The following is a 57,111-nucleotide window of genomic DNA, read 5'->3' as shown; positions in this document are numbered from 1 at the left end:
GTGTCTGGTGTTGCAAATGCGGCGAAAGCGCGCATTCGCGGTTTTGAAGCAGAGTTGACGGTCTTGCCGACTGACGGTTTGACCTTGGGTGCAAATCTCGGGGTAACGGACGCGAAATATCAAAGCTTCACCAACCTAGATGGAGCCGATTGGTCTGGAGCGGAATTCCCTTACACGCCGAAAAACACCCTTGGTGTCTTTGGTGATTATGCAATGGATATCGGCGCCGGCACAGTGAAGCTGCATGCTGATTACTCATGGCGTTCAAAGGTCTTCGCTTCGCCAATCGCAGCATCCGCAGCATCGCGGGTCGGAAAAACAGCGACCGAAATTGCAGCAATCAGCAACGGCTTGCAAAACACGTCGATGATCCCCTCTTATGGGCTTCTCAACGCGCGTATTGCTCTCCAGCTCGATAATCCGAACTTGGAATTGGCTTTCTATGCACGCAATATCATGAAGGAAAAATACTTCACCCGTCTGCTTTCGACGGAGAATACGCCACTTGCATTCACCAGCTACACACCCGGTGATCCGCAGACTTATGGCGTGAGTGCAACATTCCGTTTCTGATTATTTGACCATAGGAAACTCAACGGGGCGGCGGTTATCGCTGCCCCGTTTTGGTTTTGTTTGGGGGCGTACAGCCATCTCACAATATCTTACGACTTTTGTTTCTATGTGAAGCTTCTGAAGCCGTTCAGCGGAGTTCGATATGGGTTTGCAATACGTGTATCTTGCTACGCTCTTGATTATCTTCATTGAATTTGTGGCGGGTCGCTATCGTGGATTGTTTACGCGGACCAACATTCTCAGCACCGTTGGAAGTGTAGTCGGCAATAGTGCGTCGCGTCCTTTGGCGGGCATTCTGATTGCAACTGTCACCGGGTGGCTGCTGCCATCCTATCAGGGGAGTTTGGCGTCCACCCCTTTGTATATCGCCTTTCCGCTGGTTTTCGTGCTGTGCGAATTCAGCTTCTATTGGGTTCACCGCTGGTCACATGAAGCCAAGGGTGGTCGACATGACTGGTTCTGGAACCTTCACCGCACCCATCATTCAGGCAAGTATATCAATGTCTTTGTAACCGTGCGGCAGAATGTCTTCTGGGCCTTCGTCGTGCCCATACCGTGGGTGTTGGGTATAGCAACCTATCTGGGCATGGCGGAAGGCGCATCGCTGGCGATTTTAACCATCTATAGCTGGAACCTTATAACACACGCTGATTTTCGTTGGGACGACGTTGTACGGCACCATGCCGGTATCGGTCCAGTTTTCAGGGCGCTGGAACATATTCTCGTTTCTCCCGGCATTCACCATAGCCATCACGGCTATGGCCGCGACGGTGGGAACTTTCGCAACTATGCAGTGACATTGTCGGTGTTTGACTGGATGTTCGGAACACTGCACATTCCGAAAGGCCGTCCGTGGCGCTATGGTGTACCAGGGCCTGAGCCTTATTGGGCAGAAGATGTATTTTTCCCGATCATTCGCAAGCCGACCGCGTCAGGAAACTCTAGATCACCGGACAATTCATAATTCGACTTCTATGGGCGTTAGCAGCTTGCTGATGTCATTACTTTAGAACGAGCAAGTGCGCGGCATGAGGGCCGCCTATGTTGCTATTCTTTGCTCTGCTGGCGCACGGCCTAATGACAATATCAACACAACCGCCAAACCAACTCCGATTAAGAGGGTAACCATTGCGCTGTCATAATGGCCGATAGCTCAGCCGAGCTCTGGTTGCACAACTATTCAGATTTATGGTTCTATACTGCGCCGACCGGATATTAGAGGCGGCGTAAAATCCATGGCGCGCCGTCACTTTTATTTTTCGAAGTTCGCGGTTGTTGTCATGATAAGTTGAATAACCCGCTCCGCAGCCGGGCTGAGGAGGCGCTCGGATTGACGGACGAGAACGATTTCTGCGATCGCAAGATCGTGAAATGGTCGAGGATTTATAGAGACCAGTGAGTCACCCCTTTCGTCCCCGTCCAACATTGCCATCGCCGTCAGCCATATGGCATCCGTTTCCACCGTGATGGCGCGCAAAACTTCAAAGTCATTACACTCCACGGTCGTATCCAGCGGCCCGAAAGGAAGGCTGGCGTCGAGGCGTCTATGTTGAGGATAACGTCCCGTTATCCTGGGGTAAGGGATAAGTTCATTCCATTCGATGTCACGATTGAGAGACATTAGCGGATGCCCGGGCCTGACAAACATCCCCATTGGAAAGCTGGCAAGGGAGATGACGTCCATGCCAGCTTCGCTCTTCAACGTGTTGGCGCTGCATATCGCAAAGTCGAAAACGCCTTGCAGTACACCTTCCACGATGGCGGATGTTTCGCGGACTACGGCCGAGATCGCAAGTCTAGGCGCGACCTTTAGCGTATCCGTCAATATCCGCTTTAACATAAAACTAGCGGCGAGTGGCCCCAAGGCGAAATTCACATTACCAAGGTCTCCACAGCCTCGCTGACGAACATTGTGTTCGACTAGGGCGACAGATCCCAGAATGCGTCTGGCCTCGTGGATCAATTCTTTGCCAGCGGCAGTCGGAGATACCCCAGTCGGGAATCGCTCGAATAGTATCAGTCCTGCCTCTGCTTCAAGAAACGCGATTGCTCGGCTAAGCGCTGGTTGGGTCATGCCGATCGCATTGGCCGCTCGTGTGAAGTTTCGCTCCTCTGCGAGCGCCAACAGCTGCTGCATTCGTCTTATAGTAAGCAATGCCTTCACCTCATGCTATAATGATACGTAATGCATTAGACATATATCTAAAATAACTCCACCCTATCGCCAGAGATAACCGGAATGGGAGAGAGAATTGACTGAAGCTATTCCTGCGCTGACGCCTAAGCCGGCACATGTTCCAGACGAGCTGGTTGCAGACTTTGATTATGTGAACCCCACAGGTTTGGCGGAACTGGGCGTTTATCGTGCGATGAAGCGCCTCCATGATGGCCCTGATATCATCTGGTCGCCGCGGTATGGTGGCCACTGGCTCGTCACACGTGCCGAAGACGTGCGCTTCGTTCAGAACAATTATGAGATATTCAGCCACGAAGAGTTCATGATTCCCCGCCAGCTCATGGCGTTTAAGCCCGTGCCACTGGCGGTAGATCCGCCAAATCACGCGCGTTACCGTGCGGTGCTTAATCCCGCCTTTGTTCCTTCGGCCGTGGCGCGGATGCGTGAAGATGCCCGCGCAATGACGATTGAGCTGACCGAAAATCTGCGGCCCGCCGGACATTGTGAATTCATGTCGGCCTTTGCCCGGATCATGCCTGTCACCATGTTTTTACGGATGGTCGACCTGCCCATTGATCGGCGCGACGAATTTGTCGAATGGGGCATCGCAATCATGTCCAGTTATTCGGTCGATGAGCGAAAGGCGGCAATGTTCCGCGTGCGCGAATATCTGAAATCCGTGATCGATGAGCGAGAGGGCGGCGATGGTCAGGATCTGCTGACGCGGGTCGCGGGATGGCGGCAGAACCCGCGTTTTGAAAGCGATGAAGAAACACTGTCTATGGCCATGCTGCTTTTTGTTGGCGGATTGGATACTGTGGCCTCCATCTTGGGGTATATTGTGCATTATCTCACGCAGAACCCAGAATTTCAGCAACGGCTGCGTGATGATAAGAGCATAATTCCGGCCGCCTGCGAGGAGTTTATCCGTCGATTTGGCTTGTCGAATACCGGCCGAATTTTGACCCGTGATTTTGAGTATGAGGGTGTCCTATTCAAAAAGGATGAGATGATCATGGTTCCCAACAGCCTGTCGGGCCTGGATGAGCGGCTCTACGCCGATCCTTTCGAGGTAAAGCTCGATCGCGGTATTGGCCCCATGGACCACAACACATTTGGCAACGGGCCGCACAAATGTATCGGCGCTGGTCTCGCGCGTGCCGAAATCCAGGTCTTTTTGGAAGAATTTGTGGGCCGTCTTCCTGAAATAAGGCTCGATCCGGACAAAGTGAATAAAGAGCATTGCGGATCCGTTCCCGGATTTGACGAATTGCATCTGCGCTGGAACTAAGGGAAGAAGATAATGACGATAGTTGCTGGCGCGCTTGCGCCCTTTTCACTGGAAGGCAAAGTCGCGCTTATCACAGGCGCCGCTCAGGGGTTGGGCAGAGAGATTGCATCCCTGTTCCTAGATGTCGGCGCATCGGTTGTTGTGACGGACGTCAATGGAGACACTGCGCGTGCGACGGCAGAAGAACTGTCCGATCAAGGACCCGTTCTAGGGCTGGCCATGGATGTATCGGACGAGGCTGCTGTTCTGGCCGGCTTTGATGCGGCTGCGCGCCAATTTGGCGGCGTAGATGTCCTCGTGAACAATGCCGCCTACAGAAACAAAGCCAACACCATGGACATGCCCGTTGAGGAATGGGATTTGATGCATGCCGTGTGTACGCGGGGGACATTCCTGTGCTTGCGCGCAGCGGTGACGCAGATGCGCAACCGTGGCGGCGGTTCCATTGTCAATATTTCGTCCATGAGTGCACAGCACCCGACCATCTATCCAAATATGCACTATGATTCTGCAAAGGCTGGTATCGACGCTATCACCCGGCTGTCGGCGGTCGAGTTCGCGCGTGATGGTATTCGCGTCAATTCTGTGCTCCCGGGCGGAATGGCGACACCAGGCCCGGACAAGATGCGTGCCATGGCAGCGCAAGGCGGCCCAAAAATCGAGGGCCCTGCGATTATTCCGGGACGCCAAGTGCTAGGCCGAATTGCCCAGCCGATTGAAATGGCGCGAGCGGTCCTGTTTCTGGCTAGCGACGCCGCCAGCTACATAACGGGCGTAGAGCTGCTCGTTGATGGCGGCTTCACCAAGGGTTGATGTAATATGGATGAACGACTTTCGAACAACCGTCCCGTCATTGGAAGTAATCGTCCGGCAACCACCAGTTTAGGTACAAAAGATCATGTGAACCCGGCGACTGGCAAGGTGCAGGCCGTGGTGCATATTTGTGGACCAGCAGAAATCGATACCGCCGCCAGTGCCGCGATTTCGGGCCAAAGAGCATGGTATGATATGGGCGGCGCGGGGCGTCGGGATGCGTTGCTCCGTCTTGCTGTCCTTGTCGAACGTCATGGTGACGAACTGGTCCGTATGGCCGCGCTTGAAGTCGGAACCCCCGTGTCGACGAGCAGCGCAGCCCTGGCCCTGTCATGGATCCGCTATTATGCGGGTTGGGCTGATAAGATCGAAGGAACGGTCAGCGAACCTATTGGTGCACGTGGGCTGGCTTATGCAAAGCATGAACCAATCGGCGTCATCGGCGTAATCATCCCTTGGAATGGCCCATTGGTCGCCATCAGCATGACAGTGGTCCTCGCGCTCGCCGCCGGCAATGCCGTTGTGCTCAAGCCACCGACCCAGACACCGTTTGTTGCAATCCGTTTTGGTGAACTGGCATTGGAAGCCGGCATTCCTGAAGGCGCCCTTAACGTCGTACCCGGCGACGCGGCAGCGGGTGAAGCACTTGTTGCCCATCCTGCCATCGGAAAAGTGAGCTTCACAGGAGGCGACAGTGTCGCACGGTCGGTGATGCACACAGCCTCAGAACATCTTAAGCCAGTCGCCTTGGAGCTTGGTGGTAAATCCGCAAATCTGGTCTTCGCCGATGCGGATCTGGACACGGCCGCCCAGATGGCCGCGACCTGCTCGCTGATCCCACTGTCGGGCCAAGGCTGTGTTTTGCCCACAAGGGTATATGCCCACACGACCATCTTCGACGATCTCGTTGAACGGATTGCCGCACAGGCCAAAGCCTTTCCCATGGGTGATCCTCTATCCCCCTCCACGATTATTGGACCAGTCATCCACGAAGGTGCCGCGCAAAGGATCATGGGTGTGATCGAGCGTGCAAAGTCAGAATCCGGTGGGCAATTGGTTGCCGGTGGCAAGCGCGGGCAAGGCGATCTCGCCGCCGGTGCCTATGTAGAGCCTACTGTTTTTGCTGGAGTAGCGCATGATAGCCATGTTGCTCGCGAAGAGGTTTTTGGCCCTGTCCTCTCGATCATCCGCTTTGCCAACGATGCGGAAGCGGTGGCGATGGCCAATGACTCGCGCTTTGGCCTTGGCGCCTATCTGCACACCCGGGACTTGGCACGGGCGCACATCGTCGCAGGCCAATTGCAAGCGGGGTGTGTGGCGATCAACGGCATGTTGCCAATGGCACCCAACCTTCCTTTCGGGGGGTATAAGCAATCAGGTTTCGGTCGCGAAGGCGGCCGCCCCGGATTAGAAGAATTCATGCAGATCAAACAGGTCATGCTGCATCTTCCTTAAAGGTTGCGATAAATGGTCAATTCAGTAGATTATGTGATCGTCGGCGGTGGCAGCGCAGGATGCGTGCTGGCAGCGCGCCTGAGTGAAGACCCCGACATAAGCGTCGTTCTATTGGAAGCTGGCGGCGAAAATGATGCCTTTCTGATCAACATGCCTGCAGGCACGGCAAAGCTGATGGGCCATAAAAATTATGATTGGTGCCTGCCCACCGAAACCGATTCATCCATCGGTGGAAGAGAGATGCAATGGTCGGCCGGAAAGGTTTTGGGTGGCAGCTCATCGATCAATGGCCAAGTTTATATGCGTGGCGAGCGTTCTGATTATGACAATTGGGAAAAGCTGGGCTGCGCGGGCTGGAACTGGGGCTCTGTCTTTCCCTATTTTCTAAAGTCTGAAACATTACATGATGCGCCATCACAATCGCATGGCACTTATGGCCCGCTGAGCGTTTCTCCCGTCCGTCAGCCTCAAGCCATTGGCCAATATGTTATCGATGCTTTTGAGCAGATCGGCGTCCCATTGAATGCAGATTACTGCGATGGCAGCCAATTCGGCGTGTATCGCGTGTACGCGACGCAAAAGGACGGCCGGCGTTGCTCTGCGGCAAATGCCTATCTGGACCCTGTCCGCACGCGCGCCAACCTCACCATCATTACCGGCGCGCAAGTAGATAATATTGTAATTGAGAATAATCGGGCGACGGGTGTTGTCTATCGCCACAACGGGGCAGATGTCCGCATCAACGCAGCCCGCGAAGTTATCCTTTCGGCTGGAACAGTTCATTCCCCGACAATTTTAATGCGATCGGGAATTGGGCCTGCCGCGCATCTAAGCGCGCATGGCATTGACGTCGTGGTTGACCTACCGGGTGTGGGACAGAATTTACGCGAGCACAATACGATTAGCGTCGCGCAGTTCGTGTCTATTCCGACATTGAGCGCGCAGCTCGGACCGTTCCGCATGGTCGGGCATTTGTTTGATTATCTGTTCCGCAGCAAGGGGCTGCTCACAACGCCTGCGGTTCAGGTTATGGCGGCACTAAAAAGCGATCCAGATCTGCCCGAACCTGATTTGATCCTGTCAATGCTGCCCGTGGCAGCAACCTTCAACGACGAAGGTAATGCCGTTATTGAGCAACGCGCGTCGTTCAGCTTTGGTTTTCATGTTGCCCGGCCGCAAAGCCGCGGGGAAATCCGTTTGCGCAGCGCCAATCCGTTGGACAAGCCAATCATCGACCACCGACTATTGGGTGACGGTGGCGATGTTGCAAAGCTGGTAAAAGGATTGAGGCTTATTGAACGGCTGTGCCGCGCACCTGCATTGGCGCGCATCATAACTGGTACATTAAGGCCGGCGCCTTTTCCCGAAAAAGACACTGAGCTTGAGGATTATGTCCGCAGATCTGTTGGAATTGGCTATCATTCAGTTGGCACCTGTCGCATGGGGCCCGACGGCGACCCGCTGGCGGTGCTCGATCCCGAGCTGCGGGTTCGTGGTGTTGCTGGGCTGCGCGTAGTTGACGCCTCCGTCATGCCGGAACCAGTATCTGCTAACACCAATGCGCCCACAATTATGATTGCGGAGCGCGCAGCCGAATTAATCATGAGGATGCAATGACCCTAGATCGTCTTTTTGGGCTTCAGGACAAGTGCGCGTTGATTATCGGCGCGACACCCATTGGAATTGCCACGCAGTCCCTTTTTATCGAAGCGGGCGCAACTTCTGCGCTTTCCGATCCGGGAGCAGATCCCGAAGCGATTGCCAATGCCGTGGATCAGTTCGTTGCCGAACATGGCAAAATCGACATCTTGGTCTATGCGGCGACACGGACGGGAACCTATCCGTTGGCGGACACGACACTCGATCAATGGGACGGGATGCAGGATTATAATGTCCGTGGTGCCTTCGTTGCCGTTCGCCAGGCCGTGCGCCATATGCGCGACAGCGGCGGTGGCGCGATTGTTGCAGTTTCAACCATGGGTTCAGTCCATCCGGTCTTAATGGGCAATGCGGCTTATGGTGCCAGCAAAGCGGGCCTAAATGCCATGATCCGCGCCGTGGCACTTGATGAGAATGACCACGGCATCCGGGCCAACACTATTTTGCCCGGTGCCGTTCCAGTAGGCGATCCCGAAGCAGGCGCTGTCCGACTAGGTGGCCCGGCCATGCAGCCTGGACGGCTGATGATGGGCATGGGCAGCTGCGAAGATGTCGCAGCCGGAATATTATATCTGGCGTCACCCGCCGCCCGTTTCATGACTGGACAAATTCTGACGCTGGATGGCGGGTTCTTAATTTCTTGAACGATGAACAACGGTCCAATTTTTAACGTCGATCGCGCAGGTGTGCCGCGAATGATTACACGCATCTTCGATCACGACGGGCCATGCTATTCTAACCAAAACCGACAGCGGTATACGACCTAAAACACCTTCATCTCAGAGGCGACCTTGAGGGACGCTAGCAGCAAGCGCCTCATTTCACACTACTTGAGCGCGTTGGAAATTTGTCGAAGCTGGCAACGCCATCTGGTACGATATGATAGGGCTTTTTCTCGCAGCAATAGACAGCCATGTTTGGCATGTCGTAAACATCCTGATCATCGAGACTGCCGACTTTGATGAGCACGGCACCCGCCATCCTAGGGCTTTTCGTGAGGACGTGCGTACCACATGTCCCGCAGAATTCACGTGTGACGGAGCCTTCAAAATCATCACGCGTGAATGCGCTTGGCTGCCCTGCAGTATACGCAAAGCCCGCAGCAGGCATACCCAAAATAACGTTCGCGCCGCCGCCCGATATATGGCGGCATTCACGGCAAAAGCACATGCCTTTGGCTAAAAAATCGCCAGTTGCTTCATAACGAAGTGCACCACAATAGCAGCCTCCTGTGATAGTCATATTTATCCATTTCTCATTGAAATTTTATATACTTGAAACTTGCATCGCAGAACGATTGTGTCAACGACGACTATTGGCTTCGACCTCTCGCTTGTACTTCTGCCCTACGCGCTTCGACTTGGTCGGGGCGAACTTTCGCGTTTCGAGCAGAAGAAACCTCATGTTCTGTTTGAAGCCCTTCGCGCAGATTCGATGCATATCCATCATTGATCAGCGCCTTGTAATCGATCAAAAATGCGGGATCGATAGACGCAATGTCAGCGGCCATTTTACGGGCTAAGGGCATAAGTTCTTCGGGTGCAACAACATGGTTGACCAACCCCCAACGTTCCGCAGTCGCCGCATCGAGAAAATTGCCGGTGAATGATAATTCTTTCGCTCTGCTCATACCTACAATGCGCGAAAGTTTTTGTGAAAGGCCCCAACCGGGCATGATACCAACACGGGCATGTGTATCGGCGAAGCGGGCATTTGTTGAGGCAATGAGGATGTCGCAGGCAAGGGCAAGTTCGAACCCACCAGTAATGGCCACACCGTTGATTGCGCCGATGACGGGCTTGCGGCAAAGCTCGATCGCTTTTACCGGATTTTCATCAGCGCCTTGTGCATTGGCTGCGCCCAGCGCCCCTTCAGTTGATCCCAATTCTTTGAGGTCAAGCCCGGCCGTAAAAGCGCGATCACCCGAACCTGTTAAAATCACAACGCGAACCGCTTCGTCGGCGTCGAGCGTTTTGATCGCTTGGTAAAGGCTTGCCCTTAACGCCACAGACAAAGCGTTCATCGCATTGGGACGATTGAGTGTGACGACGGCCACGGCACCGTTATATTCGATTTCGACGATATTCTCTGCCATGAATAACCTCCAGTCGTCCGGTGTGTTCAACAAAACCGTGCAATAATCCTGTATCCTATTATGATGTTTTTACGCTACAGACTTTTTAGCAGGTTGCAGCAAAAGCTTTTGCAAGCAATCAAAAATCACGACCAAAAAGGCAGGAAACCATGCGCACTTTTACAGAAGATCAAATCATGTTCCGCGATGCCTATCGCAGATTTCTGGCGACTGAAATCGCTCCGTATATGGAAGAGTGGCGCGAAGCAGGCATTGTTGACCGCGCGGCTTACAAAAAAGCCGGTGACCTTGGCTTTCTTATGGTCTGGCCCGACGAAAAATATGGCGGCATGGGCGATAATGATTTCCGCTATGAACAGATTATCATCGAAGAAACCGCGCGGGTTGGATGTCTGGAATTTTTCAACACATTGCACAGCCGTCTAGTTGGTCCCTATTTCGAGCGATTTGGAACGCCCGAGCAGCGCGAGCGCTTCCTGCCTAAATGCGTCAGCGGTGAAACAATCTTGGCCGTAGCTATGACCGAGCCGGGGGCAGGGTCGGATCTTGCCGGAATTCTTAGTACCGCTGAGGATAAGGGCGACCATTTCATCCTGAATGGTTCGAAGACCTATATTTCCAACGGCATCAACGCCGATGTTGTGATTGTCGCCGCAAAGCAAGTTGGAGCGGACAGCAAACATGCCATGGTGCTTTTAATCGTAGAGCGGGGAATGCCGGGCTTTGAGCGCGGCCGTAAGCTTAAGAAAATGGGCCTGCCAGCGCAGGATACAGCGGAGCTGTTTTTTAATAATGTCCAAGTGCCAAAGGCAAATGTCTTGGGCGAGCCGGGCAAGGGCTTTTATTATTTGATGGAAGGACTGGCCGAGGAACGCCTGATTGGCGCGGTTGGTTATATTGCAAACGCGCGCCGCGCCTTCGACATTACGCGGGATTTCGTCATGCAGCGTAATCTTTTCGGCAAGGCCCTGTCTGAACAGCAAAACACGCAGTTTAAAATGGCCGAAATGGATTCTGAAATTGATATGGCGCAAGTCTATGTCGATCACTGTGTCACTGAGCATAATGCTGGTCGGTTAACATCGACAATGGGGGCAAAGGCCAAAATGCTGTGCTCGGAGATCGAATGGAAGATGCTTGACCTTGGTGTGCAATTGCATGGCGGTGCTGGCTATATGGACGAATATCCAATCAGCCGTATGTTTACCGATGCCCGTATCAATCGTATCTATGCCGGAACGAGCGAAGTGATGCGGTTGATTATCGGGCGTGACGTCTTCTCGCAGAAATATCAAAGCATGCTTGCGTGAGGATGTTGCGCTTTAAGCTTTTGAGGCAAAGCGGAAGGTTGCAAGCGGAGGGGTATTGAGATGAGTGACTATCAAAACATCATCGTTGAAAAACGAGGCGATGCCGACTGGCTAACGTTTAATCGGCCAGATGCGCTCAACGCGCTCTCGCTTGAAATGGTCGATGAACTTAACGATTATTTCGGCAGTCTCTATAACGACCGCTCGACCCGCATAGTCGTGATGCGCGGGGCAGGGCGCGCATTTTGCGCTGGCTTGGATATCAAGCACCGTGCCGCCGGAGAACCTGATGCCACGCCGTTTGGCGGTGGCTTTGGTCTTCAAGGCCATATCGCCGAGATTTACGTGAAGATGCGCCGTTGCCCGCAACCGATCATTGCCCTTGTCCACGGTGCGGCATGCGGCGGCGGCTTTGCGTTCGCGCTGGCCTCGGATATCCGCATTGCGGGTGAAAGCGCGCGAATGAATGCCGCCTTCATAAAGATCGGCCTGTCGGCCTGCGACATGGGAACCAGCTATTTTCTACCACGGCTTGTTGGCCTTTCGGTGGCTTCGGAACTTATGTTGACAGGGCGCTTTATAAACGCCTCGCGCGCTCTGGCGACGGGTCTTGTGAGTGAAGTTGTACCGGACGACCAGTTGGAGGCTGCTGCCCAATCCTATGTCGATGATTTGCTCGCTGCTTCGCCGATGGGGCTTCGGATGACGAAAGAGGGACTTAACCTCGCGGTCGACGCCGGTAATCTTGAAGCAGCGATGGCGATAGAAAACCGCAACCAGTTGATGACGGCCGCCAGCCCCAATTTCAACGAAGGAATGGCTGCTTTTCTGGAAAAGCGCCGTCCACAATACACGCCTGATTAACTAGGATACCAAATTGGCTCACGCGAAATATCCACATATTTTTGCGCCGCTTCAAATCGGCAAGCATCAGTTGAAAAATCGCATCATCATGGGCTCGATGCATTCTGGGCTTGAAGACGTGCCCAATGCCGCCGAGCGACTGTCTGCCTATTTTGTCGAGCGGGTGCGCGGCGGTGTCGGTATGATAATTACAGGGGGCATTACGCCGCATGCGAGCGGCGGCAAGGGCGCAAAATTAAGCGAACTGTCCGAAGTCCCCATGCACCGCGCGGTTACCGACGCAGTGCATGCCGCTGACCCGCAGGTCAAAATTTGCATGCAAATATTGCATTCGGGTTCCATCGCCAATGTTGATGCACCTGTCGGGCCATCACCGGTTCAGTCCCGCATAGCAAGGCAAGCGCCGGTTGAACTCGATGCGGATGGCATAGAAGAACAAATTGCCGCCTTTGCCAATTGTGCCGCGTTGGCGAAAGAAGCAGGCTATGACGGCGTCGAAGTGATTGGTTCTGCTGGCTATCTCATTTCTACTTTCCTCGTCGAAAAGACCAATCAGCGCAGCGACGAATGGGGCGGTAGCTGGGAAAACCGGATGCGTTTTGCCATCGAAGTGGTCCGCCGGGTGTGCGTCGCGATTGGCTCAGACATGATTTTAATCTTTCGCATTGCCGCAATGGACATGTTGCAAGGCGGCTTGGCTTGGGATGAAGTGGTGAGCCTTGCCAAAGCATTAGAGGCCGAGGGCGTGGATGCAATTAGCACCCATTTTTGTTGGCATGAAAGCCAAGTACCGACCATTGCTACTATGGTGCCGCGCGCTGCTTTTGCGGGGGTAACTGGACGGCTCCGCAAGGAGGTTTTGGTCCCACTGATTACCAGTAACCGCATCAACATGCCCGATGTAGCAGAGGCTGTGCTTGCACGCGGAGACGCCGATCTTGTGTCTATGGCGCGCCCGATGCTGGCGGATCCTGAATTGGTCAATAAGGCGTTTCAGGGCCGCCCCGACGAGATCAACACATGCATCGGTTGTAACCAAGCCTGCCTCGATCACACTTTCACGGGCCAGATGGTCTCGTGCCTTGTCAATGCTCGTGCCTGCCGTGAGACAGAAATCACCATTCGCCCCACAAAAACCGCCAAACGGATTGCCGTTGTTGGCGCAGGGCCGGCTGGTTTGGCTTTTGCGACGATAGCTGCGGAACGTGGCCATCATGTGACCTTATTCGACGCGGGCAGTGCAATTGGCGGCCAGTTTAATTTGGCGCGGAAGATTCCAGGCAAGGAAGAGTTTGATGAAACGCTGCGCTATTTTGGGCGCATGATTGAATTGCACAATGTCGACTTGCGTTTGAATAGCCGCGTCACCGCCGATGCCCTGATCGCGGAAGGCTATGACGAAGTTGTTGTTGCTACGGGTATCACTCCGCGCAGCCCAAAAATAGACGGTATCGATCATGCGAAGGCGGTCAGCTATGTCGATGTGATTACCGGTAAAGCCGTTGTGGGACAAAAGGTCGCTATCATGGGCGCTGGTGGCATAGGCTTTGATGTTGCAGAGTTGATCACTCATGCTGGCGTGTCTGCGGCGCTCGATATTGATGTGTTCGCAAAGGAATGGGGTATCGATTTTGAGAACCATCCGCGGGGCGGGGTTACGGGCGTAGAACCTGTGGTAGCTAGCAACGGGCGAGAAGTTTTCTTGCTCCAACGCAAAGCAAGCGCGGTGGGCAAGGGCTTGGGTAAAACAACAGGATGGGCGCATCGGATCACATTGCAGCGGCGCGGCGTTCATATGCTATCAGGCGTGGAGTATGTCGCAATCAATGATGCCGGATTGCATATCCGCGTCGACGGCGAACTACGGTTGCTTGATGTTGATACCGTCATCGTCTGCGCTGGTCAGGAACCTGCGCGCGAACTTTATGATGCGCTTATGGCAGCAGGGCAAAGCGCGCATTTGATAGGCGGCGCATTTGAGGCTTCTGAACTTGATGCGAAAAGGGCGATCAAACAGGCTACCGAGCTGGCAGTTGTTGTTTAAGCCAGCATAACAGCCTCGGGTCCGTAAGGAGGAATAGCCAAGATGAGTATTCAGACAAGAGCAGCCATCGCACCGGGAAATGGCGAGCCTCTTATTGTGGACGAGATACAAGTGCGCTCACCAGGGCCCAATGAAGTTCTGGTCGAGATGAAGGCGTCTGGCCTTTGCCATACCGATCTTTCCGCCATGGAAGGCAAATTTCCCGTGAGGCTACCCGCAGTGCTTGGCCATGAAGGGGCGGGGGTTGTCGTTGAATGCGGGCAGGGTATCACTTCGGTCAAGCCTGGTGATCCCGTGATACTGAACAACACTGCCCATTGTGGTACTTGCCCACCCTGTCTTTCCAAAAAAACGGGCTATTGCGATAGCATGTCGCTGGATGCTCGTTCGCCGTCGCCATTTACGTGGCGTGGTGAGCCACTTGGTCGAATGGGACCGTCAGCCAGTTTTTCAGCCCATACTATAATCGATCCTTCGCGGCTGACCCGGATTGATCCGGCAATCTCATTTGAAACGGCGTCGCTTGTCCCTTGCGGTGTTATGACGGGCTTTGGCGCGGTGAATAATGTTGCCAAGGTTGAGCCGGGCAGCAAAGTGCTGGTGTTCGGCATGGGATCAATCGGTTTAAACGTATTGCAAGCGTGCAAGCTAGCTGGGGCTTCTGTCATCGTCGCGCTGGACACTAATCCGGCCAAAGAATCCGTCGCCCGCGAATTTGGCGCCACTGATTTTATCAATCCCGCAGATGATGCTGTGCCGCTTGATAAGCGGATAAAGGCGTTGCTTGGCGGCTATGCTGACCATGCGTTCGATTGTGTTGGGCATCCTGCAATTGTGAAACAGGCAGTTGGCTTGGTTAGCCCTTATTGGGGCGTGATGGTCGCTGTCGGCATTGCTCCGGTAACTGAACAAATCACTCTGCCGGCCGCGACCTTTTACTTTGGTCGTTCGATACGCGGCACATTTATCGGTGATTGCAATCCAGTGATCGATACACCGAAAATTCTGGATCATTATCACAAGGGTAGGTTGGCTATTGACCGTCTCATTACCCACCGAATTTCTCTTGAAGAGATTAACAGCGGATTTGACCTGATGAAATCTGGGCAAGCAATCCGCACGGTAGTGATATTCTAAAAAAAGGCCGAAGAGACGATATTTGTCTCTCCGGCCTTTTTACTTTGAATAAGACGGAAGTTTATCCAATCAAGACAGTCTTGGTGCTGACAAATTCCATGACGCCTTCGCGGCCGCCTTCACGGCCAAAGCCGGAAATGCCAACTCCACCAAACGGCGCGCCGACGTGCATATTGCCTGTGCCATTTATCCCAACAGTTCCAGAATGCAGATCGCGGGCCAAACGGCGCGCACGGCGCATATCGGACGTCTGGACATAATTGGATAACCCGTAAGCGGTGCTGTTAGCGATTTCGACGGCTTCTTCCTCGGTGTCGAATGGGATAATCGACAGGACAGGTCCAAAAACCTCATTTTGGGCGAGGCTGCTTTGTGGGTCTACATCTGCGAAAATCGTGGTATCTACGAAAAAGCCGTCGGCAAGCTCTCCACCGGGACGGTTGCCGCCAAGGACCAGGCGACCAGCCTTTTCAGCCTTAGCCTTCTCGATGATACCACTGACCCTTTGTAGTGCAGCATCGTTGACCAACGGTCCGGCAAAGGTCGTCATTTCCAAGGGGTCGCCCGTAATATATTGCGACACAACAGCGGTTACGCCTTCGACCACAGCATCATATACGCCGCGTTGGACCAGCAACCTAGTTGGCAATGCGCAGCCCTGACCTGTGTTTACCAATGAGAATGTTGCCGAATAAGGGATGGCTTCGGCCAAATTCGCATCATCAAAAACGAGATTAGCGCCTTTTCCGCCCAATTCGAACAGGACGGGGACAAGGTTGTTTGCCGCCGATTGCATAATCTTTGTGGCCGTTGACGGGCCGCCTGTGAAACTGATTTTATTGATACCAGCGTGCGCAGAAATCGCCGCGCCTGTTTCAGGACCGCCAATGACGAGATTTAGCACGCCGTCTGGAAGGCCAGCTTCTTTTGCGAGATCGAGGAAGCGCAGGGATGTGAATGGCGTGAATTCGGCGGGCTTCAAAACGACGGTATTTCCTGCGGCAAGGGCAGGGGGTGTTTTCATTGCCAGCGACAGAAGCGGTGCGTTCCAAGTGATAATAATGCCAACAACGCCAAAGGGTTCTGGTATCGTATACACAAATGCCTCATCGCGCTGGGTGTCTACCACGAGGCCGTCAAGTTTATCCGCCCAGCCTGCATAATAACGTGTCCATTCTGCGGCCATACTGACAAATCTGGTGGCGCCAAATCCCATAGTGGCACCATTTTCAAGCGTGGAAATAGTAGCAAGTTCTTCACCATTTTTGATGATGAGTTCCGCCAGTTTTTCCAGAATTTCTCGACGGCGTGCCCCCGAAGTATTGCGCCAGCCGGGTGCTGCCGCGCGTGCAGCCGCCACGGCTGCATCCACCGCATCTGTTCCTGACAAAGCGATATTGGCCTGAGCTTGACCCGTAGCCGGGTTGATATGGTCAAAATTTCCAACCGCGCCCGACGTATAGCGCTCGCCGCCAATCAGCGATCCTGCAACGGGAAGGATTTCTGCTGCTTTTTTATGCCTTTCAATCAGGGTCATTATGCAATCCTCTTTATTGATGTCGGTATGAAATGGATTTTTGTCACGGTCTGTTTGGTATCACGCATCTTCGCGCATCATCTGGGACAAGCGCCATGCAGCGGCCATGACTGGAGCGTTGGTGTTGCCAGAAGGCATCTCGCGGAAAATCGAACAATCGACGACACGCAACCCTTGCACGCCGCGTACACGAAGCTGGCTGTCAAGAACGTCGGTTGCGTCTGGGCCCATGGCGGCGGTTCCAACAGCGTGAAGGCCGCAATGTCCGTTCGTTCTATAAAGCTCCAATATCTCTTCGTCGCTTTGTGCCCAATTGGTCTTGTCGGTTTCACCTACAACATGGGGCTTTAGAGCGCCTTGCTCCATAATCCGTCGGATCGCACGCGTTCCCTCAATCGCAGTTTCGCGGTCGATGTCAGCTTCCAGAAATGCGGGGTTGATATCAAGCGGCGCAGATGGATCCGATGAAGTAATCAAAGCATGCCCCTCGCTTTGTGGGCGCAGGATATAAGAGTAGCATTGCATTCCGGGCTCTGTTTCAAAGGCCACGCCGTTGCTTGTGTCACCAAGCGAATAAGGGTTGAACATAATCTGCGTATCCGGGCGAACTGACTTGGGATGCGCCTTTACAAATGCAATCGCTTCTGCAGCACCGCGCGCCATTGGGCCCTTACCCCGGACCATATAATTAAGCATATTCGCCATCAGCCGCACCCCGCCATATTCGCGGTTGTCGCTATACTTCCAATCATGCAGGCGGAAATTAAGTGCCAAAGTCTGGTGCTCGCGCAAACGACGCCCGACGTTCGGATTATGATGGATTGTGTCGATGCCAAGGCTTTGCAGCAACGCGCCGTCACCGATCCCTGACAATTGCAGGATCTTCGGCGAAATCAGTCCGCCTGCGCACAGTATAACTTCGCGTGCCGCATGAAGCTCAATCTGCTCGTCACCGGTAACGCACGCAACGCCTGTCGCTTTACCGTTCGCGATTAACACGCGGGTTACCCGAGTCCCGGTTCGGATCGAAAGATTGGGCCGGCTCTGTGCATTATCGAGTAAGACGCGGGCTGAACTGATCCGCTTTCCCGAGGCATCAATATTCCATTGCGCATATCCAATGCCCTCAAGATCGGGGCCATTTTGATCATCCTTGGTACGCAACTGTAAGCCGTTACCAGCGGAAATGAAGGCATCGGTCAAAGCCATACGATTAGGATTGGTCGTAATGCCAATAGGGCCGCCTGCACCCCGATATTCGCTTTCGCCCATCTGATGGTCTTCCAATGCGCGCAGGCAGGGCAACATATCTTTCCAACCCCAGCCCGGGTTGCCCAAAGCTTCCAAGCCGTCATAATCTTCGGCCACACCACGGTTCCACACCATGCCGTTAATCGCGCTCGATCCGCCAAGCATTTTTCCACGTATCCAAACCTGCTGCGCTGTTCGTGCACCGGGCCGTGGGCTTGTTGGGTAGAAATGGGCGTGTTGGGGATCGCTGATAAGCTTGCCAAACCCCTTTGGCATGCGGCTAAGCCATGTATCGCCGCCACCTTCTTCAATTAACAACACAGAGTTTCGACCATCAGCAGACAATTGATCAGCCAAAACGGCGCCAGCCGAACCCGATCCGACAATTATATAGTCAGCAACCGGACTAGAGTTGTTTGGCATTTGGGGCATGTTTTTCTCTCTCCAAGACGTCCCAGTTACTAGAGTTATCCGTCTAGTAGGGCAAGTCGCATTTTAGTTAGCGAAGTTCGGATTTGCTGGCAGCTAGATCTTCTTGGAACGCCAAATAAGCGGTCAGAGCATCCGGAATATCCGAAACATTTGAACGTAGTCCCGTCCCTCGCACATCAAGAACAAATGAAAGCGTTCCAGTTGAAATCGCGTAGAGCATTTTAGCCACCCTCGGCCCGTGTACTTTTCCCAACCTAAATATGATCACCGATTCGACTAAGGTCATGAAAGTGTCGATGGCTTGACCTTCGTGCAATTGGTGCAGCTCAAGCGCAAAGGGGAATTCTGAATAATAACGGATGGGCTTGCAGAATAACGCGTCAATAACTTCTGCAGTCGACATTTTTTGCCATTCTTGATCGGTAACCGCTGTGGCCAATGACATAATGTCATTCATCGATGTCCGATGTCGCTCTCGGAGCGTATCGAGCAGTTCATCCTTGTCGCTGAAAAAATGATACATTGACCCTATCGAAGACTTGGCCCGCTTTGCGGTCGCATGCAGGGTTAGTCCGGCAATACCATATTCCGATATGATTTCCGCCGCCGCCCGCAGGATGGCTTCACGGCGTTTAATGCCGTTTGAACGTTGCGGGGTCCGCGCGGTTGACGATGGTGGCTTATTAGGTGGCATAATGTGCTCATATCGCACTTAGTCGACCAGAAAGTCTAGTATTGCGCGTAAGCATGCTATTGGTCCATCATTACCGAGCTTAAAGGGCAGGGGAAAGGCAACCTATGAAACCGGATGTTCACGCCGCAGGGATGATACGTCGCCTTTTAAAGCGGGCTATGCTCGGTTTGCTTTTAGTTGCAGGCGGGGGCGCAGCCGCCATTTTTGGACTTCTATACTGGCAAGGGGCTCAAACGACGGACAAGTCGGGTGAATATGTAGCGCTTGGAAGTTCCTTTGCTGCAGGCATAGGCCTTGGTCCGCGTGTACCCGATAGTCCCATTCAGTGTTTGAGAACGGCGGGAGGTTATCCTTCGCTGGTCGCAAAGAACACAGGAATGCGTCTTGTCGATATGTCCTGTTCTGGTTCAACGACAAAGCATATTTTGTCTGGCGGGCAACTTCTGCTTGGTCCGCAACTGGCAGCAATTGGACCTGCAACAAAACTTGTTACCATTACAACGGGCGGTAACGACGTTGGTTATATCGGTGATATGATGGTCGCGTCTGGTAATATGGGACGGCTTGGTGCTTGGTGGCATGGTGATATCGAGCCTGCTGATGCACGACCTTATGATGTCGTAACCGATAACCTGATTACAATTATCAATTCGGTCCGTCAAAAGGCACCAAGCGCGAAGATTCTCATCGTCAATTACCCTGCGCTTCTTCCATCTAATGGACGTTGTGCCGCATTGGGCCTCAGTAAAGAGCAAGCCGATATCAGTCGAGACGTTGCGCAGCAATTGGCGCTAGCCACCAAGCGGGCAGCAGATGAGAGCGGTGCGCAGCTTGTTGATATCGCAAATGCCGGCGTGGGGCATGACGTTTGTTCCAAAATGCCATGGGTTAATGGTGCTTCGGTAAAAGCTGGGACGGCCTTTCACCCCAATGCCGCTGGCGCAGCAGCAACTGCGGATGCTATTGTAAAAGCCTATTCGACGATCACCGCAAACGGACCAGCTTCGTGACTATACAAACAATGCATGAGGGCTTTTAACGATGCCGACGGTAAAATCATTAAACAGCATGGTGCAAATTTATGGTGGTACATTCACCATCGGCTGCACTGACTTTTATCCGGAGGAAGCGCCAGTTCAGCAGGCCAGGGTAAAGCCGTTTCTTCTTGATATTACGCCAGTGACCAATGCCCAATTTGCTGCATTTGTTGAGGAGACAGGATACGTCACGCTGGCTGAAACAGTCCCGGACCCTGCCGATTATCCAGGCATTTTGCCGGAAATGATTGTGGCTGGGTCAATTGTATTTGCAGCGCCACCAAAAGGAATGCCGGTTGGACCTGAAAGTTGGTGGACCTACGTTCCGGGTGCTAACTGGCGGCTGCCTTACGGACCAGAACTGGGCGCTATCGCGCCGAGTGATCATCCCGTTGTGCACATCGCTTATGAGGACGCGCTCGCATATGCAACTTGGGCAGGTAAACGCCTGCCGACCGAGCTTGAAGCAGAATTTGCTGCACGCAGCGGATTGGACGCTGCCACTTATGCATGGGGTGATGAATTGTCCCCTAACGGCAAGAAAATGGCCAATATCTGGTATGCGGGATTTCCTTTCCATCATCCAGAACGGACTGGGCCACCATATACGGTTCCGGTCACGCAATATCCCGCCAATGTTTACGGGCTATATGATATGATCGGAAATGTGTGGGAGTGGACATCAAGCGATGCGAACGGCCCCGTCGGCAACAATGGCTGCTGCCAGACGGCCACTATCGACCACACGCCCGCTGCAGAAATCCAAAAAGTGCTTAAAGGCGGGTCGCATCTTTGCGCGCCCAATTATTGTCAGCGGTATCGTCCGGCTGCCAAATGGTTTCAGCCGGTTGATACATCTACATCACATGTTGGATTTCGTTGCGCACGATCCGTCAACCATGGCTGATTATTTTATCTGAAACGATAATCTCCCCAGCGTACCCGAAAAGGGCTGATCGGCAGAATAAGCAGAACTTACCGCACTTCCGCGGTCGATGCCCAAATCAAACGTTTCCGCCACACCATAGCCTTGAATTGGCAGAGTGGTGGTCACCTGCTCTTTTACAAGTACCTCATCGCCGACCAGAATCGTCACGGTTACCAGCTCGAGTGACATAGGCTTGATGGCTGGCCTATCTATGAGAATTGAGAGCCGGTTGGCTCCCGCTGGTAAGGCCGCATTGGCCTTTATTGTCGACTGCTTACCGGACAAGTCGGTAAAAGTAACAGCAGGCACGCCGTCGATTAGATAAGCAGCCATGCCGCCACTTGATCCACCAGCAGCAAAGATTGGACCGCTATCTTTGCCCGTGCGCATCGTGATGTCCGCCTCCATCTTGAACGGCCTAGCGGTCAAAGGCGGCATTGCACCAAAGCCGATATTGCTAACGGCGCCAGCATAGGCCCAAACGCCTTTGCGCCGCGCCATTTCAGCCATGAAATTTTTGACACCAAAGGCGCGTGAATCGCCAAAGTTAGATATTGGGCCGACGCCATAACGTTCTGCCTGTTCTTCAAAAATGGCATCGAGTGCCTTCACCTTTTCGGGATATTTTGTGGCTAGATTAACGGTTTGCCCAGGGTCTTTGTCGACATTATAAAGCTCCCACTGCTCGTTAATCGGGCCATTTTGATTCATCCGCCATGGGTCAAGCCGATGCGATGTGACAATCGTCCAGCCATCGGACCAGAGCCCCTTATTGCCATATAACTCGTAATATTGCGCCTTTGTGCGGTTCGGAGCGTCCTTTGCGTCCAGCGCATAACGCAGGCTGATCCCCTCCATGGGTGACTGCGGCACATTGTTGACTATTGTGGCAAGCGGCACACGCGCGAGATCAAGAATTGTAGGAGCAACGTCGGCTGCGCCTGCAAATTGATGCCGCACTTCGCCCCGCGCGGCAATGCCTTTGGGCCATGCAAAGACAAGCGGCACACGAATTCCGCCTTCATGCGTGGTCTGTTTGAAATAACGGAACGGGGTGTTTCCGGCCACCGCCCAGCCAAAGGCGTAATGCGGTTGCGTTTCGGGACCGCCCCATTTGTCGATGAACTGCATATTCTCCTCTGCGGAGGGGTAATGGCCATTCATGAACAGCGTTTCATTGTGCGTACCGTGATAGGCGCCTTCCGCGCTCGCACCATTGTCGGACGTGATCGCAATGATCGTATTGTTCAGTTCTCCTCGGGCCTCCAGCGCGTCGAGGATCCGCCCAAATTGTTCGTCTGCATGGCTCAGTGAAGCGGCAAACACCTCCATCTGCTTTGTGTAAAGACGTTTTTGGTCGGGGCTTAAGCTTTTCCATTCGGGCATGCCATCGGGCCGAGGCGCCAGCTTTGCACTTTTGGGCATCATACCCTTTGCGATCTGATGTTTCAGGATCGTCTCCCGCGCGACGTCCCAACCCATATCAAACTTGCCCTTATAGGCATCAATCCACGCCTTAGGCGCGTGATGGGGGGCATGTGCCGTGCCGGTCGCAAAGTAGATGAACACCGGCGGAGCGGTCTCCCTGACGCTTCGGGCGGACAAAAGCTTGATTGCTTGGTCCGCCATATCATTATTCAGGTGATAATCTGTTGTGCGCGGCGTGCTGATGGGGCTTGTTCCATCGATTAGCACGGGCGCCCAATTGTCAGCGTCGGCGGCTATAAAGCCATAAAATTTGTCAAAGCCTTGGCCAGTTGGCCAACGCGTAAATGGTCCTGCCTGCGTCATTTCACCGCTGGGCATATGATCCCATTTACCAAGAGCAAGCGTCAGATATCCCGCCGCCCTTAAGTTCGCCGCAATCGTGCCATCCTCGGCTGGAACTTTTGCGTCATAGCCTGGATGCGGCAAGGTCGCGCCAGCATGCCCCCCCATATGCACGCTATGCGGATTGCGCCCTGTGAGCATGGCCGCCCGGCTGGCTGAACAGATGGGTGGCGTTCGGTAATTGGCAAAACGGACCCCCTTTTGGGCCACACGGTCAATATTTGGTGTTTGGACTAGCCCCCCATAAGAGGACAATTGCGCAAAACCGACGTCATCCAGCATCCAGACAATAACGTTGGGGCGTGGCGCAGTTTCAGGCATGCTTGCCTCTATCGGGGCTGGCACTTGCGCCTCGGCCAATAAAGGCCCTTCTAGGCTTGCCAATATCGCCAGCGTCAGCAACGACCGATTTGTGCATTTATTCATGCTCTGGTTCCTCATTTCAAGGGGGGGCGGAGATATCATCCTATCAACGGAGCTTCGATAACTGATGTTGCCGCACGGCATGCATCAGCGAACTGAAATTCGCTTTCATCGCTTTGCAACATATGTTGATCGATCTGCCGAATAGACGCGAATATAAGTGCGGAGGCGAGGAATATGCGGCGGCCAAATTGCTCCGCGCTGCATGCTCCCAGACGGTTACGTATCTCGGTTAAAATCTGCCCAGTTAAGGGGTATCCGGCGTCTAAAGATGTCCGGATGTCAATGAGATTGGCACGGGATAACTCGTCGACAAAGGCGGCATAACTCCGTCGGCCAAGCTGGCATCTCTGTTCAAAAAATGGGCGGTATAGAACATCCACTAAATCGGAAACCTGCATCCCATTGGTTTGCCGCTGCTTTTCGCTAAGCAACTGGCTTCGGCGGGCTTCGATCGCAGGAAGGCGGTAAAGGATCACAGCCTGCAACAGCGCCTCCTTATTGCCGAAATGATATGCAACAACGTTGCTATTGGCTGATTGGCTTGCCTTTGCAATTTGGCGGATGGAAACTCCATTGATACCATATTCGGCGACCAACGCTTCAGCACATTCAATCAACCGTGCCCGCGTATGTAGCGTGCGGGGATCGTCAGCACGACCGCCATTTTCGTCAAGAAATGATGACTTGCCCAATTATGTGATCCCCAGCCTATGCTTATATTTTTAATGCAGAAATATTAAAAATAAAGATATACCTAATCATTGTCTAGATGATTTTTTGTGTTGTAAGGTGGGTATATTAAACGTCGCTTCTTATCAGATGCGGAATTCGTTTGACATTTTAATGCAGTCAGATCGATGCATTTACGGACCAAGCGCCAAAGGAGGGCAGCTATTTATGACCTACGAAACAATATCCGTTGACGTATCCGATAAGATCGCGACCATCACCCTCAACCGTCCGGAACGAATGAATGCGTGTTCTTTAGATATGGCGGGCGAAATAAATGACGTCCTTGCAAGTGGCCTTAGCGATGCGCGCTGCCTTATCATTACTGGCGCGGGACGGGGATTTTGTTCAGGAGCAGACTTGTCGGCTCGCGGAGAACGCTCGATTTCGGGAGGGGAGGGCAGCTACATCGCACTGACCCGGCATTATAACCCGTTGATGATGAACCTTGCCCGCCTGAATATGCCCATCGTCACCGCCATCAACGGCGCAGCTGCAGGCGTTGGCTGCTCCATTGGCCTATGCGGTGATTTCGTTATCGCGGGTAAGTCTGGTTATTTTCTTCAGGCATTTGTGAATATCGGCCTCGTTCCCGACGGCGGCGCATCGTGGATGCTCCCACGCTTGGTCGGCAAAGCCCGCGCAACGGAAATGATGTTGCTCGGTGAGAAAATCAGCGGTGAAAAAGCGGCGGATTGGGGCATGATCTACAAATGTGTTGAAGATGAAGCCTTACAAACAGAAGCCCGTGCATTGGCTACCCGGCTCGCCAACGGCCCCACGGTGGCTTATGCAGTGATGCGCAAAAATATACTGACCGCGTTGGAAAACTCGTACGCCGAACAATTGCTGGCGGAAGCCGAAGGGCAGCGGATTGCAGGAAGCACTGCCGATTCAAAGGAAGGCGGTCTCGCCTTCATGGAAAAACGTAAACCAGCCTTTAAGGGACAATGAAACTTGGTGGCATCCTGATCTAAAGGCGTCGGTGATCGCAATCGACGCCTTCAGCTTATGCCAAGATTTATATCCGGGCGGCAGACTATGTCGCCCGGCGCTAGAGGTCCGTTGCTAACGAGTAACCCTGTGCTGGGCTTACTTTTTTGTCAGCGCCCAATGCTCGCAAATTGCCTTAAACGCATTACCGATCGGGGTCTAGTCCGTTGAAGCCAGCGGAGTTCAATAATGTCGGTTCTATAAAGGATTTAGCACTTCCCTAGATCGCACTGATTTTTCCGGAAGAGATAGTGGCGGACAGGGTGGGATTCGAACCCACGGTGAGCTTCCACCCACGACGGTTTTCAAGACCGTTGCCTTAAACCACTCGGCCACCTGTCCTCTTACGATGCGTCCCCTAGCCAGTGCGGTTTGGGATGGCAAGCTTAGATGATGTGCGCTTTTATAAATGCGCACGATGAAATGGTTGTCTGTCGGGACCAAAACAATTCACAGCTTGAATGGGTTGTGGCACTATGTGACAATCCAACAAAAGGGGGTCCAGTGCGCTTTTACCGTAAAATCATGATGACGATGGCGATGTGTGCGAGTGCTTCGGTGGTGGGCACGGCGTGTGTGGCACAGGATGTAGGACCAAGCGCTACGGAAGACGTCGCCGCGCAGGCAGGTGATTTCCGCTCCTATTTATCACAAGTACGGCAACGCGCTCTGCGAGAGGGTGTGACACAAGCAACACTCGACCGCGTGTTGCCGTCGATTAGTTATAATGACCGCGTGGTTCGGCTTGACCGGCAACAACCGGAAGGGGCGTCCAGCGCGCCCGTGCCCAATTTTGCACCTTATAAGACGCGGCATGTTGATGCATCGCGGATCAGCCGGGGCCGCGCCAAATATGCAGAGCTTCGCCCTTTGCTTAAGCGCATTGAGGATGAGACGGGCGTACCTGAAGAGATTATGATCGCCATTTACGGACATGAGACCAATTATGGATCCGTCATGGGTAATTTCAACGCACCTGAAGCCTTAGCCTCTTTGGCGTATGAAGGACGGCGCCGCGCATTGTTTGAGGGCGAGTTGATCGCGGCACTCAAAATGATCGACAAAGGCGTGCCACAATATGCAATAACCGGAAGCTGGGCAGGGGCACTCGGTAAGCCTCAATTTCTGCCATCTGTATATTTGCGCCTTGCGCGGGATGGCGACGGTGACGGCTATGCCGATATTTGGCGCAGCGAAGTCGATGCGATGACCTCCATCGCCAATTATTTCGTCAATGCCGGGTGGCGACGTGGCGAGGATTGGGGATTTGCCGTCAATGTGCCTGAGACATTTAATCGGGGCATCATGCGATCGCAGATGACATCGCCGAGATGTCCACGCGTCTTTGCGCGGCATAGCCAATGGCACACAATCGCCGAATGGCGACAATTGGGCATAACACCGCAGCGGGGCTTTTGGCCGAATGACAATATGATGGCGACTTTGATTGAGCCCGATGGCGCCGGGAATACGGCCTATCTCATCGGCGGGAATTACCGCGTGATACTCGATTATAACTGTTCGAATTTCTATGCGCTTTCGGTTGGATTGTTAGCGGATGAAGTGCGCAATTAGGTTTTGGAATGGTTTCTGCGCGCCGCTATACGCGGCCATTGAATTCGCCTATCGGATAGCAAGAGCAAATGGCCTGCCATTCGCGTTATGTCACGACGGAACAGTTATTTTATGCCTGATACTGTGATTATCCAACCAATATGGGTGCGCCTGTGACCGTACGCGGCCGTTTTATATCCATTGAAGGCGGCGAGGGGGTTGGCAAGTCGACTCAGATTGCGGCACTTGCCGCATTCATCACACAACAGAGATTTGAAGTTATAGTAACGCGCGAACCCGGTGGCACCGAGGGCGCAGAAATCATAAGACAGTTGGTGCTTGGCGGAAGCGCAGAACGGTGGATGCCGCGTGCCGAGGCATTGCTTTTCGCGGCCGCGCGTAGCGACCATGTCGAGCGGCTCATTGAGCCAGCCTTGGCCAGCGGAAAGTGGGTTATTTCCGACCGGTTTATCGACAGTAGTCGCGCCTATCAGGGTGTAGGTTCCGGCCTGTCCGATACAGACATTATGACACTCCATCAGATCGGCAGCCGAGGTATGTTACCCGACCGGACCTTAATATTGCGGTTGGACACCAAAGAAGCCGCAAGCCGCGCGGCGGCACGCGACCAGAACCAGCCCGACCGCATTCAGGGCCGTACAGAGATATTCCATTCGGACGTCGATATGGCTTTTGTAAGCTTTGCCGAACGAGAACCGCGCGTGCGCCTTGTAGATGCGTCAGGTGCAGCAGATGCGGTAACCGCGCGGTTACTGACTGAAATTAGCGATCTGTTGGAACCTGCATGAACGATTATGTCGGACATGATAAAGCATGGCGGCAGTTCGCGACCGCTTGCGACAGTGGAAAAATCCACCATGGCTGGATTTTGTCTGGGCCCCGCGGCATCGGCAAGTCTGCCTTTGCATTGCGAGCCGCGACTAAGCTGGTTGACCCCGAAAATGCCTATGAAAGCATGATTGCGCGCGGATCGCATCCCGATATTTTATCTGTAAAGCGGCTACCTAAAGAGCCGTTGAAGGAAGATGAAGTCATCGATGAGGCAACCGAATTCAAACGTAGCATCACCGTCGATCAAATTCGCGGGCTTCAGCAATCGCTGACCACCCGTCCCGGTTTGAGCAATCGGCGCGCGATCATCATCGACGCCGCGGACGACTTGGAGCGCGGCGGGGCCAACGCATTACTCAAGTCGCTGGAGGAGCCGCCCGTTGGCACCTTTTTCTTTCTCATCAGCCATGCCAGCGACCGGTTGCTGCCGACCATTCGGTCGCGCTGCCAGATCCTGCGGTTTGAGGCATTGGATGACGCCAACATGGCCCACATATTGCAACGCGCGGCACCAGAGGTCGGTGCGGATGAACTACAAGCACTAATCCGCTTGGGCAATGGGACACCGGGGCAAGCACTTGATTTTCTGGGTCTTGATCTAAGCGAGATTGAAGACGCCATGATGGCTATTGTGCGCACAGGCGACCGCGACAATGCATTGCGCAATGGTTTAGCGGACACATTAGCATTAAAGGCTGCGCAGCCGCGTTATGAGGCTTTCTTGCGCCGCGCGCCGTCCTTGATTGCAGAATATACGCGGGAGTTGGATACCACGCAGGCAAGCAATGGTGTAGCTGCCTGGGAATCAGCAAGCGGGCTTGCCGCGCGCGCTATCGCCTTAAGTCTAGATAAGCAAAGCGTTGTCTTCCAAATGGGAAGCTTGCTGGCATCAATTCAAGCGCATACAGCGCGCCCATAAGAAATATTAAGAGTATCTATGTCCGAACCTTTCTATATCACCACCGCAATCGCATATCCCAATGGGAAGCCGCATATCGGCCATGCTTATGAGGCAATCGCCACCGACGCGATTGCACGTTTTCAGAGGCTGAATGGCCGCGAAGTCTGTTTCGTTACGGGTACGGACGAACATGGCCTAAAAATGGACCAGACGGCACGTGGATTGGGCAAAGAAACGCGCGATCTTGCAGACGAAATGTCATCTTATTTCAGACAAATGTGCGCAACTCTTGATATTTCTGCTGACCATTTCTGCAGGACGACAGCCGATAATCATCACAAAGCGAGCCAGGCGATTTGGAAACGGCTTGAAGCGAGTGGAGATCTCTATCTAGACCGCTATGAAGGTTGGTACTCTGTCCGCGATGAAGCTTATTATGACGAAACCGAGCTCACCGAAGGGGAAGGGGGGCAGAAGCTTTCCCCCCAAGGTACGCCCGTTGAATGGACCGTCGAAGAAAGCTGGTTTTTCCGGCTCTCCAAATATGAACAGCCCTTGTTGGATTATTACGCCGCCAATCCGGAATTCATCCGCCCCGACAGCCGAAAAAATGAGACAGTGAAATTTGTCGAAGGCGGGTTAAAGGACTTATCTGTTTCACGCACCAGTTTTGACTGGGGGGTCAAGGTTCCGGGCAGCGAGAACCATGTCATGTACGTCTGGCTTGATGCGCTGACCACCTATATCTCCGCAATTGGATTTCCAGATGACACCGAAGAGTGGCGCAAATTCTGGCCCGCTAGCGTCCATATCATCGGCAAAGACATTGTCCGGTTTCATACCGTATATTGGCCCGCCTTCCTGATGTCGGCAGGCTTGCCCTTGCCAAAAATGGTGTTTGGCCACGGCTTTCTGCTGTCACGCGGCGAGAAAATGTCAAAATCTTTAGGCAATGTGGTAGACCCGATGGAACTGGCTGAGTTGTTTGGCGTCGATGCCTTGCGCTATTTCCTGCTGCGCGAAGTCAGCTTTGGGCAGGATGGCAGCTATAGCCCAGAGGCCATTATCACGCGCGTAAATGCTGATTTGGCGAATAGTTTTGGCAATCTGGCGCAGCGGACCTTGTCGCTGATTTTCAAAAACTGCGAAGGCTATCTTCCTGCAATACATGGCCATCATGCCGATGATCAAGCGTTGTTGGAATTGGTAGGTAATGTCGTTTCGACCGAAATTCCTTCCCATTTTGAAGACCTCGCTATGTCGCAGGCTTTAGAGGTTTGGATGCAGGCCGTGTTTGCATGTAATGCCTATGTCGACGTGCAGGCCCCATGGGCGCTGAAAAAAACCGATCCCGAGCGGATGGAAACGGTGTTGGCGACGTTGTTCATTTGCATTGCGCAGTTGGCTATAGCCGTGCAGCCATTCATTCCCGGATCGGCCGCTAAGCTGCTTGATCAAATGGGTGTGCCCGATGATGTTCGGAACTATACGCGTGCCGGATCACATTGGTACTCGCCCTTGGCCGAAGGCGGTTTCCAAATTGCCCAGCCACAGGGGCTGTTTCCTCGGCTAGAATTGCCGGCGGAGGAGGGGGCTTCCGCCTGATGTTCGTCGATTCCCACTGCCACCTCAATTACAAGGGCTTGGTCGAACAACAGGCCGAAATACTTGCGCGCGCGCGGGACAGTGGGGTTTCGGCGATGCTCAACATTTCAACGCGTGAGCGCGAGTGGGATGATGTCATTGGCCTTGCAGAACAAGAAAGCGATGTGTGGGCATCTGTCGGTATTCACCCGCATGAAGCCGATCAGCATGTCGGCATGGATTGCGCGAAACTTGTTGCAAAGTCAGCCCATCCGCGTGTTGTCGCCATAGGCGAGACGGGCCTCGATTATTATTATGACAAAAGTGACCGGGCACAGCAAGGCACTGGGTTTCGCGAACATATCAAGGCGGCGCGGCAAACGGGCCTACCGATCATCATTCACACCCGCGATGCGGAAGCAGATACGGCGTCGATACTGACTGAGGAAATGCGGGAAGGGGCGTTCACCGGCGTTATTCATTGCTTCACGGCCAGTGCCGAATTTGCGCGCATTGCCCTGGATTTGGGCCTGTATATCTCGCTGTCGGGTATTGTGACCTTTAAGAATGCCCAAGACATTCAGGATGTGGCCAAATGGTTACCTGCGGATCGCTTATTGGTGGAAACCGATGCCCCATTTTTGGCACCGATACCGCATCGTGGCAGAACAGGTGAGCCAGCCTTTGTCGCCGATACCGCGCGCTTTGTTGCGACATTACGTGGCGTTTCGTCCGAAACGCTAGCACAACAGACTTCAGACAATTTCTATGACCTGTTTATGAAGGCGCGTCGATGAACATCATGGAAGACGGCCCATCGCTGATTTGGGGCGTTATTTGCATATTGCTGCTTGTCAGTTCGCTCGCGGCGCGGCGCTTACCCTTGGGCTATGTTGCCAAGGCCGGCCTAGCTTGGATCGCCATTTTTGCGGCCTTGTTCGCCATTTTTAGCTTCCGCTTTGAATTTATCGGCATTTGGGAACGCGTGAAAGCAGACATTTCTGGCACCGCCGGACAAAGCATTAGCGGCGAAGCAATACAGTTACGCCGACAAGACGATGGGCATTATTGGCTTTTAGTCGACATAAATAACAAGCCTGTTCGCTTCATGGTGGACAGTGGCGCGACGATGACAGCCATCAATGCAACCACAGCGAGAGAAGTCGGCGTTGAAGCCAACGGCTATCCAATCATACTCAGCACCGCAAACGGCCGAGTAGCCGCCAAGCGTGCCAATGTGAAGTTATTGACTATAGGGCCGCACATAATAGAAAATCATCCGGTGGTGGTGTCGGAGAGTTTTGGCGACGTTAACTTGCTGGGGATGAACTTCCTGAATAATATGGAAAGTTGGCGCGTGGAAGGTAATATGATGATACTTCAACCATGAAAATCCGCGCCGATTTGTACCGGCACACAAAGCTGATAATATATTATTTAACATAATATATATTATCGAACTTATTGATATGGTGAACTGATGAGCGCAGATATTACCCCCTTAACGGATATCATGGCGCGCCTGCGTGATCGTGAAACGGGTTGTCCCTGGGATATTGAACAAAACTTTACGACGATTGCACCTTACACCATTGAAGAGGCATATGAGGTTGCCGATGCAATCGAGCGAAATGATCTGGACGCGCTAAAAGACGAGCTCGGTGATCTACTGCTTCAGGTTGTATTTCACAGCCAAATGGCAAGCGAATTAGGTGTTTTCGATATTCAGGACGTCGTGAATGGCATTTGCGACAAAATGGTGCGCCGCCATCCGCATGTGTTTGGCGATGCAACCACCGCTAGCCATGAAGTGCCTGACAATTGGGAAACCATCAAGGCCGCCGAACGCAGCGGCGATGAGGATAGCAGCGCTTTGGCTGGTGTGGCTCTCGCCCTTCCCGCGTTATTGCGCGCCCAAAAAATTCAAAAACGCGCCGCACGCACCGGTTTTGATTGGCCAGATCAATCCGGCGCACGTGATAAAATAATTGAGGAATTAGAAGAAGTTGAAAACGCTTCTTCAGCCGAGCATGTAATGGAAGAATTAGGCGATCTGCTATTCGCTGTGGTCAATTTCACACGTTTTCACAAGGTGGACGCCGAACAAGCGCTGAGGCAAGCAAGTGCCAAGTTCGAACGGCGGTTTCGCGGCATGGAAATGTCTGCCGGCGACGCTTTTGCGGGTTTGTCACTTGATGCAAAAGAGGAGCTTTGGCAGCAAAGCAAAGCAAAAGAGCAAAATTAAGGCTCAGGCTTCAGTTTCGCCCTGCTCCCGTTGTTTTTAGAACTGCTTTTCGAACTGGCCCCATAAATGGCGGCTTAATGATACATCGACCGAGACCATGTCACCGTCAATATATTGCCGGCTCACCACGCCGCGCCCATGTAACCATGCTAACGCCGCGCCATTATCTGTACGCAACTTGACGGTGCGTAGATCATTTCCCTTGGCAATCAGCGCCGTGAGCTCGGCTTTGAAGGCATCAATGCCCTCACCTGTCTCGGCCGATATCATCAAGATATTGTCATCGCGCGCAGCCATACCAGCTAGTTCCGCCCGTCGATCATCATTCAAAAGATCCAGCTTGTTCCATATTTCAACCATGCGAGGCTGATTAGCATCCTGCTCATCATCCAGCACGCCCAGATCTCGCAAAATCTGCAACACATCCTCACGCTGCGCATCGCTCTCGGGATGAGAAATGTCGCGCACATGGACGATGATGTCAGCCGATATAACCTCTTCCAATGTCGCGCGAAACGCGGCGATCAATTGCGTTGGCAGGTCCGAAACAAAACCAACCGTGTCGGACAATATTGCCTTTTCCACCCCCGGTAGCGTGATTTGCCGCATCGTTGGGTCTAATGTCGCGAACAACATATCTTCGGCAAGGACGGTCGCACGTGTCAACCGATTGAATAGAGTCGACTTACCCGCGTTCGTATAGCCAACCAACGCGATCACCGGCCACGGTGCGCGTTTACGCCGCGCGCGATGTAAAGAACGGGTCCTTTTCACTTCTTCCAATTCGCGCCGCAACCGCGCCATGCGGTCCCGGATCATCCGACGGTCAGCCTCAATCTGCGTTTCACCTGGACCGCCCAGAAAGCCGAAACCACCGCGCTGCCGCTCCAAGTGAGTCCAGCTGCGAACTAAGCGCCCCGCTTGGTAATCAAGATGTGCCAACTCTACCTGCAGCCGTCCTTCGGCCGTGGCCGCGCGTTCGCCAAAAATTTCTAGAATAAGCCCTGTCCGGTCAATCGTCTTCAGTCCGGTACGTTCTTCGAGATTACGTTGCTGAATAGCCGTCAGCGAAGCATCCACAATCAGAAGGTCTGCCTCAAGATCATGGCCCATTTCGGCTATTTCTTCAACTTGGCCACCACCGAGCAGCGTCACGGCGCGCGGTGAACGCACCCGATAATGCTTTTTACGGACAACATTCAAGCCAATGGCAAGAGCAAGACCTTCAGCTTCGGCAAGGCGCGCCTCCGGACCCACAGAGGCCCGTCCCGGCAGTTCAGGATAGATGACCAAGGCCCGCGCACCACGCGCGAACTCGTCCGTTTCGCTGCGTTCGAAACCGCTCAAATATCGCTCTCGTCGACGCCCTGATTATAATCCGCAAGGTTCACAGGGTGCGCTGGCTGGATGGTGGATATGGCATGCTTATACACAAGCTGCGTCGTACCATCACGCTCCAGCATGACTGAAAAAAGATCATAAGCGACAATCGCGCCTTGCAGCATCACACCATTCACCAGAAACGTCGTAACCGATTCATTCTTGTCGCACATGGCGTGGAGAAAAACTTCCTGCAGCATCCCTGGCCTATGCGTGGTGCGCGTCATCATATCATCGAATAAAGAGCGGTCCGGCGACATCGACGGCATAATGGTCGATATGGAATGCTTATAAACGAGCTGCGACATGCCATCGCGGCGCAACAGCACCGAGAAGTTGTCAAACCACGTTACAACACCTTGAAGCTTTACGCCTTTGACCAAAAAGATAGTCACAGGGGTCTTCGATTTTCTGAGGGAGTTCAGAAAGAGGTCTTGGAGTCCGTTATTTTTTTCAGTCATTGTGATTATCCGTTTATATTTATCGTTATGCCAAGCATCGCCGTACGCCGAGCGTTCAAATTCATAACTTAGCTACATTACTTTTACACGAATGAAGCCAAATTCGCAATTGTGCTCAGAACTCGGCATCGTCGCTAAAATCCTGTGCATTTTTGCGGACAGAAATGCCCAATAACTTAAGCTTCCGGTGCAGAGCTGACCGCTCCATACCTACAAAAGCGGCTGTTTTTGAAATGTTGCCGGAAAAACGCTTAATCTGAACCCGCAGATATTCGCGCTCAAATGCTTCGCGCGCCTCGCGCAATGGCGCCCCCATAAGGGACGTTACATTATGTTCTGCACCTTCATAGCTATTGATGATCTCTGACGGCAACATATCCGCCTCAATAGTCGCAACACCTTCCGCCGGGGCCAATATGATGGTGCGTTCAATGATGTTACGCAATTGCCGGACATTGCCAGGCCATTCACAGGCCTGCAGTGCTGCCATCGCATCACCTGAAAAGTTAGGTGGCGAAATGCGGTGTTCGGATGCAAAGCGCGCGGCATAATGATTGACCAGGTCGGGAATATCTTCGCGCCGCCCCGACAAAGGCGGAATTTCGACCGGAACAACGTTTAACCTGTAAAACAGATCTTCACGGAACCGGCCCTCGGAAATTTCAACCGCCAGATCACGTGCCGTGGCCGACACAAATCGGACATCGACACGTATTTGCCGGTCCCCGCCTACCCGGACAAAGCTCTGGTCCGTTAATACGCGCAAAATCTTGCCTTGTGTGGTGCGCGGCATGTCGGCGACTTCGTCTAGGAACAATGTCCCGCCATGGGCCTTTTCCAACATGCCCGCCTGCACAAGCCGACCATCCTGTTCGATGCCAAACAACTCTTCGTCAAACCGCTCAGGAGACAAACGCGCGGCACTGACAGACACGAAGGGCGACCCTGCCCTTGGACTCCAGCTATGCAGCAGGCGCGCAGCAACCTCCTTGCCAACCCCTGCAGGCCCCGTGATGAGCATTCGGCTTCCAGTGCCAGCGACCTTCTTAAGCGTTGCGCGCACCGCGTTGATCGATACCGACGAGCCGGTCAGTTCCTCCGAATGCCCTACCCGCGCCTTAAGGTCGGCATTTTCCGCGCGCAATCGTTCCGTTTCGGTTGCCTTCGACACAAGGTGCAACAACTTGCTGGCTTCAAACGGCTTTTCGATAAAATCGGCCGCGCCTTGCCCGATGGCAGCAACAGCAGTGTCAATATTCCCATGACCAGAAAACACGATGACCGGGATTTGCGGATCTCGAATCTTGATGGCGCGTAACAACTCAATACCGTCCATCGATGATCCGCGCAGCCAGACGTCGAGCAAGATCAGCGAGGGTAAACGTTCATCCAGCGCCGCCAAAGCCTCATCCGCAGAAGCGGCGGTCCTTGTGCCATAGCCTTCATCATCAAGCACTCCGGATACCAAATCCCGAATGTCTTGTTCATCGTCTACGATCAGTATGTCGAGTGCCATAATTAGCCGATAACCTCATCTGCATTTGAGAGCGGCGGGGAAGAATGCACTTTTCCCACCTTGGATGCTACGAATTGCGGATTGAATTTCAAGACCACCTCCGCTCCAACGGGATCGTTGTCTGACAATGAAATTTCTCCGAAATGTTCTTCAATAATCTTTTTCACAATCGCAAGCCCCAGCCCCGATCCGCTCGCGCGGTTGGTGATATAGGGTTCCATGATACGTTGGCGATCTGGTGGCAGGCCGATACCATTGTCTGAGATGCGGATCACCAAAGTCTCCCCATCCATCAACAGATCAATTGAAATCGCTCCGTCAATTTCACCAGATTTTCTCTTTTCTTCAATGGATTCTACCGCATTTTTGAGGATATTTGTAATCGCCTGACCAAGCTGACGTCTGTCGGAAATCAGATTGGGGACTGCGCCGCTTTGATTATATTTGAATGTGATGTTGGGATGCGCAACCTCAAACAAAAATACCGCATGGCCGACAATATCGTGCACATTTTCGGCACGGAACAATGGCTTTGGCATGCGGGCAAAGGACGAGAATTCATCGACAATGTTACGCAAATCCCCAACCTGTCGGACAATAGTGCTAGTTAACTGTTCGAATATGGCCTGATCCTTGGTGATATTCTTGCCAAACAGGCGTTGCAGGCGTTCTGCTGCCAATTGTATCGGAGTCAGTGGATTTTTGATTTCATGGGCGATGCGGCGCGCAACGTCCGACCATGCCGCGCTGCGTTGGTCGGCCAATTGTTGGCTGATGTCTTCAAAAGTCACCACACTGCCCTGTTCACGCGGGGATACAGTTACAGCCACCGTCAGCGGCTCAGGTCCGTCGCCCAATTGCACTACACCGCGTGGGCTATCGCTAACTAATGCCGCCAATGCGGGTGCTACGCTTGCAAAACTTTGACCAACGATTGTCTCGAATGTATTTTTCAGCAGCTTTTCAGCCGTAGAGTTGGCGAGCTCCACCACGCCATTGTTATCAACCGAAACCACGCCGGCGGACACAGATTCCAAAACTGCCTCGATAAACAGACGTCGTTCACCAAGTTGATGATTGGTCGCTAACAGCACCCCTGTCTGTTGTTGTAGGCGCTCTGTCATGCGGTTGAAGGATTGCGCGAGGAAGGCAACTTCATCATTGCGATATTGGTCAATGGTGACGCGCGCGGATAAATCCCCCTCTGCAATCAATTGTGCAGCGTTCACGAGATTATTGACTGGTCGCACAAGGCGGTCGGCAACCCGCAAGGCGACCCACAAAGTGATCCCGATAATCATCAATGATACAAAATACAGCGCGAGATTGAACTGGATTTGCAGCGTGCGTGACCGACTGACCATTTCGTCATAATCTTTAAGCACCGACTGCGCCTTTTCACCCAGCGCAAAGGATGGAACCGATAAGGCTCGACTGGCGTATAAATAGCTGCGCGGCGTATCGAACAATATAGTGACCGCTTCAATTCTGTCGGCGCGGTTGGCAATAACCATCCCCTCGCCCGCGTTCAGTTTCTTCAAAATATCGGGGGCGATCCAGTCCTGCTTCCTGCCATCATTTTCAGTTGCGACCGCTTCTGTCCTTTGAATCCCGTCTGCACCTACCGACACAATTGCAGATTCGCTTAACCGCCGACGGAATACCTGTTCCAGATAATAACTCAAAAAAGCAGGGTCATCGGCGTTAGTCTGGCTTAATGCATTTCGGAAGTCGCCAGCCATCGTAAGCGTTTCGTCGCCGACATCCTTAGCGTTTACCTCATAATAGCCCTTCGCCAATTCCCCGGCATTTTCCAGCATCCCGCGCGCAGAGCCCGAGAACCAAAATTGGATCCCGCTTTGAAACAGCAGCGATGCGAAGATGACGAGGAGAACTGTAGGGACGGCAGTTATCGCCGAAAATATCGCCACCAAACGGACATGCAATAGTTGCTTGCTGCCGATGCTACTACTCTCTGCGCGCTTGAGTGCAACGCGGCGGCCAAACAACACAAGAAGCAGGGTCGCTGGCAACAAGTTGCTGACCAGCATTGTCGCCGATGCCGCAGGCGCCAGTGGTTCCGATTGCGGCCCTTGCCCCATCAAAAACAGGGCAGTGATAACGCCCATAACGACCAACATCACGGCGCTGGCAATTTCCAAAAACTTTATCGACTGGCTTTTTCCGAGGAGATCAGTGACACGTTCAAAAAGACGCCGGACAGAGGACGGTGTGGTACTTTCTTCCTCAAGGTCCATTGTTGCCATAAAGACATAGTGGCATTCCTTGCGTTGCCTGAAAAGCACAAAATAGTGGTTTTCAGGCAACGTATCGCGTTAATTCATCGATCTAACGGCCACCTGAGGGGCCAATGCCATAGTCAGTCAACTTTTTGCGCAAGGTATTGCGGTTTATACCCAGCAAAGCCGCTGCCTTTAACTGATTGCCCTTCACTTGCTTCATTACCTGCTGAAGCAATGGTATTTCGAACTGGGCCAGTGCGCGTGGATATAATTTTTCACGCAATGCACCACGCTGACGCTGATCTCTCAAAAACTGCGCCACCGCTGCTTCAAAACTAGCCCCCTGAATGGGCTGTTCCGTGTCCTGAGACGGTTCAACAAATTGCATGATCGTTGCGTCCGTGATGGTATCTTCGCGACACAATAACGCGAGACGGTAGATCAGGTTTTTTAATTCACGAATATTGCCGCGCCACGGCATCACCATCAAATGGCCGATGGCATTATCGTCGATTTTTCGCATCGGCAGACCATCTTTCGCCGCCATGATCAAGAAATGTTGCGCGAGCAGGCCAATGTCCTCCGTCCGGTCGCGCAATGGTGGCATTTCGATCGGGACTACGTTTAGGCGATAGAATAAATCTTCACGAAAGCCGCCTTTTTCGATCAATGCGGGCAAATTCTGGTTGGTCGCTGCCACGATGCGCACATCTAGGCGAATGCTTGCCTTGCCGCCGATACGGCTAATGACGCCGCTTTGTAATGCGCGCAGTAGTCGGGTTTGTGCGTGCATTGGCATGTCGCCAATTTCGTCAAGGAACAACGTGCCGCCTTGCGCCTGCTCAAACCGGCCAACCGATTGGCCGACGGCTCCTGTAAAAGCTCCTTTTTCATGACCGAATAGCTCGGCTTCGATGAGCTCGCTTGGTATTGCTGCCATATTGACGGCAACGAAAGGTCCTGTCTTCCGATGGCCAAGATTGTGGATCGCTTCGGCCACCAATTCCTTGCCCGTTCCGCTTTCGCCTGAGATTAGGACTGACAAATCATTACGCAAAAGCCGTGCGACCATGCGGTAAACATCCTGCATGGCAGCACTTCGTCCAATCATCGGAAGATTGGCCTCAGTGAGCGACTCAAAAGGATCTTCGGCTGTGGAACGCTGCTTTTCAATGCCTTGCTTCACCGCCAGAACGAGGTCATTCAGATCAAAGGGCTTTGGAAAATACTCAAATGCATCGATTTCACTGGCACGCACCGCGGTTTCCAGCGTGTTTTGCGCCGACATGATAATGACGGGCATGTCGGGCGATTTCTCCATCGCCTCTTTCAGCGTGGCGAGACCATCACTGTCCTTCAACATCACGTCCGTAAGCATCAAATCAAAATGCCCATTGGCCAATACCGTGTCACGCGCCGCCACGGAATCACACAATAATGTTTCGATATTCTCCGCTTGAAGCGCGGCGCTCACCACAAGGCCAATGGACGCGTCGTCCTCAACTATGAGTACCCGGGGCGGTGTCATGCGTTCGTTTTCCCTGATGCAACCGGCAATAACAGCCGGAACGTTGTTTGACCCTGCACTGCGTCGCGTTCGAACAGCACGCGGCTGTTCATTTGCTGCACCAGTTTGCGCACAATGGCGAGGCCAAGCCCCTGCCCATCACGTTTCGTGGTGACAAAGGGCGAAAACAGCTCGTCCACAATATGTTCTGGCACGCCTGGGCCATTGTCCGAAATTGCGATCTCAACGGGCAACTTAATCGACCGCCGGTCAACATCAGCGTCTCTCAAAGCACCGCTCATGACATAACGGGTCGAGATACCTATAACACCGTCTAATCGCCCTTGCAGCGCATCAGTCGCGTTCTGCAGCAGATTGATGAGTATTTGTACCATCCCATCGGCATCAATCAGAACATCGGGCAAGGACGGGTCATAGTTAATGGAAATTTCAGGCATACCGCGGTTCGCGGCACGTAGTGAACGAATGGCACGCTCGATCAGCAAGTGAATATTGGCTGGCGCAAGTTCGGCCGGTTCAGAACGGCCAAGCTTTTGCATTTGGTCCAACAACCGCGCAATGCGATCTACCTCATTGACAATCAGTTCTGTTAAGGCGCGATTTTTTTCATCGACGATCCGGGCCAACAACTGCGCTGCGCCCTTAATGCCCGCCAATGGATTTTTGATCTCATGCCCCAATATCGCAGGTGCGCCCATCGCTTGCTGCTGCCCGCCGTCACGTTGATCGCCGATATGCTCACGGCCACCATTGCGGGGCGATATGACAGCGATTCGCCATTCCGGCTCTCTTGGTACCGGCGAGAGGTTAACATCGACTGTAATGATGCCGTGGGGCGTTTTAAGCTCCATATCTTGAGCTGAGATGTCACTGTCTGCGGACAATAACGCGGCATTCATCCGTTCGCTTTCGAATATCAGCGTGTCGTCAACGCGCTGCCCTTCTAGCCGACGGCGGCTTCGTCCAAAAAAGGCCTCGCTTGCGTCATTTGCATAAGAGATGACATGTTCAGGCGAAATCAACAGTACCGGAACCGACAGGCTCGCCAGCATCTGGCCATAATCGGGTCGATGCATGGCGGGCGACATAAATCAGGCAGCCGATTTAATCAGGAACGGCTCATAAAAGCGCGTTAATTCGTCGATTACGATCATGGGATCGTCAATACGGTTCATAAAGTTTCTAAACTCTGCTGAACCATTAAGTCCCTTGGTATACCAGCCAATATGCTTACGCGCGATGCGCACGCCGACTTCGCTGCCATAATGGTTAAGCATGGCGCGATAATGGTCGATGATAAGATGAAATTGCGTATCGATATTCGGGTCGGCAAGGGTCTGTCCGGTACGAAACCAGTGCATCATTTGGCCGAGCAACCAAGGCTTACCATAAGCGCCGCGGCCAATCATCACACCGTCTGCTCCACTTTGCGCCAAGGCAGTTTGCGCGTCTTCAATATTACAAATGTCGCCATTCACGATGACAGGCAACGACACCGCATCTTTCACTTTACGCACAAATGCCCAGTCAGCAGAGCCCTTGTACATCTGGTTACGCGTGCGGCCATGTACAGTAATCATCTTTGCACCCAAATCTTCAGCGATGCGCGCAAGTTCAGGCGCATTAAGGCTTCCATGGTCCCAACCCATGCGCATTTTGACGGTTACAGGTACTGATACTGCCTTCACCGTTGCTTCAATCAAGCTCGCGGCCAAAGGTAAGTCGCGCATCAACGCAGAGCCGGCGTCGCCGTTGACCACTTTTTTGACCGGACAGCCCATGTTGATATCGATGATCGCCGCACCGCGTTCTTCATTCAGCTTGGCCGCCTCACCCATTTCATAAGGGGTACATCCAGCAAGCTGCATCGAAACCGGCTCTTCAATGGCGTCCCATTCGCATTTTTGGATACTTTGCCGAGTTTCACGGATCATTGCTTGGCTAGCAATCATCTCGGTCACGTTAAGGCCGGATCCAAACTCACGCACAATTTTGCGGAACGGCATATCTGTAACGCCCGTCATTGGCGCCAAAATGACGGGACAATCGATTTTGATGTCGCCGATATGGATAGGTTTAAGTTGCATCTTCAAACACTGCCTAAAATTTAGGCAGGCCGATACCCGCTTTCAGCTTGGCGGGCAAGTCTGCTGTCGCTAGAGCGCGCAAATGGCATCTCGACCAACCACCGTTGCGCTTATCGTCGCCGCAGGCTCAGGCAGCCGCGCGGGCGGTGCGCAACCCAAGCAGTTTCGCCATATCCGCGGCAAACCGATGTTATGGCACAGCTATGCTGCATTGGCGGCGCACCCTGCTATCGACAAAGTCTATGTCGCAATTGGTGCTGACCAAGAAGCTGAGGCTATGGCGGCGCTTGCCGGTCTTAAAGAACCGATTCTCTTACAAGGCGGCGTAACGCGTCGCGAAAGCGTCTATTTGGGGTTACAGGCGATTGCCACTGCTCAAACGGTTGATCAGGTATTGATCCATGACGCCGCGCGGCCTTTCCTGTCATCCAAGGTCATTGATGATTTACTCGACGCATTGTCATTGGCACCCGGCGCGGCCCCTGCCCTTCCGGTTGTCGACAGCCTTTCACGCGGTACAGATATCCTGTCCGAAACTGTCGATCGCGAAAATCTATGGCGTATTCAAACACCGCAGGCTTTTGCCTTTCAGGACATTTACGCAGCCCACCAATCTTGGACGGGAGCAGAACCCACCGATGATGCTCGGATGCTAATGGGTCAGGGCGGCGACGTACGTATCGTGCCGGGCGCGGAAGCACTCAATAAATTTACCTTTTCAAGCGATTTTGCAGGAAACAACATGCCTTCATTTCGAAGCGGAAATGGTTTTGACGTCCACCGCTTGGTGTCCGGCGCCGAATTATGGTTATGCGGCGTGCAAATACCTCATGACAAAGGCCTTGATGGCCATAGCGATGCGGATGTTGCCATGCATGCGCTGACCGACGCCATATTGGGCGCAATTGCCAAAGGAGACATTGGCGATCATTTTCCACCAAGCGACCCGCAATGGCGCGGTGCATCTTCCGACCGCTTCCTTTCCCACGCCATGAAACTAGCGCGTGATGATGGCTTTGAACTATCAAATGCTGATGTCACCATAATCTGCGAGCAGCCAAAAGTCGGTCCCTATCGCGGAAGAATGCGCGAACGGCTGGCTGAAATAATGGCTGTTGATGTGGATAGGATATCCGTAAAGGCAACAACAACCGAAATGCTTGGTTTTACTGGGCGCGGTGAAGGCATCGCTGCGCAAGCTACTGTCACTTTTGAGAAAATCTGAATATGGACACCGTCTTACCTGCCGATATTGCTGAACTAGCCGCGCGCGTGGTTGCCGAGAACAAAGCCGCAGGGCGAACGATCGCAATCGCGGAAAGCTGCACTGGCGGCCTTGTATCCGCCGCGATTACCGAAGTTCCAGGTAGCAGCGCTGTCCTTGGTTATGGCTTTGTTACTTATAGTAATGACGCGAAGATTAAGCTTTTGTGCGTAAATGAAGACATTATCGACGCATTCGGCGCTGTATCCGTCGGTGTTGCATGGGCAATGGCGCAAGGCGCGCTGAAAAAAAGCGGGGCAGATATCGCCGTTGCAATTAGCGGCGTGGCTGGCCCAGACGGCGGCAGCGCTGCCAAGCCCGTTGGCACCGTGGTTTTTGCAGTCGCTGTCAAAGATCAAAACCCGGAAGAGGTTATGGGCGACCAGAAGTCCTTTGGCTCAGACAAAAGCCGCGCTGATATCCGCGCCTTTGCAACGCTTCATGCGTTGGAGTTGTTACTTCCGCCCGCACCATAAAGCGCGTCCGCACGATCAACAAACGCAGTTGTCATTTTGCGGAGAGCGGAATCAAAAAACTGACCAGCCAGCGCCTCAAACACGCGATTACGGAAAGAAAAATCGACTGTGAAATCAACGATTGAGCCGCCCCCGTCGACATCTTCAAACGTCCAGGCGTTGTGTAAGTGCTTCATCGGGCCATCTAGGTAATCGACAATGATCGATGACTTCGGGGTCTTCACCACGCGGCTGCTGAACGTTTCCCGCAGCGATTTGAACCCCACTATCATATCCGCGAGCATTTCGCGTTCTTCATCCTTCCGGATACGGATGGCGCCAACCCAAGGCAGGAATTCGGGGTAACGGCTGACGTCCGCCACCAAATCATACATTTGCTCTGCATTGTGCGGAAGGCTGCGGCGTTCGTGGTGGTGCGGCATATGTGAGTTGAAACCCTAACGCGCCTTGGCCAGTTGTGCCGCACGTGCGTCGCGCATCTTGGCGAAATCATCACCCGCATGATAACTGGACCGGGTCAGCGGACTTGCCGCAACCAGCAAAAAGCCCTTAGCGCGGGCGATGGCGGCATAAGCGTCAAATGCGCTTGGCGTGACAAAATCCATAACTTTGGCATGCTTTGGCGTTGGCTGCAGATATTGGCCCATAGTCAGAAAATCGATGTCAGCGCTGCGCATATCATCCATGACCTGATGCACTTCCATCCGTTCCTCACCCAGCCCAAGCATGACACCCGACTTTGTAAAGATCGACGGATCGTGGCGCTTCACCGTTTCCAGCAAGCGCAGCGACGCATAATAACGTGCGCCGGGACGGATGGTCGGATACAGACGCGGCACGGTTTCGAGATTGTGATTATACACATCGGGACGCGCGGTGACGATGGCTTCAATCGCCGCCTGCGCCTTGTTCCGAAAATCGGGCGTTAGGATTTCGATTGTGGTGTTAGGCGTATTACGTCGCAATGCCTCGATCACCTTTACAAATTGGCTGGCGCCACCGTCGGGCAGATCATCCCGGTCAACCGACGTAATAACGATATGCTCAAGGCCCATTTTCGCCGCCGCAATCGCCACATGCTCTGGCTCCAACGGGTCGACTGCGCGGGGCATACCGGTTTTCACGTTACAAAAGGCACATGCCCTTGTGCACACATCGCCCAAGATCATTACAGTAGCGTGCTTTTTGGTCCAGCATTCGCCGATATTGGGGCAAGCTGCTTCTTCACACACCGTGTTCAAATTAAGATCACGAATCAATCGGCGCGTTTCATTAAACCCGGCACCGGTCGGTGCTTTAACCCTGATCCAGTCAGGTTTGCGTTCCCTCACCGGGCGTTCGGGCATATTGATCGGAGCGTTCATAGTGCTCGAATAGACGCAGCGCGCTATCTTGCCAACTGCAACTTGCCTGCTATGGGTTGCAAAATCCGCAAAGGGGCAAAGATGATTGCTGATACCCTCACTTCGCCGGTGATACTGTTTTTTGTACTCGGTTTTGTTGCAGCTGCTTTAAAATCCGACCTTAATATTCCAGAGGCGTTCGCTAAGGCGATGTCCATCTACTTGATGGCAGCAATTGGTTTGAAAGGCGGCGTTGAGGTATCGAAGAGCGGAATAAACGCAGAAGTGATTGTTGCTGCAGCCGCGGGCCTTGCTCTAAGTTTCCTTTTGCCGGTTCTAGCATTCGCGTTGTTGCGTGGAATTGGCAAATTGTCGAAAGTCGACGCTGGCGCGGTTGCGGCGCATTATGGTTCGGTCAGCGTTGTCACATTTGTAACCGCAATAGAATTGCTTACGGGCGAAGGCTTAAGCCCGGCTGGATATATGGTCGCTGTTCTGGCACTGATGGAGACACCGGCCATTATCACCGGCCTTATGCTCGCGCGCCGGGGGGACACAACGTCTGGTGAAAGCAACGGAACGCCATGGCATGAGGTGCTCACCAATGCATCTGTGATGTTGCTGGTTGGCAGCTTCGTCATTGGCGCCATTGCCGGAAGCGACGGGTTCGCACCGGTAAAGCCGCTGTTTGATACCGGCTTCCGTGGTGTATTGTGCCTGTTCCTGCTGGATATGGGCCTGATTGCTGCACGCCGCCTGATGCAATCGCGTAAGGTGACGTTGCGCTTAGTGTTCCTTGCGATTTTGCTACCTTTGGTAAACGGCACCATCGGCACCATTGTTGGAACGGTCATTGGCCTCGACATCGCCTCAGCAGCGGCGCTGGGCATATTGGCTGCGAGTGCCTCCTACATCGCGGTGCCGGCGGCCATGCGGCTGGCCCTGCCCCAAGCAGACCCCGCTATTTATCTGAGCATGTCGCTCGGTGTTACATTCCCGTTCAACATCATCTTCGGCATCAGCATCTTCGCTGCACTTGCCCAAGCTTTAGGATGACCTCATGGTGCAAACCGTCCCCCGTAAACGTATTGAAATACTGGTCGATACACCGCTTGTCCCGCGCATTGTCGGTAAGTTGAAAGCCGTGGACATTTCAGGGTGGAGCCTCATCCATGTCGATTCTGGCGGTGGACGTGCGGGCGAATGGCAGCATGACGATGTCACTGGCGCCAGTGCCAAGACCCTTATTCTCGCAATCGCGTCAGATACAAAAACGGTACAGTTAATCGATGCGATTGCCCCTTTGCTAGATAGCTATGGTATGTTGTTAACCGTAGGCGATGTGCAAGTCGTCCGAGGGGAACGTTTCTAATGCCTGAGTTTGGTGTCCTAGTTGAAGGATATAGAAGGTTCAAATCGGATGCTTATGTCCGGCAAAAAGCGCGCTATGACGCGCTTGCGAGTGATGGACAGTCACCGCCCGTCATGATCATTTCCTGTTGCGATAGCCGGGTCGATCCCGCGACGGTGTTTGACACCACGCCGGGGCAAGTTTTTGCGCTGCGCAATGTGGCTAACCTCGTTCCGCCATATGAAACCGGCGGTGGATTGCACGGTGTTTCGGCGGCTATCGAATTTGGCGTATTGGGCCTTGAGGTTCGCCATATTCTTGTTCTGGGCCACGCCCAATGCGGTGGTATCAAAGCATCATTGGAGGGCGGTGATCTTGGCGAAGCAGGCTATAGCTTCATTGATAGCTGGGTAGATATTGTTCGCCCTGCCCGCGACAAGGTTCTTGCTTCCGCATCGCAGGACCCCCAACGCGACCTGGAGCTGGAGGCGATACGCGTCAGCCTAGCTAACCTGCGTAGTTTTCCCTTTATTGCGGCACGCGAACAATCGGGGCAGTTGAAGCTACACGGCGCTTATTTCGGTATATCAGACGGTAATCTTCACGTTTTGAACGATGAGAATGATAGTTTTGAAGTCCAATGAACTTACCCGATAGCTTCCCCGCTTATTATGATGATCTCGCGTTAAGTTTTGAAGAAGCATGGGGCGTGATCGCCGCCGGGGTAACCAATCGCAACAGCCCGTCTCACATGCCCGCAGTGGGCACCGTAGATGCAGGGGGCGTACCACAATTGCGGATCATGATATTGCGCGATGTATTGCGAGATGCGCGCACACTTAGGTTTCATACGGATTCACGCTCGATCAAGGTAGAACAACTGCGTCATAACTCCGCGACCAGCGTCTTGATCTATGACCCCGCGGCTAAAGTTCAAATACGGATGTCGGGCAAGACGCATTTTACGGCTACGAGCGAAATTGCCGACACGGCTTGGTCAACTTCAACTACATTTGCACGGCGCTGCTACATGGCCGAATCTGCACCGGGTGCGCCATGTGCTGAACCTTCGTCAGGCTTGCCTAATTGGATAGAGGGCAAGCAACCCGAGGAAGAGCAATTAGCCGATTATCGCCCTAATTTTGCGGTTCTACTGGTTAAAATTGAAACCATCGAATGGCTGTATCTTGCCAATGCAGGGCACAGACGTGCCCAGTGGCAATGGGACCCAGCGCAAAATGAATGGTCTGGTCGCTGGCTTATACCATAAGGCCGCGCATCCTCGTCACCTGAACTTGCGTTACAGTAGGTGACGAGGCGTGCGGCTTCATTCCAACATCAACGTGTCATCTTCTTATAGGTAGCTCGGTGTGGGCGCGTGGCTTCGTCGCCAAGGCGGGCAATCTTGTCTTCTTCGTAAGATTCAAAATTGCCTTCAAACCATTCCACGTGGCTGTCGCCTTCAAAAGCCAATATGTGCGTTGCCAAGCGGTCAAGGAAGAAGCGGTCATGGCTGATGACCACAGCGCAACCAGCGAAGCTTTCCAGAGCCTCTTCAAGCGCTGACAGCGTTTCCACGTCCAAATCATTGGTCGGTTCATCGAGCAGAAGGACATTGCCGCCCTCCTTCAACATTTTTGCCATGTGCACGCGGTTGCGTTCACCGCCAGACAGCAAACCAACCTTTTTCTGCTGGTCAGTGCCCTTGAAATTGAACGCCCCGACATAGGCGCGAGTTGGCGTTTCATGTTTGCCCAATTTCATAAAGTCTGCGCCGCCTGAAATTTCTTCCCACACATTTTTGTTGGGGTCCAAATCATCACGGCTTTGGTCGACGAAGCCGAGCTTTACTGTTTCGCCAATTTCTACTTCGCCGGAATCCGGCACTTCCTGACCCGTAATGAGACGGAAAAGTGTTGATTTACCAGCGCCGTTCGGCCCGATAACGCCGACAATACCGCCCTGGGGGATGGTGAAGGAGAGGTTTTCGAACAATAATTTGTCACCATAAGCCTTGGTGACATTCTTGACCTCGACAACCTTACTGCCAAGCCGCTCTGGTATTTGAATGACGATCTGTGCCTTACCTGGCGTACGGTTTTCTTGCGCCTCCACCAATTGGTCGAAAGATTTGATGCGCGCTTTGGATTTTGTCTGACGCGCCTTCGGGCTTTGCCGGATCCACTCCAGCTCGTCCTTTATCGCCTTCTGACGGCCAGCATCTTCCCGCGATTCCTGCTCGAGGCGCTTGCCCTTCTTCTCTAGATATGTCGAATAATTGCCTTCATAAACAAAATAGCGCCCACGATCGAGTTCCAGTATCCAGCTCACCACATTATCGAGGAAGTAGCGGTCGTGGGTTACAAGGATGACGTTGCCCTTATAATCGACCAAATGCTTTTCTAGCCACGCCACCGATTCCGCATCAAGGTGGTTGGTTGGTTCATCGAGCAACAAGATGTCCGGCTTTTCCAGCAACAGCCTTGTGAGCGCGATTCGACGCTTCTCACCGCCAGAAAGGCTAGTGACGGGGCTATCACCCGGCGGGCACCGCAGCGCGTCCATGGCCAATTCAAGCTGGCTATCGAGCGACCATCCATCAACGGCATCAATCTTTTCCTGAAGCGTGCCCATTTCTTCCATCAACGCGTCAAAGTCAGCGTCTTCAGGTGGATCGCCCATGATCATCGAAATTTCATTAAAGCGATCGACCAGATCCGCCACCGGACGTACGCCATCCATGACGTTTTCCCGCACCGTTTTGTTCGGGTCCAGCTCAGGCTCCTGAGCCAGATAACCCACGCGTATATGTTCTCCGGGCCATGCTTCGCCGGTAAATTCGGTATCCATGCCCGCCATGATTTTCATCAGGGTCGACTTACCGGTGCCGTTCGGACCCACGATGCCAATTTTTGCATCTGGATAGAATTGCAGATTTATATTGTTGAGAACCGGCTTGCTTGCGCCGGGGAAGGTTTTGGTCATTCCCTTCATTACGAAGCTATATTGCGCTGCCATGGGGATCAGTTCCTGTGTTGCATTACTTTGATTTGGCCGCTTCCCTAGCTATCCGCAGCTTTCCTCGCAAGGCGGGATTGCAAAACTGTGCGATGCCATTAAGCCTAAGCGACATGAAGATAAACATCGCCCTGTTCGCCGCAGCTTCAACGCTGTTCCTTAACCCTGCTGTAACTGTCGCCCTGCCCACGACCGCGAAAGCAACATCCGTAGCAGAATTGCGCGACAAAGCATTGCAATCTGATGACATTGCTTATGACATAGTCGAGGGCTTAACGACCGAGATTGGCCAACGACAGGCTGGGACAGAGGCAGAGGCGCGCGCGCGGATATGGTCGGTAAACAAGTTAAGGGCGCTGGGCTTCGAAAATGTTCGCGTTGAAGAATATCAGATGCCCACCTGGGTACGCGGCGCAGAAACCGCTGTAATCACCGCGCCATTTCCGCAGAAGTTGGCCGTCGCCGCATTGGGTAATAGCGGCAGTACAGGTGAAGTGGGCTTGGATGCGGAGATTGTCTATTTCCCGACCATTGATGACTTGCGCGCTGCGCCGGACGGCAGCCTTAAGGGCAAGATCGCCTTTGTGAGCCACAATATGAAGGCCACGCAAGACGGCAGCAGCTATGGCACATTTGGCCCTGCCCGCTTTGTCGGACCAAATGTTGCCGCCAAGAAGGGCGCCGCGGCTATCGTTATTCGCTCCGTTGGCACCGATTATCACCGTAATCCGCACACGGGGAACACCAATTTTGAACCTGGTGTCACGCCCATTCCGGCGGGTGCATTGTCCATTCCAGACGCTGAGAACCTTCAGCGCATGATCGCGCGCGGTAAGCCTGTGCGCATGAAATTGAAGCTTACTCCGCATAATATTGGCATGCAGACGTCAGGCAATGTGTTGGCAGAAGTGAAGGGTTCGGACCCAAGCTTACCGATCATCCTTATTGCATGCCATTTGGATAGCTGGGACCTTGGCACGGGCGCAATTGATGACGCGGTAGGTTGCGGCATCATCGGTGCCGCGGCCAAGCATTTGCAGTCCATGGGCCAGCCAAAGCGCACCGTGCGCTTACTTTGGGCCGGGGCGGAAGAAGTCGGTATCTGGGGTGGTCGCGATTATGGTGAAAAGCATGCGAACGAACCGCATGCTTTGGCCATGGAATCCGACTTTGGCGCAGGCAAAGTCTGGGCTGTGGATTTCCGACTGCCTGAAAGCGCAAATGCTGTGCGCGCACAAATCATTTCGGCGCTGGCTCCATTGGGCGTCGTTCCCCGCCGTGAACTGGCAGGCGGCGGCGCGGACATTGGCGCAATCATTGCTACACAAAAGCTTGGCATCGTGGATTTACAACAAGATGGCACGAAGTATTTCGACCTGCATCACACACCTGACGACACTTTGGACAAGATCGACAAGGCCGAACTGCGCCAAAACGTTGCCGCTTGGGTCGCAACCTTGGCCTATCTGGCCAATTATGAAGGCGAGCTGAAGCCGGAACCAGCGCAATGAAGAAAGCTGCCTCACTGATATCTGTGTTGGCCATGCTAGCGGCTTGTAATGATGCGCCAGCTAACCCCGATACTGGACAAGCTGAGAGCGATGTGTCTGCGGCCTCGCAACAGGATGAAGTGGCTAAACAAAAGTTGACTATTGAACAAGCCGCAGAAGAAGCTACGAAGTTGATTGAGGCGGACGCAAAGGCAGAAATCGAGGCTGCAATGCAGCCTGCAGAATGATCTAAAATCTAAGGGCTGGTTTTCCCTACACGCGCCAAAAAGCTAAGCCAGCAAAACAATCGCAAAGGCCGCCATTCCCATATATGCCCCGAACGGGAGCTGTTTGGGGCTGTTTCTGTACAGCGCAAAGGCGAGCGCAATACACATAAACCCAATTAGAGTTGCCAAGAGCAAAGTCATCGGCAATCCCTGCCAACCGAGCCAGAGACCAATGGCTCCGAACAATTTTGGGTCGCCCCCGCCCATGCCTTCTATGTGACGCAGCTTGCGAAAGGCCCGCCGGATCACTTCCAATGCAAGAAACCCGAAAACCCCGCCCAAAATGCGGTCAGGCCAGTTAACATCGGGTGTTAAAAATGGGCCAATGAATACCCCCGCCAATGCCAGCGTCAAAACCAGTCGATTCGGCAACCAAAGCTTCTGAAAATCAAGAATGATGAGCGGAAGTAATAGCCAACCGAACACCGCCGACGCCAGTGCCTGACAACCCGACAAGAATAAAACTGTAAACAAACCAATCGCGGCGGAAGCAAGTTCAATATAGAGCACACTTATGCCTATGGATTGCCCACAATGTCGGCATTTGCCGCGCAGCCATAGATAAGACATGAGGGGCACGAGGTCTTTTGCCCCAAGTTTCGTCTGGCAATGATCACAATGCGACCGACCGTCCGACACACGTTCGCCGCGTGGCCAGCGACTGCACAGGGCCGCAATAAAGCTCCCCCAGATAAGGCCAAATATCATGGCGAGCAGGATCAGATACCAAAAAGGCAAAGCGCTTAGCATATCGTCCAATGACAGTGGGAACGCGATCAGAACCCGCCCTTTAGGACTAAGCGGTAGCCACCATCTACGGGACGAAAGCCGGCGAGGCTCAACGCCGCCGCTTGGTCGCCTTGGTCGGCATTAAGCATAACGGTCATGGTGTAACTTCCATCTGCCAACAAGCGGATGTCCGCGCGCTCCATCGCGGATTGGCTGACCAATGGCAGTAATAAATGCGCGCCATCGCAGCGGGGTTGACCGAGCATACCATTCTGTAAGTTAAGGCCCGGTATAGTGTCGGACAAAGTCAACCGGACTTGCCCGCCAGCATTCATGCACTTACCATCGGCAAAACGCGCAGAAAAGCCTTCAAGCTGGATATTCTCCGCAGGAAACGGCGCGAACAGCGCCCCCACCGGCAAAGTTGCAGACAGATTGCTGACCGACACACCACTTATACCGCGGGATACAGACCCGTTTATTCCTGGCACAAATGGGGAGTTACCGCGCGACAGCAAAATCTCCGCCCGGCCCATAAACAGCGGCGAGAACAACAAACGTGCATTGACGTCGCCCACGGCTACTTTACCAAGGCGCAAGTCACGGATAGACCCGTCCCAAATGATACCATCAACCTTGCGTGCGGTTATCGCATCCCCAGCCACGATCGTTCGCAAGGGCATTAATAAAATAGCCGAAACAGCCAGAGCTACCAACGAAGTCACAACAAAGCGCCGCTTCATGGCGCGCTCATCTGCAACTGGGCATCCACCGTTACGGTGCTGTTTGCGCCGGGTCGTAATGCGACACTGCGCACAGCTACATTCTGGCCCTCAAGCTCGGTCAACCAAGCGAGCAATGCTGGGGCCCGTGCCTGAGCAATCTTGAAGCTGATTTGTCCTGGTGCACTATTGGCCGATTTGACGAGATCAAATCCTTTTTCCGCGGCACTTTGGGTAATCAACAGGTCAATATCCGCAGTTGCTGTCGAACGCGGCCTAGTTTCCTGCTTCTGGGCGGCATCCACCGTAGCGATTATCCGCCCACGCCTTTGAACTGCCTCGTCATGATCTATCCCTGCCTGTTCAATGGCAGAAACAATGGGAAGTAAAATGCCGAAAATCGACACCACAATTGCTGCCAGTGCGCCGGCGATGCCAACGAGACATTGCTCCCGTCGCGTCAGGGCAGCAAACCATAAGCGTATCGCCGCCATCATGGTATCCTCACTGTCATGTCGACCAAAGTCGCACCGGTTGTGTCTTGCCGCGCAGTTGCCGTAATACGGAACCCGTCCTGCTGAATGGTCACCAGAGCCTTGTTAATATTATCCGCCGTGGGTGCCGCCAGAACAACGGTCAATATGCCGTCCGGCGTATATCGCAATTCCCGTACGGATACATTCGGTGAAGCCTTGACACTGCGCCACAAGGCGGCGGACAGCGGCGCGAAGCTGCCGTGTGTTTTGCCCTGACGATTCAGCGACGCGGCCAGCATGCTTTCGGCCTGATCAATATCCTCGATAGCCGGATCAATCTTCTGTGCCGCAGCCAAGGCGGCGTTGTTTTCCGACGCGGTTGCAGTCCAATATTTCGCTAAGGTCGCAAGCGTAACCAGCATTGTCACAATGACGAGTGCGGCCAAAAGCCGTCGCACCCAGATATTTTGCTCTGGGGTTATCCAAACCGCCCGCTCACGTTTTGCGAAGTTGCCCTCACGCAAGTTCAACAACGGCGCGGCGCTGGCGGAAATCAGCATAGACCGAAGGGCGTCGGCATCAACATTTTCTATATGCGCGTCGCGTATCAATAGATCGCGCAGCACGGCGTCGTCAGGTATTGCAAATTGCGTGCCGCGCAGGACGGACAAGCCGTCCATTTCCGCCTTGGATATGCCATCCGAATGAACAGACAGTGACAATGCAAAGGGCAGGACGATGTCGGGGTTGAGACCGCGCGCGCTTAGCGCATCCAACCCAACCTGCATAACCTCTGACGCGATAGTTGCTGTAGCAACCACGTCGTCATAATCTGTACCAGCGCTGCAGTGCACAAGGCCAAGCGATTGTTCGGTTGCGCGCAGTTTCGCCACACTTTCGGCCTGACGCCCTTGCACATCGGGCAGCATGAACCACTGACACCGGACATCCTCCGGTGCAACAAGCGCCATCACAGTTAGATCGTCAACCATCGGTACGAAATTGGAGAGCGCACCTGCATCCTGCCAAACGCCCTCAATCACCCGAAAAACCGTCGGATCGTCCCGCTCAGATATCGGGAAACGCGTAATGACCAATGTCATTCCTCTTCCCCCCAACTGCGCCAGACAACACGCGCAGGCGCAGGTGACGCGACAATCATCGATTGTCCGGCAAGCTTGAGTTCGCCAAATGACACATTTGTGTTCAGAAGGAAGTAATTGCTCGTCAGTTTTACCTGCCCTTGAACTAGAGGAGACGGTTCCAGCGCGGCAATTTCCGGCGCCGCCCAGAATCGAATGAGGCTGCCATAGCCACTTGATGGCCGCTTGGCGAGATAGCTGCGTGCGGCGGTCAAATTCATCTTGCCGGGTGGGAATAGCATTGCCAGCAATGGTGCTTGTTCGGGTAGCAAGGTGTTGACGTTCAACGGCGATAAAACCGGATCGGGGAGCGCGCAGATCCAATCCTGCAACTTCGCATAGATAGCAGGAGTTACCCCCTTAACCGCGCGCAGCTCGCTTGGATGGGCATACGGCCTGTTCGCCACGAGATACGGCGTCGCCGCAGAACGATAGCCATCATCCTCGACGCCATTTGGTAAAGGCATAATGTCGCTGTCCGCCCAATCGGCTGCCGCCGCCACAATAACACGCGCGGTGTTTTCATTCGTGCCCAACACTACCAATAAAGACGTCATCTGGTCTTGGCCTGTCGCACTGGCCAAGTATCGACCTTCATTTTCGGTCACCAGACTGTTGAGATTGAAACAATTGCCAGCATCGCGCACGAAAGCGGTAGCAGACCCTATAGGAATGGGAATAGTTTGCGGCTTGCCTAGCCAATCCCCCGATAAGGTTGTTTGCGCGGCATCGCGTGCAACCAGGTCCTCAATACGCGCAGCGGCAATCGCCTCGGTCGCGTATGTAAACAGCCGTGCCTGCGCCAGCGCGTTTCCGTTGGCCGACAATTTGCTCGATAAACTCAACCGGTCAAGCGTCGTTGCAGCAATCACGGCCAGCACCGCCACCATAAGCAAGACCGACAGCAAGGCGGCGCCGCGTTCTGAAGGCTTTTGCCGCATCATTCCGCAACGTCCGTTTCAATGCTCGGAGGTGGAACGCGTGTTTGTGGTCCAACCAGGAAAAGCATACGTTGCTCGGTTTTGCCCGCCGAATTAACGTTTAAGGCAATGGCGCGCGGCAAAGCATCCGCATCAGTCGCAGTCCAATCATCGCGCCAAACACCGGTATCATCACGAAATTCGACCGTTGCAGACGTTACATCCTCCAACAGGACAGCGGCATCTATGGGGGATGTTCCGTCGAGCATGGGCCAACTTAATCGCTTGAGCATGCCGCCCTCCAACACATAAGCGACGCGTTGTAGCCCTGCCCTTGGTGTTGTGTCAAAGTTGGACCACCCTGCCCGGACAAAGCCAAATAGCGCACCGGGAACGCTTGCCTCTCCTTGGGTGAAGGCAGGAATAGGCTGGCCGGATTGATCTCGCACGGGCCGCGCGATCACCTGCGCTAGGTCACCTTCAAGGCTATTGGCCACGCGATGCGACAATGCCATTTCTTCAAGACGCTTCTTTACGGCGATTTGGGTATCGCTGCTGGAACGCAGCAACATGACACCGGCCACCGAAATCAGCGCAAAAATCGCAAGCGCCACGAGCAGTTCGATAAGGGTAAACCCTGCCTCCGAATCTCGTAATTTGGTCATTGCTCAACAGGCCTTGCAATCGTCAGCCGCGCCGTGCGCAATGCAGCGTTGCCGGCTCCGACAACATTGATCTCGACTGTCACCAAACGGCTGTCATCAGTGGAACGCGTTGTGGCCGTCCATTTCCAATTTTGGCCGCCGTTTAATTCTTCGCCGCGCGTTTCGCCGAGAGTTGGCGGCGTGGGGTTGGATAATATATCCACCGCCACGTTGCGGGCTACTTGCCACGCCATATTGCTATCGCCCAAATTTGATGTCGAGCGTACCGAATATCCTTGCAAGCGCACCATAGCCAATGCCGCGAGGCTGAAAATGGCCAGCGCAACCATGATTTCCAAAAGCGTGAAGCCATTGCGCGGTAATGAGGACTTAACGGACAACGCGAATGTCCCCGGTTGCTGCGAGCTTTAGCGTGACGGTTTCATTGTCATGTTTGATCTCGATACTGGCCGCGCTCGATGGCAGACCAGTGCTATCAAAGGCTATCCGCATCTGACGGGCGCCGGACATCTGAACTCTTGTGCCACTTTTCCACTCGGTTGTTGAAAATGGGGCTTCGGACATCGGCACCCAGCTCCCATCATTGCGTGTTTCAAAGCCATAACCCGACGGACGCACAGTGACGGCCATGGTACGCGATTGCAATATGGCGTTATCGCGCAAGGCGGCCACGCGGGCGGCAAATTGCTCTGCTTCATCATGCACACCGCGCTCGGACGAGCGAACGGTCATGACAACGGCCGTGCTCGCAATACCGATGATGAACAATACGACCATCAGCTCCACTAAGCTGAAGCCGCGCGCATTATCCGGAACGATTTTACGGAAGGACGGCCTAGTCGCCGTAAATGTCGGCATTTTCATTCTCACCGCCAGGCGCACCATCGGCACCCAGCGAATAGATGTCAAAGGCGCCGCTCTTTCCAGGCAGGCTATACTGATATGGTCGGTTCCAAGGGTCCGTCGGCAGTTTCTTGATATAGCCTTCACTCCGCCCTCCGGTCGTCGGCGGCGTGACCAACGCCTGCAAACCAGCACCTGCATCAGGGTAGGTCAAATTATCAAGGCGATAGGTTTCCATCGCTTGACCCAAAACGGCGATATCTGCCCGTGCCTTTTGCACCATGGCCTTGTCCTGATTGGGGAGCACGTTGATGGCCACTATCGTTGTCAACAGCGCCAAAATGAACAAAGTCACCATCATTTCAACTAGGGTGAAACCATTGCGTTCGACTTTCACCGCCTTTCGCCGGAACCTGGCGGGTGCACGACGGGTATCAGTCAGAAGATTAAATAATAGGCGGCGCATGTCTACAGTCCCGTAAGGTTTTGAAGTTGAAGGATAGGCAGCAATATTGCCAATATGATGACAGCGACCACGCCGCCCATGGCGACAATGATCAAGGGTTCAAGCAACGACAAAGCGGTGCTGGTAAAGGTATCAAATTCGCGTTCCAAATATTCTGCGGCACGTTCCAGCATGATATCCAACTGCCCTGCGCTCTCGCCACTGGCCGCCAAATACACGAGCAAGGGCGGGAAAACGCCGCTGGCGCGCATTGCGCCGGAAAGGCTGCCCCCGCTACGCACGGATTCCACAATT

At 53.5% G+C, this 57,111-nt stretch carries 57 protein-coding genes and 1 tRNA gene (2 of these 58 running past the window's edge); 29 read left to right on the top strand and 29 right to left on the bottom strand.

The window, feature by feature from the left end; translation table 11 throughout:
* Both Q0O33_RS01715 and Q0O33_RS01710 read left to right on the top strand, forming a co-directional pair.
* On the top strand, positions 1-573 hold the 3' portion of the coding sequence (locus Q0O33_RS01715; protein ID WP_295495211.1) for a TonB-dependent receptor. It extends 1,875 nt beyond the left edge of the window; 573 of the gene's 2,448 nt are visible here — the last part of the coding sequence; the start codon falls outside the window, past its left edge; its stop codon occupies positions 571-573.
* Between the two features lie 142 nt (positions 574-715).
* Positions 716-1,537 (top strand): sterol desaturase family protein, encoded by an 822-nt coding sequence (locus Q0O33_RS01710; protein WP_295495209.1) that lies wholly within the window; start codon positions 716-718, stop codon positions 1,535-1,537.
* A gap of 288 nt (positions 1,538-1,825) precedes the next feature.
* Here the strand turns inward: Q0O33_RS01710 and Q0O33_RS01705 are convergent, their stop codons facing one another.
* Positions 1,826-2,710, bottom strand: a complete 885-nt coding sequence (locus Q0O33_RS01705; protein ID WP_295495207.1) for a LysR family transcriptional regulator — start codon at positions 2,708-2,710, stop codon at positions 1,826-1,828.
* A gap of 115 nt (positions 2,711-2,825) precedes the next feature.
* On the opposite strand from Q0O33_RS01705, the gene Q0O33_RS01700 reads away from it, so the two are divergent.
* Genes Q0O33_RS01700 through Q0O33_RS01680 form a run of 5 tightly spaced genes read left to right on the top strand, consistent with a single transcriptional unit; the run spans position 2,826 to position 8,611 of the window.
* Positions 2,826-4,040, top strand: a complete 1,215-nt coding sequence (locus Q0O33_RS01700) for a cytochrome P450 (protein ID WP_295495205.1) — start codon at positions 2,826-2,828, stop codon at positions 4,038-4,040.
* Positions 4,041-4,052: 12 nt separating this feature from the next.
* Complete coding sequence (locus tag Q0O33_RS01695; RefSeq protein WP_295495203.1) at positions 4,053-4,853, top strand: SDR family NAD(P)-dependent oxidoreductase; 801 nt, start codon at positions 4,053-4,055, stop codon at positions 4,851-4,853.
* A 6-nt stretch (positions 4,854-4,859) separates the two neighbouring features.
* A complete protein-coding gene (locus Q0O33_RS01690; protein WP_295495201.1) occupies positions 4,860-6,308 on the top strand; it encodes an aldehyde dehydrogenase family protein in 1,449 nt (482 codons plus the stop codon).
* Between the two features lie 12 nt (positions 6,309-6,320).
* On the top strand, positions 6,321-7,925 hold the full coding sequence (locus Q0O33_RS01685; RefSeq protein ID WP_295495200.1) for a GMC family oxidoreductase N-terminal domain-containing protein: 1,605 nt from the start codon (positions 6,321-6,323) through the stop codon (positions 7,923-7,925).
* Positions 7,922-8,611, top strand: coding sequence for an SDR family oxidoreductase (locus Q0O33_RS01680; protein ID WP_295495198.1), 690 nt, complete (start codon positions 7,922-7,924; stop codon positions 8,609-8,611). The genes Q0O33_RS01685 and Q0O33_RS01680 overlap by 4 nt, the downstream gene beginning before the upstream one ends.
* Positions 8,612-8,783: 172 nt before the next feature.
* Here the strand turns inward: Q0O33_RS01680 and Q0O33_RS01675 are convergent, their stop codons facing one another.
* Both Q0O33_RS01675 and Q0O33_RS01670 read right to left on the bottom strand, forming a co-directional pair.
* Positions 8,784-9,209, bottom strand: coding sequence for a GFA family protein (locus Q0O33_RS01675; RefSeq protein WP_295495197.1), 426 nt, complete (start codon positions 9,207-9,209; stop codon positions 8,784-8,786).
* 70 nt (positions 9,210-9,279) lie between these two features.
* The gene (locus tag Q0O33_RS01670; protein WP_295495196.1) at positions 9,280-10,062 is read right to left on the bottom strand and encodes an enoyl-CoA hydratase; all 783 of its coding nucleotides are present in this window, start codon (positions 10,060-10,062) and stop codon (positions 9,280-9,282) included.
* A gap of 149 nt (positions 10,063-10,211) precedes the next feature.
* On the opposite strand from Q0O33_RS01670, the gene Q0O33_RS01665 reads away from it, so the two are divergent.
* The 4 genes from Q0O33_RS01665 to Q0O33_RS01650 are packed head-to-tail and all read left to right on the top strand — an operon-like array spanning position 10,212 to position 15,417.
* Complete coding sequence (locus Q0O33_RS01665; RefSeq protein WP_295495194.1) at positions 10,212-11,372, top strand: acyl-CoA dehydrogenase family protein; 1,161 nt, start codon at positions 10,212-10,214, stop codon at positions 11,370-11,372.
* A gap of 60 nt (positions 11,373-11,432) precedes the next feature.
* Complete coding sequence (locus Q0O33_RS01660) at positions 11,433-12,236, top strand: enoyl-CoA hydratase/isomerase family protein (protein WP_295495193.1); 804 nt, start codon at positions 11,433-11,435, stop codon at positions 12,234-12,236.
* A 13-nt stretch (positions 12,237-12,249) separates the two neighbouring features.
* The gene (locus tag Q0O33_RS01655; protein WP_295495191.1) at positions 12,250-14,280 is read left to right on the top strand and encodes an NADPH-dependent 2,4-dienoyl-CoA reductase; all 2,031 of its coding nucleotides are present in this window, start codon (positions 12,250-12,252) and stop codon (positions 14,278-14,280) included.
* A gap of 42 nt (positions 14,281-14,322) precedes the next feature.
* On the top strand, positions 14,323-15,417 hold the full coding sequence (locus Q0O33_RS01650; protein WP_295495189.1) for a Zn-dependent alcohol dehydrogenase: 1,095 nt from the start codon (positions 14,323-14,325) through the stop codon (positions 15,415-15,417).
* A gap of 61 nt (positions 15,418-15,478) precedes the next feature.
* Here Q0O33_RS01650 and Q0O33_RS01645 read toward each other — a convergent pair whose 3' ends face one another.
* From Q0O33_RS01645 to Q0O33_RS01635, 3 genes are all read right to left on the bottom strand, one after another.
* Positions 15,479-16,954 carry an aldehyde dehydrogenase family protein gene (locus Q0O33_RS01645; protein ID WP_295495186.1) on the bottom strand — a complete coding sequence of 492 codons (1,476 nt, stop codon included), beginning with the start codon at positions 16,952-16,954 and terminating at the stop codon, positions 15,479-15,481.
* A gap of 60 nt (positions 16,955-17,014) precedes the next feature.
* Positions 17,015-18,637: a GMC family oxidoreductase N-terminal domain-containing protein gene (locus tag Q0O33_RS01640; protein WP_295495184.1), complete on the bottom strand. Its 1,623-nt coding sequence runs from the start codon at positions 18,635-18,637 to the stop codon at positions 17,015-17,017.
* 67 nt (positions 18,638-18,704) lie between these two features.
* A complete protein-coding gene (locus Q0O33_RS01635; protein ID WP_295495182.1) occupies positions 18,705-19,331 on the bottom strand; it encodes a TetR family transcriptional regulator in 627 nt (208 codons plus the stop codon).
* 104 nt (positions 19,332-19,435) lie between these two features.
* Between Q0O33_RS01635 and Q0O33_RS01630 the strand changes: the two genes are divergently transcribed.
* Together Q0O33_RS01630 and Q0O33_RS01625 are read left to right on the top strand one after the other, a co-directional pair.
* Entirely contained in the window at positions 19,436-20,341 is a 906-nt protein-coding gene (locus Q0O33_RS01630) for an SGNH/GDSL hydrolase family protein (RefSeq protein ID WP_366048072.1), read from the top strand.
* A 31-nt stretch (positions 20,342-20,372) separates the two neighbouring features.
* Entirely contained in the window at positions 20,373-21,275 is a 903-nt protein-coding gene (locus Q0O33_RS01625; RefSeq protein WP_295495180.1) for a formylglycine-generating enzyme family protein, read from the top strand.
* On the opposite strand, the gene Q0O33_RS01620 is transcribed toward Q0O33_RS01625, so the two are convergent.
* On the bottom strand, positions 21,276-23,552 hold the full coding sequence (locus Q0O33_RS01620) for an arylsulfatase (protein WP_295495177.1): 2,277 nt from the start codon (positions 23,550-23,552) through the stop codon (positions 21,276-21,278).
* A 35-nt stretch (positions 23,553-23,587) separates the two neighbouring features.
* Positions 23,588-24,244, bottom strand: a complete 657-nt coding sequence (locus Q0O33_RS01615) for a TetR/AcrR family transcriptional regulator (RefSeq protein ID WP_295495174.1) — start codon at positions 24,242-24,244, stop codon at positions 23,588-23,590.
* Positions 24,245-24,449: 205 nt separating this feature from the next.
* On the opposite strand from Q0O33_RS01615, the gene Q0O33_RS01610 reads away from it, so the two are divergent.
* Positions 24,450-25,235: an enoyl-CoA hydratase-related protein gene (locus Q0O33_RS01610; protein WP_295495171.1), complete on the top strand. Its 786-nt coding sequence runs from the start codon at positions 24,450-24,452 to the stop codon at positions 25,233-25,235.
* 291 nt (positions 25,236-25,526) lie between these two features.
* Here the strand turns inward: Q0O33_RS01610 and Q0O33_RS01605 are convergent.
* Positions 25,527-25,616 (bottom strand) — tRNA-Ser (locus Q0O33_RS01605).
* A gap of 198 nt (positions 25,617-25,814) precedes the next feature.
* Between Q0O33_RS01605 and Q0O33_RS01600 the strand changes: the two genes are divergently transcribed.
* From Q0O33_RS01600 to mazG, 7 genes are all read left to right on the top strand, one after another.
* Positions 25,815-26,849 carry a lytic murein transglycosylase gene (locus Q0O33_RS01600; RefSeq protein ID WP_295495332.1) on the top strand — a complete coding sequence of 345 codons (1,035 nt, stop codon included), beginning with the start codon at positions 25,815-25,817 and terminating at the stop codon, positions 26,847-26,849.
* 140 nt (positions 26,850-26,989) lie between these two features.
* Positions 26,990-27,637, top strand: a complete 648-nt coding sequence (tmk, locus tag Q0O33_RS01595; protein WP_295495169.1) for a dTMP kinase — start codon at positions 26,990-26,992, stop codon at positions 27,635-27,637.
* A complete protein-coding gene (locus Q0O33_RS01590) occupies positions 27,634-28,599 on the top strand; it encodes a DNA polymerase III subunit delta' (RefSeq protein ID WP_295495166.1) in 966 nt (321 codons plus the stop codon). Before tmk ends, Q0O33_RS01590 begins: the two co-directional genes overlap by 4 nt.
* Positions 28,600-28,617: 18 nt before the next feature.
* The gene (gene metG / locus Q0O33_RS01585) at positions 28,618-30,186 is read left to right on the top strand and encodes a methionine--tRNA ligase (RefSeq protein ID WP_295495164.1); all 1,569 of its coding nucleotides are present in this window, start codon (positions 28,618-28,620) and stop codon (positions 30,184-30,186) included.
* Positions 30,186-30,962 (top strand): TatD family hydrolase, encoded by a 777-nt coding sequence (locus tag Q0O33_RS01580; RefSeq protein WP_295495161.1) that lies wholly within the window; start codon positions 30,186-30,188, stop codon positions 30,960-30,962. Before metG ends, Q0O33_RS01580 begins: the two co-directional genes overlap by 1 nt.
* The gene (locus Q0O33_RS01575; RefSeq protein WP_295495158.1) at positions 30,959-31,555 is read left to right on the top strand and encodes a TIGR02281 family clan AA aspartic protease; all 597 of its coding nucleotides are present in this window, start codon (positions 30,959-30,961) and stop codon (positions 31,553-31,555) included. Before Q0O33_RS01580 ends, Q0O33_RS01575 begins: the two co-directional genes overlap by 4 nt.
* Positions 31,556-31,645: 90 nt before the next feature.
* Positions 31,646-32,410, top strand: coding sequence for a nucleoside triphosphate pyrophosphohydrolase (gene mazG, locus Q0O33_RS01570; RefSeq protein ID WP_295495155.1), 765 nt, complete (start codon positions 31,646-31,648; stop codon positions 32,408-32,410).
* A 36-nt stretch (positions 32,411-32,446) separates the two neighbouring features.
* Here the strand turns inward: mazG and hflX are convergent, their stop codons facing one another.
* From hflX to dusB, 7 genes are all read right to left on the bottom strand, one after another.
* A complete protein-coding gene (gene hflX / locus Q0O33_RS01565; protein WP_295495152.1) occupies positions 32,447-33,757 on the bottom strand; it encodes a GTPase HflX in 1,311 nt (436 codons plus the stop codon).
* Positions 33,754-34,251: an RNA chaperone Hfq gene (gene hfq / locus Q0O33_RS01560; RefSeq protein ID WP_295495149.1), complete on the bottom strand. Its 498-nt coding sequence runs from the start codon at positions 34,249-34,251 to the stop codon at positions 33,754-33,756. Before hfq ends, hflX begins: the two co-directional genes overlap by 4 nt.
* A gap of 115 nt (positions 34,252-34,366) precedes the next feature.
* Complete coding sequence (locus tag Q0O33_RS01555) at positions 34,367-35,767, bottom strand: sigma-54 dependent transcriptional regulator (RefSeq protein WP_295495146.1); 1,401 nt, start codon at positions 35,765-35,767, stop codon at positions 34,367-34,369.
* Between the two features lie 2 nt (positions 35,768-35,769).
* The gene (locus Q0O33_RS01550; RefSeq protein ID WP_295495143.1) at positions 35,770-38,034 is read right to left on the bottom strand and encodes an ATP-binding protein; all 2,265 of its coding nucleotides are present in this window, start codon (positions 38,032-38,034) and stop codon (positions 35,770-35,772) included.
* 82 nt (positions 38,035-38,116) lie between these two features.
* Entirely contained in the window at positions 38,117-39,538 is a 1,422-nt protein-coding gene (locus tag Q0O33_RS01545; RefSeq protein ID WP_295495140.1) for a sigma 54-interacting transcriptional regulator, read from the bottom strand.
* Positions 39,535-40,614, bottom strand: coding sequence for an ATP-binding protein (locus tag Q0O33_RS01540; RefSeq protein WP_295495138.1), 1,080 nt, complete (start codon positions 40,612-40,614; stop codon positions 39,535-39,537). The genes Q0O33_RS01545 and Q0O33_RS01540 overlap by 4 nt, the downstream gene beginning before the upstream one ends.
* A 15-nt stretch (positions 40,615-40,629) precedes the next feature.
* Positions 40,630-41,625 carry a tRNA dihydrouridine synthase DusB gene (gene dusB / locus Q0O33_RS01535; RefSeq protein WP_295495136.1) on the bottom strand — a complete coding sequence of 332 codons (996 nt, stop codon included), beginning with the start codon at positions 41,623-41,625 and terminating at the stop codon, positions 40,630-40,632.
* A gap of 82 nt (positions 41,626-41,707) precedes the next feature.
* Between dusB and Q0O33_RS01530 the strand changes: the two genes are divergently transcribed.
* Both Q0O33_RS01530 and Q0O33_RS01525 read left to right on the top strand, forming a co-directional pair.
* A complete protein-coding gene (locus Q0O33_RS01530) occupies positions 41,708-42,850 on the top strand; it encodes a bifunctional 2-C-methyl-D-erythritol 4-phosphate cytidylyltransferase/2-C-methyl-D-erythritol 2,4-cyclodiphosphate synthase (protein ID WP_295495134.1) in 1,143 nt (380 codons plus the stop codon).
* A gap of 2 nt (positions 42,851-42,852) precedes the next feature.
* Complete coding sequence (locus tag Q0O33_RS01525) at positions 42,853-43,365, top strand: CinA family protein (protein WP_295495132.1); 513 nt, start codon at positions 42,853-42,855, stop codon at positions 43,363-43,365.
* Here Q0O33_RS01525 and Q0O33_RS01520 read toward each other — a convergent pair.
* Both Q0O33_RS01520 and lipA read right to left on the bottom strand, forming a co-directional pair.
* Positions 43,329-43,787 (bottom strand): type II toxin-antitoxin system RatA family toxin, encoded by a 459-nt coding sequence (locus tag Q0O33_RS01520; protein ID WP_295495131.1) that lies wholly within the window; start codon positions 43,785-43,787, stop codon positions 43,329-43,331. The genes Q0O33_RS01525 and Q0O33_RS01520 overlap by 37 nt on opposite strands.
* A 15-nt stretch (positions 43,788-43,802) precedes the next feature.
* On the bottom strand, positions 43,803-44,729 hold the full coding sequence (gene lipA, locus Q0O33_RS01515) for a lipoyl synthase (RefSeq protein ID WP_295495127.1): 927 nt from the start codon (positions 44,727-44,729) through the stop codon (positions 43,803-43,805).
* Between the two features lie 81 nt (positions 44,730-44,810).
* Here lipA and Q0O33_RS01510 point away from each other — a divergent pair, with 81 nt between their 5' ends.
* From Q0O33_RS01510 to Q0O33_RS01495, 4 genes are read left to right on the top strand one after another with little or no spacing between them, the layout of a single operon-like run.
* On the top strand, positions 44,811-45,764 hold the full coding sequence (locus Q0O33_RS01510; protein WP_295495124.1) for a sodium-dependent bicarbonate transport family permease: 954 nt from the start codon (positions 44,811-44,813) through the stop codon (positions 45,762-45,764).
* Positions 45,765-45,768: 4 nt separating this feature from the next.
* A complete protein-coding gene (locus Q0O33_RS01505; protein WP_295495122.1) occupies positions 45,769-46,080 on the top strand; it encodes a transcriptional regulator in 312 nt (103 codons plus the stop codon).
* Entirely contained in the window at positions 46,080-46,703 is a 624-nt protein-coding gene (locus Q0O33_RS01500) for a carbonic anhydrase (RefSeq protein ID WP_295495120.1), read from the top strand. Before Q0O33_RS01505 ends, Q0O33_RS01500 begins: the two co-directional genes overlap by 1 nt.
* Positions 46,700-47,329, top strand: coding sequence for a pyridoxamine 5'-phosphate oxidase family protein (locus Q0O33_RS01495; protein ID WP_295495117.1), 630 nt, complete (start codon positions 46,700-46,702; stop codon positions 47,327-47,329). Before Q0O33_RS01500 ends, Q0O33_RS01495 begins: the two co-directional genes overlap by 4 nt.
* A 68-nt stretch (positions 47,330-47,397) precedes the next feature.
* Here the strand turns inward: Q0O33_RS01495 and ettA are convergent, their stop codons facing one another.
* Positions 47,398-49,077, bottom strand: coding sequence for an energy-dependent translational throttle protein EttA (gene ettA / locus Q0O33_RS01490; protein WP_295495114.1), 1,680 nt, complete (start codon positions 49,075-49,077; stop codon positions 47,398-47,400).
* Positions 49,078-49,190: 113 nt separating this feature from the next.
* On the opposite strand from ettA, the gene Q0O33_RS01485 reads away from it, so the two are divergent.
* On the top strand, positions 49,191-50,588 hold the full coding sequence (locus Q0O33_RS01485) for a M28 family peptidase (protein WP_295495111.1): 1,398 nt from the start codon (positions 49,191-49,193) through the stop codon (positions 50,586-50,588).
* The gene (locus Q0O33_RS01480; protein ID WP_295495108.1) at positions 50,585-50,815 is read left to right on the top strand and encodes a hypothetical protein; all 231 of its coding nucleotides are present in this window, start codon (positions 50,585-50,587) and stop codon (positions 50,813-50,815) included. The genes Q0O33_RS01485 and Q0O33_RS01480 overlap by 4 nt, the downstream gene beginning before the upstream one ends.
* A gap of 42 nt (positions 50,816-50,857) precedes the next feature.
* Here the strand turns inward: Q0O33_RS01480 and Q0O33_RS01475 are convergent, their stop codons facing one another.
* The 10 genes in view from Q0O33_RS01475 to gspF are tightly spaced (at most 38 nt apart) and all read right to left on the bottom strand, a layout consistent with a single transcriptional unit that may run on beyond the window.
* A complete protein-coding gene (locus tag Q0O33_RS01475) occupies positions 50,858-51,592 on the bottom strand; it encodes an A24 family peptidase (protein ID WP_295495105.1) in 735 nt (244 codons plus the stop codon).
* Positions 51,593-51,630: 38 nt separating this feature from the next.
* A complete protein-coding gene (gspN, locus tag Q0O33_RS01470; RefSeq protein WP_295495102.1) occupies positions 51,631-52,326 on the bottom strand; it encodes a type II secretion system protein N in 696 nt (231 codons plus the stop codon).
* The gene (gspM, locus tag Q0O33_RS01465) at positions 52,323-52,799 is read right to left on the bottom strand and encodes a type II secretion system protein GspM (protein WP_295495099.1); all 477 of its coding nucleotides are present in this window, start codon (positions 52,797-52,799) and stop codon (positions 52,323-52,325) included. The genes gspN and gspM overlap by 4 nt, the downstream gene beginning before the upstream one ends.
* On the bottom strand, positions 52,799-53,884 hold the full coding sequence (gene gspL, locus Q0O33_RS01460; protein WP_295495096.1) for a type II secretion system protein GspL: 1,086 nt from the start codon (positions 53,882-53,884) through the stop codon (positions 52,799-52,801). Before gspL ends, gspM begins: the two co-directional genes overlap by 1 nt.
* Positions 53,881-54,867, bottom strand: coding sequence for a type II secretion system minor pseudopilin GspK (gene gspK / locus Q0O33_RS01455; protein ID WP_295495093.1), 987 nt, complete (start codon positions 54,865-54,867; stop codon positions 53,881-53,883). Before gspK ends, gspL begins: the two co-directional genes overlap by 4 nt.
* On the bottom strand, positions 54,864-55,508 hold the full coding sequence (gene gspJ / locus Q0O33_RS01450) for a type II secretion system minor pseudopilin GspJ (RefSeq protein ID WP_295495090.1): 645 nt from the start codon (positions 55,506-55,508) through the stop codon (positions 54,864-54,866). Before gspJ ends, gspK begins: the two co-directional genes overlap by 4 nt.
* A complete protein-coding gene (gene gspI / locus Q0O33_RS01445; protein ID WP_295495087.1) occupies positions 55,505-55,888 on the bottom strand; it encodes a type II secretion system minor pseudopilin GspI in 384 nt (127 codons plus the stop codon). The genes gspJ and gspI overlap by 4 nt, the downstream gene beginning before the upstream one ends.
* Positions 55,878-56,372, bottom strand: coding sequence for a GspH/FimT family pseudopilin (locus Q0O33_RS01440; RefSeq protein ID WP_295495084.1), 495 nt, complete (start codon positions 56,370-56,372; stop codon positions 55,878-55,880). Before Q0O33_RS01440 ends, gspI begins: the two co-directional genes overlap by 11 nt.
* Positions 56,344-56,817: a type II secretion system major pseudopilin GspG gene (gene gspG, locus Q0O33_RS01435; protein WP_295495081.1), complete on the bottom strand. Its 474-nt coding sequence runs from the start codon at positions 56,815-56,817 to the stop codon at positions 56,344-56,346. Before gspG ends, Q0O33_RS01440 begins: the two co-directional genes overlap by 29 nt.
* A gap of 2 nt (positions 56,818-56,819) precedes the next feature.
* Positions 56,820-57,111 carry the final stretch of a type II secretion system inner membrane protein GspF gene (gene gspF / locus Q0O33_RS01430; RefSeq protein WP_295495078.1) on the bottom strand. Its footprint extends 926 nt past the window's final position, so only the last 292 of its 1,218 coding nucleotides appear in the window; its start codon lies off the right edge, out of view; the stop codon is at positions 56,820-56,822.

Source organism: Sphingorhabdus sp. EL138 (genome assembly GCF_945862485.1).
GTDB lineage: Bacteria > Pseudomonadota > Alphaproteobacteria > Sphingomonadales > Sphingomonadaceae > Sphingorhabdus_B.
Note: the sequence above shows the minus strand (reverse complement) of the source record. Positions and strands in the feature narration are given on the sequence as shown.

Excerpts from the sequence above, each read along its gene's own strand:
- Q0O33_RS01710 (WP_295495209.1), top strand. The coding sequence starts at position 716 with ATGGGTTTGCAATACGTGTATCTTGCTACGCTCTTGATTATCTTCATT.
- Q0O33_RS01705 (WP_295495207.1), bottom strand. The coding sequence starts at position 2,710 with ATGCAGCAGCTGTTGGCGCTCGCAGAGGAGCGAAACTTCACACGAGCG.
- Q0O33_RS01695 (WP_295495203.1), top strand. The coding sequence starts at position 4,053 with ATGACGATAGTTGCTGGCGCGCTTGCGCCCTTTTCACTGGAAGGCAAA.
- Q0O33_RS01690 (WP_295495201.1), top strand. The coding sequence starts at position 4,860 with ATGGATGAACGACTTTCGAACAACCGTCCCGTCATTGGAAGTAATCGT.
- Q0O33_RS01685 (WP_295495200.1), top strand. The coding sequence starts at position 6,321 with ATGGTCAATTCAGTAGATTATGTGATCGTCGGCGGTGGCAGCGCAGGA.
- Q0O33_RS01680 (WP_295495198.1), top strand. The coding sequence starts at position 7,922 with ATGACCCTAGATCGTCTTTTTGGGCTTCAGGACAAGTGCGCGTTGATT.
- Q0O33_RS01675 (WP_295495197.1), bottom strand. The coding sequence starts at position 9,209 with ATGACTATCACAGGAGGCTGCTATTGTGGTGCACTTCGTTATGAAGCA.
- Q0O33_RS01670 (WP_295495196.1), bottom strand. The coding sequence starts at position 10,062 with ATGGCAGAGAATATCGTCGAAATCGAATATAACGGTGCCGTGGCCGTC.
- Q0O33_RS01665 (WP_295495194.1), top strand. The coding sequence starts at position 10,212 with ATGCGCACTTTTACAGAAGATCAAATCATGTTCCGCGATGCCTATCGC.
- Q0O33_RS01660 (WP_295495193.1), top strand. The coding sequence starts at position 11,433 with ATGAGTGACTATCAAAACATCATCGTTGAAAAACGAGGCGATGCCGAC.
- Q0O33_RS01650 (WP_295495189.1), top strand. The coding sequence starts at position 14,323 with ATGAGTATTCAGACAAGAGCAGCCATCGCACCGGGAAATGGCGAGCCT.
- Q0O33_RS01645 (WP_295495186.1), bottom strand. The coding sequence starts at position 16,954 with ATGACCCTGATTGAAAGGCATAAAAAAGCAGCAGAAATCCTTCCCGTT.
- Q0O33_RS01640 (WP_295495184.1), bottom strand. The coding sequence starts at position 18,637 with ATGCCCCAAATGCCAAACAACTCTAGTCCGGTTGCTGACTATATAATT.
- Q0O33_RS01635 (WP_295495182.1), bottom strand. The coding sequence starts at position 19,331 with ATGCCACCTAATAAGCCACCATCGTCAACCGCGCGGACCCCGCAACGT.
- Q0O33_RS01630 (WP_366048072.1), top strand. The coding sequence starts at position 19,436 with ATGAAACCGGATGTTCACGCCGCAGGGATGATACGTCGCCTTTTAAAG.
- Q0O33_RS01625 (WP_295495180.1), top strand. The coding sequence starts at position 20,373 with ATGCCGACGGTAAAATCATTAAACAGCATGGTGCAAATTTATGGTGGT.
- Q0O33_RS01620 (WP_295495177.1), bottom strand. The coding sequence starts at position 23,552 with ATGAATAAATGCACAAATCGGTCGTTGCTGACGCTGGCGATATTGGCA.
- Q0O33_RS01610 (WP_295495171.1), top strand. The coding sequence starts at position 24,450 with ATGACCTACGAAACAATATCCGTTGACGTATCCGATAAGATCGCGACC.
- Q0O33_RS01600 (WP_295495332.1), top strand. The coding sequence starts at position 25,815 with ATGTGTGCGAGTGCTTCGGTGGTGGGCACGGCGTGTGTGGCACAGGAT.
- tmk (WP_295495169.1), top strand. The coding sequence starts at position 26,990 with ATGGGTGCGCCTGTGACCGTACGCGGCCGTTTTATATCCATTGAAGGC.
- Q0O33_RS01590 (WP_295495166.1), top strand. The coding sequence starts at position 27,634 with ATGAACGATTATGTCGGACATGATAAAGCATGGCGGCAGTTCGCGACC.
- metG (WP_295495164.1), top strand. The coding sequence starts at position 28,618 with ATGTCCGAACCTTTCTATATCACCACCGCAATCGCATATCCCAATGGG.
- Q0O33_RS01580 (WP_295495161.1), top strand. The coding sequence starts at position 30,186 with ATGTTCGTCGATTCCCACTGCCACCTCAATTACAAGGGCTTGGTCGAA.
- Q0O33_RS01575 (WP_295495158.1), top strand. The coding sequence starts at position 30,959 with ATGAACATCATGGAAGACGGCCCATCGCTGATTTGGGGCGTTATTTGC.
- mazG (WP_295495155.1), top strand. The coding sequence starts at position 31,646 with ATGAGCGCAGATATTACCCCCTTAACGGATATCATGGCGCGCCTGCGT.
- hfq (WP_295495149.1), bottom strand. The coding sequence starts at position 34,251 with ATGACTGAAAAAAATAACGGACTCCAAGACCTCTTTCTGAACTCCCTC.
- Q0O33_RS01555 (WP_295495146.1), bottom strand. The coding sequence starts at position 35,767 with ATGGCACTCGACATACTGATCGTAGACGATGAACAAGACATTCGGGAT.
- Q0O33_RS01550 (WP_295495143.1), bottom strand. The coding sequence starts at position 38,034 with ATGGCAACAATGGACCTTGAGGAAGAAAGTACCACACCGTCCTCTGTC.
- Q0O33_RS01545 (WP_295495140.1), bottom strand. The coding sequence starts at position 39,538 with ATGACACCGCCCCGGGTACTCATAGTTGAGGACGACGCGTCCATTGGC.
- Q0O33_RS01540 (WP_295495138.1), bottom strand. The coding sequence starts at position 40,614 with ATGCATCGACCCGATTATGGCCAGATGCTGGCGAGCCTGTCGGTTCCG.
- dusB (WP_295495136.1), bottom strand. The coding sequence starts at position 41,625 with ATGCAACTTAAACCTATCCATATCGGCGACATCAAAATCGATTGTCCC.
- Q0O33_RS01530 (WP_295495134.1), top strand. The coding sequence starts at position 41,708 with ATGGCATCTCGACCAACCACCGTTGCGCTTATCGTCGCCGCAGGCTCA.
- Q0O33_RS01525 (WP_295495132.1), top strand. The coding sequence starts at position 42,853 with ATGGACACCGTCTTACCTGCCGATATTGCTGAACTAGCCGCGCGCGTG.
- Q0O33_RS01520 (WP_295495131.1), bottom strand. The coding sequence starts at position 43,787 with ATGCCGCACCACCACGAACGCCGCAGCCTTCCGCACAATGCAGAGCAA.
- lipA (WP_295495127.1), bottom strand. The coding sequence starts at position 44,729 with ATGAACGCTCCGATCAATATGCCCGAACGCCCGGTGAGGGAACGCAAA.
- Q0O33_RS01510 (WP_295495124.1), top strand. The coding sequence starts at position 44,811 with ATGATTGCTGATACCCTCACTTCGCCGGTGATACTGTTTTTTGTACTC.
- Q0O33_RS01505 (WP_295495122.1), top strand. The coding sequence starts at position 45,769 with ATGGTGCAAACCGTCCCCCGTAAACGTATTGAAATACTGGTCGATACA.
- Q0O33_RS01500 (WP_295495120.1), top strand. The coding sequence starts at position 46,080 with ATGCCTGAGTTTGGTGTCCTAGTTGAAGGATATAGAAGGTTCAAATCG.
- Q0O33_RS01495 (WP_295495117.1), top strand. The coding sequence starts at position 46,700 with ATGAACTTACCCGATAGCTTCCCCGCTTATTATGATGATCTCGCGTTA.
- ettA (WP_295495114.1), bottom strand. The coding sequence starts at position 49,077 with ATGGCAGCGCAATATAGCTTCGTAATGAAGGGAATGACCAAAACCTTC.
- Q0O33_RS01485 (WP_295495111.1), top strand. The coding sequence starts at position 49,191 with ATGAAGATAAACATCGCCCTGTTCGCCGCAGCTTCAACGCTGTTCCTT.
- Q0O33_RS01480 (WP_295495108.1), top strand. The coding sequence starts at position 50,585 with ATGAAGAAAGCTGCCTCACTGATATCTGTGTTGGCCATGCTAGCGGCT.
- gspN (WP_295495102.1), bottom strand. The coding sequence starts at position 52,326 with ATGAAGCGGCGCTTTGTTGTGACTTCGTTGGTAGCTCTGGCTGTTTCG.
- gspM (WP_295495099.1), bottom strand. The coding sequence starts at position 52,799 with ATGGCGGCGATACGCTTATGGTTTGCTGCCCTGACGCGACGGGAGCAA.
- gspL (WP_295495096.1), bottom strand. The coding sequence starts at position 53,884 with ATGACATTGGTCATTACGCGTTTCCCGATATCTGAGCGGGACGATCCG.
- gspK (WP_295495093.1), bottom strand. The coding sequence starts at position 54,867 with ATGATGCGGCAAAAGCCTTCAGAACGCGGCGCCGCCTTGCTGTCGGTC.
- gspJ (WP_295495090.1), bottom strand. The coding sequence starts at position 55,508 with ATGACCAAATTACGAGATTCGGAGGCAGGGTTTACCCTTATCGAACTG.
- Q0O33_RS01440 (WP_295495084.1), bottom strand. The coding sequence starts at position 56,372 with ATGAAAATGCCGACATTTACGGCGACTAGGCCGTCCTTCCGTAAAATC.
- gspG (WP_295495081.1), bottom strand. The coding sequence starts at position 56,817 with ATGCGCCGCCTATTATTTAATCTTCTGACTGATACCCGTCGTGCACCC.